We start from the raw sequence: 54936 nt of genomic DNA on the forward strand, positions 1-54936 counted from the left end.
GTCGAAGGCCGGCACCTCGTCCGGCCCCGAGAAATCTGGCGAACTGCTGCACGCCCAGCAATGTGGGGGTGAAGCGAGAATTGTCGCGGCTGCTCAAGGAATTTTGATCGAAGCTGGATGATTTCGCGAAGGTGGCCGCCACATGCTCCGGGCGATGGTGTCAGCAATCACGGCAGTACCTCACCACCCGCTCGATGTCCGACCTGCCGAAAATCCCGAGGTCCCGCAAGGTCCGGTCATCGAACTCCATCAACGCAGCGACGGCCTTCCTGATCTCACGTTCCCGACGCCAGTGCGCAGGCAGGTCCATCAGAGTCCCGAGGGTCGCGCCGAGCGATCCCAGCCGATTCCAGCTCCGCTCCAGTCGCGCATCGCGTGGCTCGGCGCGATCGAGCCTGACGATATTCCCATTGTTGTCATTCCCATTGTTGTCGGCTCCATCGTTGCCGCTCTTCTCCGCGGGCTCGCGACCCGCCGAGGGCGACCGGCAATCTCTCGTGGCCTCCAGCATCGCCTGAACCGGCGCGGCTGCAGTCGGATGCAAGGCCGCCCCGTAAAGGGCAAAGCCTTCCATCAAGGAGGCGAAGACCGCCCACCAGAATGTGGTGACGGGCTGATCCTGCCCGGCAGGCGGTACGTCCGGCGGCGAAGCGATGTCCGGCGCGCGATGCCTCGCGGCAACCGCACCGAGACGGACCATGCCGCGACCGTCGGATCGTGCGACCCAGTTCGCCCTGTCGAGTTCCATGTGACCCGGCAAGGCAACGCGGCTCACACTGTGAGAATACTTCTCCATCGTAAATCTCCCACACGCTGTTGATGGGAGGCAATCTGACGGCCCGCTGTTACGCCAAGGTCACCGCCATCGGCAAATTGGCTACAATTGCAATCCGCCAATTGCTTCTAGAACGGATCGACCGGCACCGCGAAGACATAGCCGACGCCGCGCTCGGTCTGAATGACGCGCGGCGCGCTCGGATCGGTCTCCAGCTTGCGCCGCAGCCGCAGCACCTGGACGTCGATGCTGCGATCGAAAATATCCTCATGGATGCGGGTCGCCTGCAGCAGATGCTCGCGGGTCAGGGGACGCTGCGGCGCCTCGAGAAAGGCCAGCAGCAGCGCATATTCTCCCTTGCTCAACGGCACCGGCGCTTCGTCGGGATCGGTCAGCTTTCGGCTGCGGCGTTCGAGCTTCCAGCCACTGAAGCGATAGCCCCCGCGCTCGGGATCGCGGGCGCGCGCGGCCCGTCCCATCTCCTGCCGCCGCAACACCGCGCGGACGCGCGCCAGCAGCTCCCTCAGGGAGAACGGCTTGATGATGTAGTCGTCGGCGCCGAGCTCGAGCCCGACGATGCGATCGATCTCGTCGGGACGATGGCCCGTGGTGATGATGACCGGCACGTCGGAATGCGACCGGATTTCCCTCAACAGGTCCAGACCGTCATCCTGACCAAGCCGAAGGTCGAGGATGATCAGGCTCGGCTGGCTGCCATCGAGATAGTGGTTCAATTCCGATCTGTTGGAGGCCGCCCTCGTCGGGATATTGTGCTCCTCGAGATATTTGATCACCATTTGCCTTAACGTCGGATCGTCATCGACGACGACGATGTGGCCAATATCTGCAAGCATTCCATACTCTCAAAATTCGCCGTCCGCCGAGTGAGCTGTACCTAAGAATTGCGAACGTCAACGTCCGGCTGTGGTGAAATGATATTGATGTCGTCCGAATTGGAATCGCTCAAAATAGAACGGGATATCCGAGGCCATCGGCACACACTGAGTCTATCTATGGTGCCGTGATGACGTCGCAACAGGGTAATTCTGCGGCTAATTCCGCCGGATGTCGCATACGTGAATAATTGTGATCCCAACGCTTACTACTTTGGGGCGATAGGAAGCCTGCGGCCTGCGCTGTCGTTCAGCGACTGCGATGTGCTGCGCAGGCTGTTGCCCGCCCCCGCAGGGCGCGATCGTTTGCGGGCTTCACGGAATCATCAGGAGCCCGGCAGAGCCAACAGGTACTGGTAGATCGCGGCGAGATCGTCGTCATCCATCCGCCCGATCGGCCGCCACGGCATCTGCTCGCCGAGCCGATGCCCGTTCGGATCAACGCCTGTGCGCATGGTGTCGACGAATTGCGCAAGGCTCCAGTTCTTGACGATACCGAGGTCCGGTCCGAGCGGCGGCAATTGTCCCGGCACGCCGCCGCCGAGATCCCTGCCGTGGCATTCGCGGCAATCCTGATAGGACAGCAGGTACTTGCCATAGAGCGCCGTCGGCGCCTTCGGCGGCGCGGTGATCACGCCGGTGAAGACGGGCTTCGCATCCGGCAACAGTCCGGCGCCCAGCATCACGATGCCCAGCAGGCTGAAGCGATCCGGCGGATCCGGGGTCTGCGTACCGCTCGCGGGCAGGCTGCGGATGTAGGCGATCACCGCCTTGGTGTCGTCGTCACTGAGCCGGCCGGCATTGGTGAAGGACATGATCGCCAGCCAGCGCCCCCTCGCGTCGATCCCATTGCGAATGGCACGAAAGATCTCGGCATCGGACCAATTCTTCAAGACGCCGGCGGGCGTGAGATTGGCCGGCACGAACGAGCCGATGGGAATCGGGAGATCCTTGGCCACGTCGCCGCCGCCGGTCAGCGTCCCGGTCTGCGAGTGACATGCGGCGCAAAAGCCGTCGGCCACGGCCATGCCTCGGGCAATCTGGTCCGGTGTCGCCTCGATCTTCACATCCGGGACCGGCGCAGAACGGGCGTGTTGCCGGACGATACCGACCGCGGTCAAAGCGGCAACGCCGAACACTGAGATGGCCAGCATGGCCGTCAGCACCATGCCGCTCCACTTCGCCAGAGCAGATTTCGTCCGGGAGGCGCGAACGCCCAGCCAGGCCAGAAACGCGATGAACGCAACCATCGCAATCAGGGCGACAATATTTGTCCATGCCAGTCCTCAATGAATTGGGCGCGACCGATGCCGCGCGACATCCGGATCGTCAAAAATGAATTTCGGCCGACGCCAACGCGCCAATATCTGCGAAGGTGTGCCATGCGGAGGTCTGCCGGATTAACAGCGCGGTGTTTCCGTGCCGTTTCATCGCCCGCCGCTCGCGTTACAATTGTAATCCCGTGCGAGTTATCGGCTTCCGGCGCGATGTCACCGGTTTTTGCACCGGCCTTTTTGCCCGGCCTTGGCAGCGCCACGATGCGTTGCCGCCGTAACCATTTTCGCTGCCGCCGGAAGTCTTGGCGTAACGGCGATCGCTTCAATTGCCTCTCACTCGACCGACGCTCTGGGGCGACCGTGCATCGATCATCAAGAGGTCAACTCACATGAAGATTCTTATCGCTTCGACACCTGCGACGGGTCATCTCAATCCGATGCTGGCGATCACGCAAATCCTGCGTGGCGATGGTCACGAGATCGCTTTCCTGACGGGCACCGCCTTTCGTGCCCGCGTCGAAGCCAGCGGCGTGAAGTTCTTTCCCCTTCCCGAGGACGCGGACTTCGATCCGAACGACGTCTTCTCGCGATTCCCCGAACTCAAGACCATTCCGCCGGGACTGGAGTGGTTCCGTGTTGCTTGCGAGCGCATCTTCGTCGACGCCATTCCGGCTCAGCACCAGGGGCTGCTGCAAATCCTGCGGCAATTCCCCGCCGACATCATTGTCGCCGACGACATGCTGTTCGGTGTGCTGCCGATGCTGCTCGGACCGCGCTCGCAGCGGCCTCCCATCGCGCTCTGCGGGACCTCGTTTCTGCATTGGGCGCGCGAGGACGGCGGGCCCAATTTCCTCGGTCTGCCGCCGGCAAAGAGCGACGAGGAGCGCGATCGCTATGCGGCCATGGCGCGGGAATTTGATGCGGCAGTCGATCAGCCGGTGTCGATGCGCCTGAACCGGGCGTTGAAGTCTCTCGGGGTCGGGCCGATCGCGATGCCGCTGTTCCATTCCGTGGTCGCTCTCGGGGATGCCTATCTGCAATTGTCGGTGCCAAGCTTCGAATTTCCTCGCGAGATTCCGCCCTCAGTGCATTTCGTCGGCACTCCGCCGATCATCGCCAACCAGGTTCCGCCGCCGTCCTGGGCCGAAGAGCTCGACGGATCGCGCAAGATCGTTCTGGTGACGCAGGGAACGGTGGCCAATCACAATTTCAATCTGCTGGTTGCCCCGACGCTGGCGGCCCTCGCGGACGAGGAAGACATCCTGGTGATCGTGACGGCAGGCGGCCGCCCGATTGACGCCATCCCCGGCAAGATCCCGTCGAACGCGCGCATCGCCAGCTATCTGCCGTTCGAATGGCTGCTGCCGAACGTCGACGTGCTCGTCACCGATGGCGGCTATGGCAGCGTCAACCAGGCCATGAGCTTCGGCATCCCGCTAGTCACCGCGGGGCTGACCGAAGACAAGGCCGACGTCAACGCGCGGGTCGCATGGTCCGGGGTCGGCATCAACCTCGCGACCAACGAGCCGACACCGAAGGCATTGCGCGACGCGGTGCGGACGGTGCTCGATCAACCCCGCTTCCAGTCGCGTGCATCGCAGATCGCGGACGAATTCGCCGGGATCGACACGCGGGCCGAAGTCCTCCGGGTCATCGGCGGGCTCGTGGCCGACGAGAGCTCGCGCACCGGCGCGATGGTGGCAAGCCGGGGGCGGCGCGCCGAACGGCGCGCGTAATCGCCCGAACGCGGCGATGGAGGGCGGGCGACCGCACCTCCATCACCTCATGCACATCGAACAAGCCGGAACCGGATAACCGTCCATGCAAATCGACCCCGCATCCTTCGCCTTCACGTTGCTGCTCGGTTTTCTGGCGGCCGTGCCCTATTCCGGCATCGACATCAATCTGCCGGCGCTGGCAGCGACCGGCGCGACGCTCGACGCGAGCGCGTCGGATGTCGGGCTGACCATGAGCGCCTTCATGCTCAGCCTCGCCACCGCGCCGCTGATCTACGGACCAATCTCCGACCGCCTGGGCCGCAAGCCGATTCTGGCATTCGGCCTCGTACTGTTCGTCGCAGCAAGCCTTGCCTGCGCGAAAGCGTCCTCGCTGCCGGTTCTGTTGCTGGGCCGCTTCGTCCAGGGCATCGGCGCCGCCGCCACCGCAACGACCTTTGCCATCATTCGCGATCTCTTCGACGGCAACGCCGCGCGAGGCAAGATCGCCAACGTCATGGTCACGGTCAATGTCGCGACCGTGATCGCACCGACGGCCGGCGCCGCCCTGCTGGCGATCGCCGGCTGGCGATCGATCTATGCCGCCCAGGCGGGGATCGGTCTCATGCTGCTGGTCGTGGTGATGTTTCGCTTCGCGGAGACTGCGACGACCGACCGCGCCGGCCGCCTGGGGCTTTCTGCTGTCATCGACAGCTACCGCCAGGTGCTGACGCATCCGGTGTCGTTGCCTTTCATCCTGGTCGGCGCCGCGGGCGGCGCGACCGTGTTTGCCTACGTCACCGGCGCCTCGCTGTTCTTCGTCGGCGCCATCGGACTGCGCCCGGAGCAATATGGCCTGATCTTCAGCGCATGCTCGGGGGCCGTCATGGTCGGCGCCTTTCTCGACGGCCAGCTCGGCCGGCGCGGCGTAGAGTCCGCCCGCATGCTCGCAACCGGGCTGACGCTGTCGGCCGCCGCCAGCACCGCCCTGCTCGCGATGACGTTGGCCGGGTGGATGCCCACGTCACTCGTGGTTGCGCTGCTGATGGCGGTCGCACTCGGCTTCGGGTTCAGCGTGCCGAACGTGATGAGCGCGACGATGCAGCGTCTCCCGGAGATCGCGGGCGCCGTCAGCGCCGCCGCCGGAAGCATTCAGCTCACCGCCGGCGCAATATCGAGCGGGCTGGTCGCACTTCGCTTCGACGGACGGACCGCGTTGTCGATGACCGCGGTGATGGCGGCAACCTCGCTGCTCGCTCTGGTTCTCTATCTGCTGGTCGCGCGCCCCGCCGAACGTCGCCTTCCGTCGCAGACGATCGATCCCGGCGTGGCGGTCCGAAGCCCCACGAAGTCCTGAGTTCGCCGGATCCGGCTGGCAGCCCGGCGCATCCGTCGGGTTGCGACCTGACTAGGCCAGTGAGGGATCGAACCTCCGCATGGCGGAACCAAAACCTGTTTGATTGTTCGACGATTTCAATCCGCATTTGGAACAAGCGGCGTGGGGCGCCCCGCCCTTATTCTCGCCGCCATCATCCTTCAGGAACGCGCGCAGGGGGCGGGCTCCTCCAGGGGGCAGTTCCCAAAGGTTCTGCGTGATCATCCGACGTTTAGTGCAACACGAAGTGATTGCGTCCCGCCGTGCGCTCCTTGGCGGGCTTGCGTCCTCAGCCTGCGTTGTCGCGCTGGGCGGATGCGCCAGCCTGGGTGCTACCGGCGCACGCTACGACGCTTCATCGCTCTCGGTCGACCCTACGTTGCTCGTCGTAACCACGCGCAAGCCAGTGAACGGCGGCCGGTCGAAGCCGTGGTTCGGGCCGGAGCGGGCTTCTACGATGACCGTCGCACGAGCGAAGCTTGTGGCGCCTGGTGACAGCCGTTTTTCTCTGGCTGCAGCGGGACTTGACGATTGGCGTCTTGATGGGGTCGAGCCGGTATCGGGCGATGTCGGCAGTCTTGTCGCGCAGGCCGGCGGCGGACCAGACGTCCTGATCTACGTGCACGGCTTCAAGCAGACGTTCGAGACGGCGGCGCTCGATGCCGCGCATCTCTCCGATGGCATCAGGTTCCGCGGTCAGACGATGGTATTCTCCTGGCCCTCGAAGGCTGGACTGTTCGACTACGCCTATGACCGCGACAGCGCAATGTGGTCCCGCGATGGCTTCGAACGCGTGCTGCAATCTGTCGTGACGAGTTCAAGCGCCGGCCGCGTCCACATCGTCGCGCACAGCATGGGAACCATGTTGACGCTCGAAAGCCTGCGCCAGCTCTATGCGCGATCCGGTGACGCCGTTGCGGGCAAGATCGGGGCCGTGGTGTTCGCTGCGCCGGACATCGACATGGACGTGTTCTCGTCGTCGATCAACCGCATCGGTCCGCTTTCGCGCAAGATCACCGTCATCGCCGCAACGAACGACCGCGCGCTGGCGTTGTCGGGGCAAATCGCCGGTGGGATGACACGGGTCGGCGCTGCCGAGAAGACCGCCATCGAAGGGCTCGGGGTGCGCGTGGTCGATGCGTCCGAGGCAGGCTGGGGCGTTATCAACCACGACCTGTTCCTGTCGAATGCGGAGGTGCGCCAGGTGATCCGCCGCTCGATTGATACCGTGGCCGCGTGAACCCGGCGTCGCGGAAACGATATCGCTGATAGAGAGGTATCTTGGGGCTAGCTCTGACATCCCGTTGACAGGTTCAATGCCTTGAACAGGCCATCGAAGACACCTGACCGGCAGGGCTTGACCTCCGCGACTGGCTTGGCGCGCCTGGCATTCGCAAATGCCTTGGACGTTTCCTGCACGGGCCGAGGTCTGGGCAGCATGACCGCGAATTTTCTCCCGCTTGCGGTGCGCTGGTGTGGCGCGATGATCTTCAAAGGCTCTGGCGCAACATTCGCCGTTTGATCCGGCGGAGGCATCGGTTCGCTCAGGGAGACCGGCTGCGGAGGCGCTTCAAGTTGCATGTGCATGTGCGGGGTCCCGAGCCGGTCTGCCGTCGTCAGCGTATCGGCTGAGACGCGTAACCCGACGGTCGCCTGAACAGACGGCGCGTTCACGGGCTTGGTCATGCGCGGCGCCGTCTCAAGCTCCATCACCGCGAGTGTACTGAAGCCAGCGAGGATGAGAGCCGCCTTCATCTGATTTCACGCTTCCCGAACGAGACGCCTCGTTCAAAGCCTGCCGAAAATAAGCTCCCGAAAATCGGAGACCAATTGCAGACATCCAATAAGGCGGCTTGGCGGCAGAACTAAACCAGCCGGCGCGGCGACCGGACAAGATCAGAGACAGGGTTAACACGGGTCATGCGAACCGGCCCTTATGCGGAGTGCTCGCTGTCGCCTGACGACCGGCACCTGAGGCCCCCCCTCAAGCGCGCAATGTGCTAGTCTGAGCCGGCACTCAGCCCGGACGGTGCACCGTGACCGATGGTCGTCACCCGGCATGGACCGAGGAAAGCCGCTTTCGCGGTGCGCTCGACGATGTGATGATCATCCCACTTGTTGTTGTCGCGCTCGTCACGAACAAGATCCTGCGTTTCGTTCTTGCGATCTTGATGCGGATGCTCGACTACGCCTTCCCCTTTGCAATGCAGATTGTCTGGCTGCCGCTCTTCGCGGCCAGACTTGTCGGCGATGTCATCGTGACTGTCATCGATGGCGCGGTGCGCTTCCTTCCCCTGTCCGCGGCGAAGCGTCGACAGTGGGGTAGATCGATTCGCCGAAACTGGTTGTGGTTCCGGCGGAAGATCAGCTATCGGGCGTTCGAACACGCTGTGCATGATGCCTTTGAAGGCGGCATGGCATGGGTGTTCAGAACATGCCGGCATCTCACGCCGAACGCCGCATTGCTCGTGATCCTGTGCGCGGTCCTTTGGCTGCCGATCTCTTTCGGTGCGGCAACGGCGATGCACGCGGTATTGTTTGCCAAGGTCACATCCTGGCCAGCCTGGATGCAACTCCTGCATCCGCTCGCAACGGTCATCGCGAAGAGCAAGCTTCTGGTGCTACCGGTCTATCCGGCAGCCTGGCCGCAGGCCAGAAAGCATCCACTCGTTCAGCTCGTCTTCAAGGGCTACGACGTCATCAAGCGCGTGCATGTGATCAGAAAGGTCGGCCTTCGCTATCGGCAGGCAGAGATCGCCGGGACCGCGGCGGTTGAGAGACTCGAGCGCATCGCCGGCCTCACATCGGCGGTGCGATGGTTGCGCGAGGCGCATGTCGCAGAGCATTTGGGCGTCGAGAAGCCCACTCAGGAATTGCGTTCGTTCTTCGCGCGATGGTCCATCAAGTTCTCGGCCGAATATTACGAAGCGAAGGAACGGCAAGCCTCAGCGGTCCCATCATCAGACAGCAGCAAGCCGCGACCGCCGAGTTGATCGTCAATCGCCAACGACCTCACCGTGCCGCCGTCGCTGCCTGATCTCTCTTCGACAGGCAGCGGACTGCGCCATTTCCAAATGAAGCAAGGAATCGGCCATCCCTTCCCTTGTCTCCGTTCGGCCATGAGCGGGTTGACCTAGAAATCCATACCGCCCATGCCACCGCCACCCGCAGCCGCGCCGCCGCCGGCGTTCCTCTTCGGCACCTCGGCCACCATGGCTTCGGTGGTGATCAGGAGAGCCGCGACCGAGGCCGCGTTCTGGATCGCCACGCGAACCACCTTGGTCGGGTCGATGATGCCTTTGGCGACCAAGTTGCCGTACTCACCCGTCTGTGAGTCGAAGCCGTAGGCGTACTGTTCCTTTTCCAGGATCTTGCCGACGATCACCGAGCCGTCTTCACCGGCGTTGATCGCGATCTGGCGAGCCGGCGCGGACAGCGCCTTGCGCACAATCTCGACGCCGGTCTTCTGGTCGTCGTTCTTGGTGCGCAGCCCCTTGAGATGCTCGGAGGCACGGAGCAGGGCGACGCCGCCGCCCGGGACGATGCCTTCCTCGACCGCCGCGCGGGTCGCATGCATCGCGTCATCAACGCGATCCTTGCGCTCCTTCACCTCGACCTCGGTCGCGCCGCCGACGCGGATCACCGCGACGCCGCCTGCGAGCTTGGCGAGACGCTCCTGGAGCTTCTCACGGTCGTAGTCCGAGGTGGTCTCCTCGATCTGCGCCTTGATCTGGGCCACGCGCGCCTCGATGTCGGCCTTCTTGCCGGCGCCGTTGACGATCGTTGTGTTCTCCTTGTCGATCATCACCTTCTTGGCGCGACCGAGCATGTTGAGCGTGACGTTCTCGAGCTTGATGCCGAGATCTTCCGAGATCGCCTGGCCGCCGGCCAGGATCGCGATGTCCTGCAGCATGGCCTTGCGGCGATCGCCGAAGCCCGGAGCCTTGACGGCCGCGACCTTCAGGCCACCGCGCAGACGGTTGACGACGAGGGTGGCGAGCGCCTCGCCTTCCACGTCTTCGGCGATGATAACGAGCGGCTTGCCGCTCTGTACGACTGCTTCCAGGAGCGGTAGCAGTTCGTTCAGGCTGGAGAGCTTTTTCTCGTAGATCAGGATATAGGCGTCGTCCATTTCAACGCGCATCTTGTCGGCGTTGGTGACGAAGTAGGGCGAGATGTAGCCGCGGTCGAACTGCATGCCTTCGACGACTTCGAGCTCGGTCTCGAGCGATTTGGCTTCTTCAACCGTAATGACGCCCTCGTTGCCGACCTTCTTCATGGCGTCGGAGAGGAACTTGCCAATCTCCGCATCGCCGTTAGCTGAGATGGTGCCGACCTGGGCGATCTCCTCGTTCGAGGTGACCTTCTTGGAGTTCTTGACGAGGTCGGCGACGACGGCGTCCACTGCCAAGTCGATGCCGCGCTTGAGGTCCATCGGGTTCATGCCGGCGGCAACCGCCTTGGCGCCTTCCTTCACGATCGCAGCCGCGAGCACGGTGGCGGTGGTGGTGCCATCGCCGGCCGCGTCCGCGGACTTCGAAGCGACTTCGCGCACCATCTGTGCGCCCATGTTCTCGAACTTCTCTTCGAGCTCGATCTCCTTGGCGACGGTGACGCCATCCTTGGTGATGCGGGGAGCGCCGAACGACTTGTCGAGGACGACGTTGCGGCCCTTCGGACCGAGCGTCACCTTTACCGCGTTGTTGAGAATTTCGACGCCGCGCAACATGCGGTCGCGGGCATCGACGCCGAATTTGACTTCTTTGGCTGACATGGCGATCTCCGTTTTCAACTGGTCAAATCCCAAAGGCCGCGCAACTGGCGAGCTCTTGAGGGATGAGATTTGAATTGCGGGCCTCATCCTTCGAGAACCCGGCTACGCCGAATCCTCAGGGTAAGGAAAACCGGCTGGCGCTTACGCGGCCTTCTTCTTGGTGGCCGGCAGATCCGTGAGGACGCCCATGATGTCGCTTTCCTTCATGATCAGCAGGTCGACGCCGTCGATCTTGACTTCAGTGCCGGACCACTTGCCGAACAGCACGCGGTCGCCGACCTTCAGGTCGATCGGGATCAGCTTGCCGGCTTCGTCGCGGCCACCGGGGCCGACGGCGATGACTTCGCCCTGGGAGGGCTTCTCCTTGGCGGTGTCCGGAATGATGATGCCACCGGCTGTCTTGTCTTCGGCCTCTATGCGCTTGACCACGACGCGGTCATGGAGCGGACGGAATTTCATGCGATCCTCCCTGGCTTTTGTAATTATTCTGGATAGGCAGTCGTAATGCACTACGTGCCGTAACCGGAGTCTTCCGCGCCCATTAAGACGAGAGTCTTCGTCTCAAAAATTGGCGGCGACCAGATCGTAAGACCCCCTGCTGCCGCGGACGTACACCCTGGCAGCGGCGGCACATATCACATCACGATTGGAATCGAATGCGTTCAGGAAACCGGATTCATTATTTGGTTGAGCGTCCGGTTGAAGTCGCCTCAGCGCGTCTTCCTCTATGAAGAACGATGCCTCTAACGCGCTATCGTATCCCCAAAAACGCACGGCGTGCCGCGTTCGGTCATATGAACGACTATAATTTGGAAACTCGATCATGGTTGGGTCCGATCAAGTTCGCACAACGGGAACAGATGCTGAAAGCGACCCGGCTCCGCTAAACCGTAAATGGCTACTCTGGAATCGGATTACAACTGCCCACGAAAATTAAGTGACGACCAGCCTCGTGATCTTCTTCGGGCTGTTGATCGTCGCTGCAATAAACTTTCAGTGGTAGTCCTCTCGGCTCACCGCGCTATCGGCTCAAGCCAACAGCTAGTTGGCTCCGCTGAAATGACTCACTCGCTCAGCGCGGCGGCAGTTGATGCGATCCCTTCACAAGGTACGACAGTCACTCGTACTGCGCTCAGTCCTACAAATGGTCAGCTTGTCTTCAGCGACCTGCGCGATCGTTGTGCGAAATTCGCGAACACCGTCCGGGTAACTGATCTCGAGTTTCTGGAAGATGTTCTGAGTGAATGGTGGCGAACAAAAACAGCAACGTCTCCAGCGGACAGCGCCATCCGCTCTCCAAATGGGGCAACGATGACGTCGATTTGATAAGCAATATCAATTGGCTGGGGCGGGAGGGATCGAACCTCCGAATGGCGGAATCAAAATCCGCTGCCTTACCGCTTGGCTACGCCCCAACAGGCGACCAGGGAACGGGCGGAAGAACCGGCTACCGCAGATTCCCGCTGGTCGCAGCCGGTCTATAGGGAGCGGCGCGGCATTTCAACCGCCTGGAGGGGCAAAATACCTGAGGTCCAGGACCGGGGCCGGCGCTGGCCGTGCCACCCTTTATTATTATAGGCCCGGCGGCGGCGCCGTTCCGGGCCGGCGCAGTCCCGGCGTTCGGGCAGTTGAGACCTCCCCCGTTTCATGGGAATACGGCGCCAATACCTGTCCACGGGAGTGAGCCATGACCTACCGCGCGCCGATCTCAGACATGCTGCTGTCGCTCAACCATGGCGCCGGCCTGAAGGCTGCCGTGGAGGCCGGCCATTACGGCGATTTCGACGGCGACATCGTGAGCGCCGTGCTGGAGGAAGCCGGCAAGTTCGCAACCGACGTGCTGGCGCCGCTCAACCGTGTCGGCGACGAGCACGGCATCAAGCTCAGCGATGGCAAGGTCACGACTGCGCCGGGCTGGCCGGACGCCTACAAGCGCTGGACCGAGGGCGGCTGGAACGCGGTCTCCGGCCCCGAGGATTTCGGCGGCCAGGGCCTGCCGATCGCGATCAACGCCGCCTGCACCGAGATCTGGAGCGCCTCCAACGTCGCCTTCGGCCTCTGCCCGCTGCTCACGGCGTCAGCAATGGAGGCGCTGGATGCGCATGGCAGCGACGAGCTGAAAAAGATCTATCTGGAAAAGCTCGTCTCCGGCGAATGGACCGGCACGATGCAGCTCACCGAGCCGCAGGCCGGCTCCGACGTCGGCGCACTGCGCACCCGCGCCGAGAAGCAGGCCGACGGCACCTATCGCATCAAGGGGACGAAGATCTTCATCACCTATGGCGAGCACGACATGACCGACAACATCGTGCATTTCGTGCTGGCGCGCCTGCCCGATGCGCCCGCCGGCACCAAGGGGATCTCGCTGTTCCTCGTGCCGAAGTTCATGGTCAATGCAGACGGCTCGCTCGGCGCACGCAATGACATCTATGCGTCAGGCGTCGAGCACAAGCTCGGCATGCATGCTTCCCCCACCTGTACCATGACCATGGGCGATCATGGCGGCGCGATCGGCTTCCTCGTCGGCGAAGAGAACCAGGGCATGCGCTGCATGTTCACGATGATGAACCAGGCCCGCCTCGGCGTCGGGCTGGAGGGCGTCGGCGTCGCCGATCGCGCTTACCAGCAAGCGCTGGCCTATGCGCAGGAGCGCAAGCAGGGCCGTGCCATCGGCAAGACGGGTGACGGTTCGGACGCGATCTTCGTGCATCCCGACGTCAAGCGCATGCTGATGCGGATGCGGGCGCAGACCGCGGCCGCACGCACCATCTGCTATGCGACCGCGGTCGCGATCGACGTCTCCACGCGCGCCAGGGATCCGAAGGTCCGAGCGGACGCCGCCGCGCGCGCGGCGCTGCTGACGCCGATGGCCAAGGGCTATTCCACCGATATCGGCAACGAGGTCGCCTATCTCGGCGTGCAGGTGCACGGCGGCATGGGCTTCATTGAGGAGACCGGCGCCGCGCAGCACTACCGCGATGCGCGCATCACCGCGATCTACGAGGGCACCAACGGCATCCAGGCGATCGATCTCGTCACCCGCAAGCTCGCGGCCAATGGCGGCGCTGCGGTGTGGGCGCTGCTCGACGAGCTCTCGGCCACCGTGAAGCAGGTCGAAGCCTCCAACGATCCCGCTTTCGGCACCACAGGTATCAAGCTGCGCGAAGCGCTGGAGGCGCTGACGCGCACCAGCAAGTGGCTGCTTGAACGCGTAGCATCTGCGCCGAACGAGGCGCTCGCCGGCGCGACGCCGTATCTGCAGCAGTTCGGCTCGACGCTCGGCGGTTGCATGCTGGCCTCCGAGGCGCTCGCCGCCAAGTCCGACGGCAACACCGACGCCGCGCGCTACGTCTCGCTCGCGCGCTTCTTCGCCGAGAACATCACGGTGCAGGCCGGCGCGCTGGAGCGCACGGTGACGGAGAGCGCGGAGTCGGTCGCGGCGGCGGATGCGGTGTTGCTGGGGTAAGGGTGGCTACGAAGCTGCGAGCTTCGCCCTTCTCCCCGGCCGCCACAGCACGATTCCCGCCGCCACGAGATCCAGCATCACACATATCGCAAACGCGATCGTGTAGTTGCCGGTGAAACTCCGCACGAGGCCGATGATGCCGGGGCCAAAGGCGCTGACGACGCCGCTGATCGACGTGCCCAATCCCATTGCGGCGGCAAAGGCGGCAGCACCGATCTCGCGCTGGATGATCAAGGGCGGGAACGTGATCATGTTGCCGATCGAGAAGCCGTAGACGGCGCAGCAGACGAGCAGCACGGTCGGGTTCGTGCTTTGGAGAAGCACGAACAGCGCCGCCGCCTGGCTCGTCATCGACGCCGCGCAGGCGAGCCGCGGATCGAGCCGGTCGACGAACAGGCCGAGCGACAGGCGGCCGACCACCGCCATCGCCGCCATGATGGTGACCGCAAGGCCTGCGGCATAACGCCCGATCAGCGGCTCGAGGAACGTCACCTGGTGGATGATGAATCCCATCTGCGCCAGCAGCGCGATCGCGATCGGCAGCACCATGGTCCAGAACGCCGCGTTGGCGAGCAGCGTCTTGCGGGAATGGGCCGGTGCGGCCATGCCAGCGGACGAACGGCCGCCCGATGCCGGCGACATCTGGGTCGGCCAGCCGATGAAGATGACGACCACCGGCAGCACCAGCACCACCATCGCCATCGTGGCGGCAAGCATGGCGGACTGGAAGCCGATGCTGCCGGTCAGCGACAGCAGCAGCGGAACGAGGACGATGCCGCCGCAGGTCGCGCCGTTGAAGGCGAGGCTGAGCGCGAGCCCGCGCCGCCGCTCGAACCAGGCGTTCAGCACGGTGGCGATCACCACGGTGCCCATGCCGGTCCAGCCGACCGACATCAGCGCATAGGCGAGATAAAGCTGCCAGGTCGTCTGCATCAGCGCCAGCAGCACGGTCGACGCGCCGAGCGCCGACAGGCCGCTCAGGATCAGCGCGCGCAGCCCGATGCGGGCGAGCAGATCGTCGGTGAAGATGACGAGCACGGAGGTGAGGAGAAACGAGAAGGTGCTCGCCGCGGAGACCAGCGTGCCCGGCCAGCCATGGGCGCGCTGGAGCTCGGCGAGATAGACGCCCTGGCCATAGAGGCCGAAGCCGAACATGAAGAAGGCCATCAGGAAACAGGCCAGCACGACGCGCCAGCCGCGATAACGCAGCGAGGATTCGTCAACGCCCGTTGCGGCAATCATCAAACGAACAATCGGCCAAAGGAACCGGCATTGGGCAATCGTGCCCTACAACCCCCGGTTTTTCAAATGAAACATTGTAGCCATTTGTTGCAATGCGCAACTGCATGTGCGAAGCAATACAACCGGCATGATCCGGTGCGGTGCGGTTCCCGATCAGGAAAACGACAGCGCGCCATGTGGCGGACTCACGGGGACGTTCTCGAAAAGGTCGAGCGGGCGGATTGGCACGCCTGCAAGATGATGTAGGCTGAGGCTTGCGAGACTCGCCAAGGCAAGCGTCGCGGCGACCGCAGGGGGCTCTCATGCCGAATGGCAATATCGTCGTCACCGAAGAGCGCGGAACGCGCGTCATCACCCTGCGCCGCCCGAGCAAGAAGAACGCGATCACGCAGGACATGTATCGCGAGATGAGCCGCGCGATCGACACCGCGCAGAACAATCCCGACATCCGCTGCATGATCATCACCGGCGGCTCCGGCGTGTTCACCGCCGGCGACGACATCGACGACTTCTTGCAGGCCGAACCGAATTCCGAGACGCTGTCGGACGGCGCAAAATTTCTCTATTCGCTCGCCCTCAACGTCAAGCCGATCATCGCAGCCGTCGACGGCGCCTCGATCGGCATGGGCACCGTGATGCTGTTTCATTGCGACTATGTGCTCGCCTCGAACGCCGCGACCTTCTCCGCGCCCTATATCCATCTCGGGCTCGTCCCGGTCGGCGCGGCCAGCCTCCTGATGCCGAACACGATGGGCTACCAGCGCGCCTTCGCGATGCTGGTGATGGGGCGAACTTTCACCGCCGCGGAGGCGCACGCGGCAGGCTTCGTCAACACCGTGGTCTCGCCGGGACATACCGAGGTCGAGGCGCGCAAGGTGGCGCGCGATATCTGCCGGCTGCCGGCCGAGGCGGTCGCGGCCTCGCGCAAGCTGCTGCGCGCCGCGCCCGAGGAGCTCACCCGCCGCATCGACCAGGAGGCCCATCTGTTCGGCGAGCGGTTGAAGTCGGACGAGGCGATTGCCGCGTTCAAGGCGTTTGCAAACCGGAAGAAGAGGTAGGGCGCCCTCTTCCCCTAGTGCGAGACGGGTGACGGGTCTGTCTCAACGAGTCCGGCACCGTAGGGTGGGCAAAGGCGCACTTGCGCCGTGCCCACCATCAATCCACAACCGCAACAGAAGCGGTGGGCACGCTTCGCTTTGCCCACCCTACGACACTCCCGCAAGGGGAGAAGGAAGAAAGCTTCGTGAAATCTTCGCGCGGAACGACTAATCTTGTTCCATGCAATACCGATCCATCCTTGCCTCGCTCGCGCTGGCTCTCGCCACCCTCCCCGCCTCGGCCCAGACCGCCGCGCCGGTCGAACTGCGCATTCTCGCGATCAACGATTTCCACGGCAATCTGCGTCCGCCGCCGGGCGGCATCCGGATCGGGGATCCCGAGGACAAGAGCAAGAAGGTGACGGTCGCGGCCGGCGGCGCGGAGTATATGGCGACGCTGGTCAAGCAGCTGCGCGAGGGACACACAAACACGATCTTCGTCGCCGCCGGCGACCTGATCGGCGCGAGCCCGTTCCTGTCGGCAATGTTTCACGACGAGCCCTCGGTCGAGTCGCTTTCGATGATGGGACTTGCAATCACCTCGGTCGGCAATCACGAGTTCGACGAGGGCAAGACCGAGCTCTTGCGGATGCAGAACGGCGGCTGTCATCCGGTCGACGGCTGCCAGGGGCCGCATCCCTTCACGGGCGCCAAATTCCATTATCTCGCGGCCTCCACCGTGGAGACCGCAACCGGCAAGAGCGTGCTGCCTCCGTACGAGATCCGCGAGTTCGAGGGCATCCCCGTCGCCTTCATCGGACTGACCTTGAAGGAGACCGCGGGCATCGTCTCGCCCTCAGGCATTGCCGGGCTCGAATTCCGCGACGAGGCCGAGACGGTGAACGCGCTGGTGCCGAAGCTGAAGGCGCGCGGCGTCGAGGCGATCGTGGTGCTGATCCACCAGGGCGGGGAGCCCTCAGGCGACTACAATGAATGCCCTGCCATTACGGGGCCGATCGTCGACATCGTCAAGAAATTCGATCGCGCCGTCGACGTCGTCGTCAGCGGCCACACCCACCGCGCCTATGTCTGCGACATCGACGGGCGGCTCGTCACCAGCGGCGACAAATACGGCACGCTGGTCACCGCGATCGACCTCAAGCTCGATCCTGCAACCCGCGACATCGTCAGCGCCAAAGCCGAGAACGTCATCGTCGCCAATGCCTCGCTGGCGAAGGATCCCGAACAGACCGCGTTGATCGAAGCCTATGACAAGCTGTCGGCACCGATTGCGAATCGCCCGGCCGGATCGGTGACGCAGACGCTGTCGCGCGTGCCGAACGAGGCCGGCGAGAGCGCGCTCGGCGACGTCATCGCGGACGCGCAGCTCGCCGCGACGAAGGACGCCAAGGATGGCAGCGCTGTCATCGCGCTCACCAATCCCGGCGGCATCCGCACCGACATTGTTCCGAAGGAGAACGGCGCGGTGTCGTTCGGCGAACTGTTCGCGAGCCAGCCGTTCCGCAATCGCCTCGTTACGATGACGCTCACGGGCAGCCAGCTCAAGGACATGCTGGAGCAGCAATGGCTCGATCCGAAGCGCCCGCGGATTCTCCAGGTCTCGAACGGGTTCAGCTACACCTGGGATGCGACGAAACCGTTCGGCGAGCGAATCAGCCTTGAGAAGATGACGTTCAACGGCAAGCCGATCGAGCCTGGAAGCGGCTACCGCATCACCGTCAACGATTACCTCGCCGTCGGCGGCGACGGTTTTACGGCCGCCAAACAAGGCACAGCGCAGCAGTATGGCGGCTACGACGCGGACGCGCTGTTCGCCTTCTTCAGGGCACACGGACCGATCGGTCCGCTGCCGCCCACCCGCATCCTGCGCGTGAATTGATCCGGATCAAACGGACTTGTCCGGAACCACCCTTTGCCATCCCCGCCCAAGCGCTTAGATTGCGTTTTGCATTTGCGTTTTGGCTCGGGATGCGCCAAGCGACGTCAAGAGCCCGTTCCCTGTGAGGCCGACCTGATGAGCACGCTTCTCCTCTCCCACAAGGCCTGCCTCGACCACGTCACGCCGCCGGGACACCCTGAAAGGCCCGACCGCCTGCGGGCGGTGGAAGAAGCGCTGTCGCAGGAGCGCTTCCAGTTCCTGGCGCGCGACCTGGCACCGGAAGGCGATCTCGATCTCGTGACGCTGTGCCACAACGAGCATTACGTCACCGAGCTGCGCCACATCGCGCCGACCAGCGGTCAGGTCTATATCGACGGCGACACCTCGATGTCACCAGGCACGTGGGAAGCGGTGATGCGCGGCGTCGGCGGCGCGGTGGCTGCGACCGAAGCGGTGATGAATCGCGAGCATCGCAACGCCTTCGTCGCGGTGCGCCCGCCCGGACATCACGCCGAGATCGGCAAGCCGATGGGCTTCTGCTTCTTCGACAATGCCGCGATCGCCGCGCGTCATGCGCAGCGTAAATACGGCATCCAGCGCGCCGCCATCGTCGATTTCGACGTGCATCACGGCAACGGCACGCAGGACATCTTCTGGTCCGATCAGACCGTGATGTACTGCTCGACGCATCAGATGCCACTGTTTCCGGGCACCGGCGCGAAGGGCGAGCGCGGCGACCACGACACCATCGTCAATGCGCCGCTCGCTTCCGAAGACGGCGGACCCGAATTCCGCGCCGCGTTCGAGCATCTGATCCTGCCGCGGCTCGAAAAATTCAGCCCCGAGCTTCTCGTCATCTCCGCGGGCTTCGATGCGCATTACCGCGATCCGCTGGCCTCGCTGAATTTGCGCGCGGAGGACTACACCTGGGTCACGCGCAAGCTGATGGACCTTGCCGACAAGTCCGCAGGGGGCCGCATTGTTTCGGTGCTCGAGGGCGGCTATGACCTGCAAGGATTGAAAGAATCTGTTACGGCGCATGTCGGCGCCCTGATGGGCGCTTGACGCACCCGCCACATTACGCCCGCAAAACTGCGCTTTTTCTCACGTGAAGCGGGCAATCGGAAACGGATATGGCCGAAAATACCCAAGTCGACGTCTCCAGGCTCACCTTCGAGCGCGCCATCGAGGAGCTCGAAACCATCGTGAAGCGGCTCGAGGACGGCAAGGTGCCGCTCGAGGAATCCGTGACGATCTACGAGCGCGGCGAGGCGCTGAAGCGCCGCTGTGAGGAATTGCTGCGCCAAGCCGAGGCACGCGTCGACAAGATCACCACCGATGCCAGCGGCCAGGCCACCGGCACCGCACCGCTCGACGTGCAGTAAGGTCCCCGTTTCAAGCCGCCCGCCTCAAGCATCGGCCATCTGCAGTTTTTCATGATCGCACGCCGCTGTTTGGGCTTACAGCCCTCGGCGGCCAGGCACTGACATCGAAGAGTTCCCCCGGCCAGGGCCTCTCGGGCTCGCGAATCTGGCCAAAACGGCCTTCCTCTCGCCCAAAATGCAGGCGAGGAACCGGGCAAGACTGGAACCCATCCGCCGGCGCCAGGATTAACCAAGCTGGCCCGCGGGTTGCAGGTGCATACCCCTAAACGACCCTGCGGGTTGGCTTTGGCCCAAGCTTTGGTGTAAAGCTGCGCGGAGTGTGGCTTTTTGCAAGCCTTGCGTGGGCACAAATTACCGACGACAAGCGCTTCAAACTGCTAATGAAATTGGCTGGGACGGACGAAGCCGATCTAAGTGACAGGGATCACAGGGACTGAACCGGAGCTCACCTAAGCTTGAAGACGGGGCCCTGCCCCATGCAGGTGGCTCCGACGGTTTAAGGACTCGCGCTGCGCCGATATTGTGCAAACCCATCGCGCACCGGAACGATCTTCCGGCGCTGACAAATTGGAAATCGCCGTGAACGCATACAGTAAAACGCCGCTTCTCGACACCATCCATACGCCGGATGACCTGCGCAAGCTCAAGATCGAGCAGGTTCGCCAGGTCGCCGACGAGCTGCGGCAAGAGACCATCGATGCCGTCTCGGTGACCGGCGGTCACTTCGGCGCCGGCCTCGGCGTGGTCGAGCTCACCACCGCGATCCATTATGTCTTCGACACGCCGCGCGACCGGCTGATCTGGGACGTCGGCCATCAGGCCTATCCGCACAAGATCCTCACCGGCCGGCGCGACCGCATCCGCACGCTGCGCACCGGCGGCGGCCTGTCCGGCTTCACCAAGCGCAGCGAGAGCGATTACGATCCGTTCGGCGCGGCGCATTCCTCGACCTCGATTTCCGCCGGCCTCGGCATGGCGGTCGCGCGCGACCTTTCCGGCGGCAAGAACAACGTTATCGCCGTCATCGGTGACGGCGCGATGTCAGCCGGCATGGCCTATGAAGCCATGAACAACGCCGGCGCCATGAACTCGCGCCTGATCGTGATCCTCAACGACAACGACATGTCGATCGCGCCGCCGGTCGGCGCCATGAGCGCCTATCTGTCGCGCCTCTACTCCGGCAAGACCTATCGCACGCTGCGCGATGCGGCCAAGCAGATCAACAAGCGCCTGCCCAAGATCATCGCCAACCGCGCCAACCGCGTCGAGGAATATTCGCGCGGCTTCATGATGGACGGCGGCACGCTGTTCGAGGAGCTCGGCTTCTATTACGTCGGCCCGATCGATGGTCATAACCTCGACCATCTGCTGCCCGTGCTGAAGAACGTGCGCGACATGGAGACCGGCCCGATCCTGGTCCACGTCGTGACGCAGAAGGGCAAGGGCTACGGCCCGGCGGAAGCGTCCGCCGACAAGTACCACGCGGTCGTCAAGTTCGACGTCGCGACCGGCACCCAGGCCAAGGCCAAGCCGAATGCGCCGGCCTACCAGAACGTGTTCGGCCAGAGCCTCGTCAAGGAAGCGCAGAAGGACGACAAGATCGTCGCCATCACCGCGGCGATGCCGTCCGGCACCGGCGTCGACATCTTCAACAAGGCCTTCCCGGACCGCACCTTCGACGTCGGCATCGCCGAGCAGCACGCGGTGACGTTCGCCGCCGGTCTTGCGAGCGAGGGCTACAAGCCGTTCTGCGCGATCTACTCGACCTTCCTGCAGCGCGGCTACGACCAGATCGTGCATGACGTCGCGATCCAGAACCTGCCCGTCCGCTTCGCCATCGACCGCGCCGGCCTCGTCGGCGCCGACGGCGCGACGCATGCCGGCTCGTTCGACAACGCCTATCTCGGCTGCCTGCCGAACATGGTGGTCATGGCGGCGGCCGACGAAGCCGAGCTCGTGCACATGGTGGCGACCCAGGTCGCGATCGACGATCGTCCGAGCTCGCTGCGCTATCCGCGCGGCGAAGGCCGCGGCATCGAGATGCCCGAAGTCGGCGTTCCGCTCGAGGTCGGCAAGGGCCGCATGATTCGCCAGGGCAGCAAGATCGCCTTGCTCTCCTTCGGTACGCGCCTCGCCGAATGCGAGAAGGCGGCCGACGAGCTCGCCGCCCACGGCCTCTCCACCTCGATCGCCGATGCGCGCTTCATGAAGCCGCTCGACACCGAGCTGGTTCTCAAGCTCGCCCGCGACCACGAGATCCTGATCACGATCGAGGAAGGCTCGGTCGGCGGCTTCGGCTCGCATGTAGCGCAGTACCTGACCGATCAGGGCGCGCTCGACGGCGGCATGGTCAAGTTCCGCTCGATGGTGCTGCCCGACGTGTTCCAGGACCACGACACGCCGGCCGCGATGTACGGCCGTGCCGGTCTCGACGCCAAGGGCATCGTCGCCAAGGTGTTCGAGGCGCTGGGCAAGGACGTCAAGACCGAGACGGTCAAGCTCGCCTGACGGCGAGCTTGACCGTCGCGAACCAGCGCGACCTTCATGAAAATCTATCTGGCAGGGCCCGACGTGTTCCTGCCGGATGCGGTTGAGATCGGCCGGCAAAAGGCCGTGATCTGCGCTGCGCATGGGCTCACCGGCCTCTATCCCCTCGACAACGCCATCGATCTCACCTCGCCCGACGCCTCGCGGCAGATCTTTTGTGGCAACGAGGCGATGATGGACGAAGCCGATGCCATCATCGCCAACCTCACCCCGTTCCGCGGTGCCGGCGCCGACCCCGGCACCGTCTACGAGCTCGGCTACATGGCCGGCCGCCGCAAGTTTTGCCTGGCCTATTCCAACGACGGCGCCGTCTATGCCGACCGCGTCGGCCGCTTCATGGACGTGACCTCCGAGGACGGACGGCTGGTCGATGCACAGGGGCTGACGGTCGAGGATTTTGGCCTCGTCGACAACCTCATGATGATCCATGCGCTGGAGCTGCACGGCTGCCCGCTGGTGACGCCGGCGCAGATGCCGATCGACGTCTGGCACGATCTGGCCGCGTTCGAGGCTTGCGTCCGGATCGCGGCCGCGCGATTGATCGCACCATAGACGTTTCAGTCGCCTCCGGAGATCCGATGTCCCCTGCCCGCAAGCGTGCGGATGTTCTGCTGGTCGAGCGCGGCTTGTTCGAGAGCCGGGCGCGGGCGCGCGCGGCGATCGAGGCCGGGCTCGTCACCGCCGACGACAAGCAGGTCGCGAAACCCTCGGAGACGATCGCTGAGGACGCAGTGATTCAGGCCGAGCCTGCGCATCCCTATGTCTCGCGCGGCGGCGTCAAGCTGGCCGGCGCGCTGGAGCGCTACCCCATCGAGATCGAGGACCATGTCTGCCTCGATGTCGGCGCCTCCACCGGCGGTTTCACCGAGGTGCTGCTGGCGAACGGCGCCAGCCTGGTGTTCGCCATCGATGTCGGCACCAGCCAGCTGCATCCTTCGCTGCGCGACCATCCCAAGATCGTGTCGATGGAGGAGACCGACATCCGCAGCTACGACGGCAAACGGCTGCCGGCGCGGCCCGACGTCGTCGTCATCGATGTCAGCTTCATCTCGCTCAAGACGGTGCTGCCCGTGGCGCTGTCACTGGCAGCAGCGCCGATGAGCCTGCTGGCGCTGATCAAGCCGCAGTTCGAGGCTGACAGGAAGCACAACAAGAAGGGCATCATCCGCGACGCCGCCGTGCATCGGGAGATCTGCGACGACATCGCGGCGTTCGCCGCTTCGCTCGACTGCACCGACATCGAGGTGTTCCCCTCCCCGATCACGGGCGGTGACGGCAATATCGAATTCTTCCTGGGCGCGCGCCGTGGTTGAGCGCGTGAGGATCGATCACGTCGGCCATCGCGGCGACGGCGTCTCGCTCGCTGCGGGCGATGCCGTCTATGTGCCCTACACGCTTGGCGGCGAGACCGTCGAGGTCGACCACGTCGCCGGCAACCATCCCGACCGCCGCAAGCTGCTCGCAGTCGATGTCGCCAGCCCCGATCGCATTGAGCCGTTCTGTCCGCATTTCGGCATCTGCGGCGGCTGCGCCATCCAGCACTGGGCGGCTGAGCCCTATCACGCGTGGAAGCGCGGCATCGTGGTCGAGACGCTGGCGCAGGCCGGGATCGATTGCGAGGTGGCGCCACTGGTCGATGCCCATGGGGTTGGCCGTCGGCGCGTCACGCTGCACGGCCGGTTCGGCACGCATGACGTCCTCAAGGTCGGCTTCTCGGCGGCGAGCTCGCACGACGTCATCCCGATCCACCGCTGCCCGATCCTCGATCCCGGGCTCGAGGGTGCGCTCGACGCCGCCTGGGCGCTTGCCGAACCGCTGACGTCCAAAATGGCGGTGACGAAGCCGCTGGACATCCAGGTCACCGCGACCGCCAACGGCCTCGATGTCGACGTGCGCGGCTCCGGCCCGCTGCCGACGGCGCTGGTCACGGCGCTCTCGCGCGTCGCCGAGCAGCATCGGCTGGCGCGGCTGACGCGGCATGGCGAGCTGGTGCTGCAACGCCTGCCGCCGACGGTGCGGATGGGCCGCGCCGAGGTGACGCTGCCGCCGGGCTCGTTCCTGCAGGCAACGGTCGCGGGTGAGGAGACGCTGGCGTCGCTCGTCGCCGAGCGTGTCGGCAAGGCCAAGGAGGTTCTCGACCTCTTCTGCGGCGTCGGGCCGTTCGCTCTCCGGCTCGCGGAAAAGGCGCGCGTCGCCGCCTATGACAACGACGCCGGCGCCGTCGCCGCACTCGTGAAGGCTGCACGCACACCCGGGCTGAAGCCGATCAAGGCCGAACCGCGCGACCTGTTCCGTCGCCCGCTGGTGCCGCCGGAGCTGCGCGACTTCGACGCCGTGGTGTTCGACCCGCCGCGCCAGGGCGCGCAGGCGCAGGCGCTGAAACTCGCTGCAAGCAAGGTACCCGTCGTGATCGCGGTGTCCTGCAACGCCGCAACCTTCGCCCGCGACGCCCGGCTCCTGATCGACGGCGGCTACAGGATCGAGACCGTGGTCCCGGTCGACCAGTTCCGCCACACGCCGCATGTGGAATTGGTGGCGCGGTTCACGCGCTGAGGCAGCGCCTGCCGCTCACCGTCCGATTGCTACCAGACTGCTATGCCGACGGCTCGAATTGCGGCTGCCATCGCAGCAGGTAGGACTGCAGCGAGCGTACCGCGATCGCCAACAGGATTCCGACGAACATCATGACGAAGATGGCGACCATCATCTCGCTGGCATTGGCGCGCGCCTCGGCTTCGATGATGAGCTTGCCGAGCCCGCGCTCGGCGCCGATGAACTCGCCGACGATGACGCCGATCAGCGCGAAAGACACCGCCGGCAACAGCGACGCGAACACCCAGGCCAGCGCGGAGGGGATCACCACCGTGCGCAGCACGGTGAGTTCGCTTGCACCGAGCAGACGGGCAGCGGCGATCTGATCGCGGTCGACCGCACGCGTTCCCTCGAAGGTGTTGAAGAACACCACGAAGAACACGACGAGCCAGGCAGTGGCGATCTTGGAGAGATCGCCGAGGCCGAAGATCAGGATGACGAGCGGCACCAGCGCGATGCGCGGTATCGAGTTGAGCGCCACGACATAGGGCCCGAACACGCGGGCAAGGAAGTCCGAACGGCCGAGGACCAGGCCAGCCGCTACTCCGCTCGCGGACCCGAAAAGAAACCCCCACCAGGTGTTCTTCAGCGTGGCGAGCCACAAATTGTTGTCGTTGCCATTGATGCAGGCGGCGAACCCGGCGGGATCGGCAAAGCAGCCAAGCCGCAGGAAGCTCTGCCAGATCAACGACGGCTTGGCGACGAAATACGGATCGAGGATTTTCGGCACATAGGCCTTCGGCAACAGCGCCTTGCTCCATTCGAAGCCCCACTGCCAGACGACGAGAACCACCACGAGAATGGCCACTTGCCAGAACAGGATGGCGCTACGGCTCTTGGACATGATCATTCGGCCCTGGTGCGGCGGAATTCTTCGCCGAGGGAATGCCAGATGTGCGAGTAGAGGCGGCCGAATTCGGCGGTCTCGCGCACGTCCACGGGATCGCGCGGCCGCGGGATGGCGACGTCGAAATCTTCCTTGAGCCTCCCGGGCCGCGCCGAGAGCAGGATGATGCGGCTCGCCAAGGTCAAGGCCTCGCCGAGATCGTGGGTCACGAACAGCACGGTCTGCCGCTCGCGTTCCCATATCTCCAGCAGCGTCTTGTGCATCTCGAGCTTGGTGTGGGTGTCGAGCGCGCCGAACGGCTCGTCCATCAGCAGGATCTCGGGCTCCATGATCAGCGTGCGCATCAAGGCGACGCGCTGGCGCATGCCGCCGGACAGCATGCTGGGGAAGCTCTGTGCAAAGCCGGAGAGCCCGGCCTTCTCGACGGCCGAAGCGACGCGCCCGGCGCGCTCGGCCTTTCGCAGCCCCGCGATCTCCAGCCCATAGCCGATGTTCTGCTCCACGGTTCGCCAGGGAAACAGCGTGTCGCGCTGGAAGACATAGCCGACCCTGCGGTTGACCTTGCCGGTCTCAACCGTGTCCTCATCGATCAGGATGCGTCCGCCCGAGCGCGGCAATAGCCCCGCGACCATGTTGAGGATGGTGCTCTTGCCGCAGCCGGACGGACCGAGCAGCGCGACGAACTCGCCCTGCTTGACCTCGAAGGAAACGTCATCGACCGCCACGAACTCGCGGCCCGACGCGTTGAAGCGCTTGGCGAGACCTCGCACCGCGATGCGGGTTCGCGCCTCCGCTCTCTCAACCTCGTCTCGCGCGAGCGCGAATCCCGGGCCTGGCGCAGCGATCATTTGTATTTCGCCCTGGCCGCCTGGAGGAAGCTGATGTCGACGACATCCTCGTATTTCGTCTCGGGAATATCCGTTCCCTTGCGGTACCAAGGCTTGGCGCCGCGTTCGAACGAGGACTTGTCGATGACGCCGTCATAGGCCCAGGTCGATTTGTCGAAGCCGAGCTCGGCGCTGACCGCATCGGGGTCGATGCCCGAGAAATATTTCGGCGTGACCAGTGCCTGCACGTCCGCGAGTGGCGTCGCCTTCACGAAAGCCATCGCGCGGTGGATCGCGCTCACGTAGGCCTGCACCATGGCCCTGTCCTGCTCGATCGTGTCCTGGAGCGTGTAGATCACCAGCACGGGCAGCGTGCCGCCGAAATCCTTCTCGAATACGCCGGGCTTGGAGGTGTCGTAGATCGTCCTGCCAAAGCCCTTCTTCTCGACCTCGACGATCCAGCTTGGCGGCGCCATGATGGCGTCGAACTGCTTGGTCTGCAGCGACGGGAACATCGTGTTGGGTCCGCCGCCGGCGACCCAGTTCACCCTGTCGCCGAGCCCGCGCGTTTCGAACACATAGGTGCCGAACACCCAGGTGCCCGACCCGATCGCGGTGGCCGCGACGATCGGCTTGGCGCCGTCAGGCCGTTTATGCTCGGCGAGCTTCTCGACTGAATTGATACCGCCGTCGTAAAGGTCCTGCCGGACCACGATGTTGGCGTAGGAGCACACCATCTCCGTCGCGAGCAGGATCTTGCAGGGCTTGCCGCGCGCACTGAGCTGGAGCGGATGGCTGGCATCGCCATGCGCGAACACGGCTTGTCCCGCCGCCAGCGTCTGACGGCCGAACGTGCCGGCGTTACCGGTGACGAGCTTGGAGTCGAGACCTTCGTCCCTGAAGTAACCCTTCAACTCGGCAATCATGCCGATGGCGTAGACCGGCGACACCGGCCCGAAAGCGAGCGATACCTGCTTGGCCTCGGCGCGGAGCTGCCCGGGCAGCATCGATGCGCCGGCCAATGTGGAGCCCGCGATCAGCGCCTGGCGCCTGGTGATGTTCAAGTGCTCCTCCCTTGATTCTTGTTTGATCGATCCGTTCGTCAGGACGGCCCAGGCGCAATCCGGATGGTTCCTGCCTTTTGCAGCGTCTCGATTTCACTCGACGAAATGCCGATCTCGCCCAGGATCTCGCGCGTCTGCTCGCCGATCTGCGGCGGATCGTAGCGGTTGGGCAGGCGTCGGCCATCCATGGAGATCGGCAACAGCGGCGTTTTCGCCTCGCCGCCGTCAGGCAGGTGAATGTTGGTCAGCCCGCCCGACTGGTTCAGATGCGGGTCGTCGAAGAGATCGCCGGGCTTGTTCACCGGCGCGTAGGGCAGATCGAGCTGCTCGAGGCGTGCCGCGAGATCGGCCTTGTCCCATTGCTTGAAGATCTTCGCGATCTCCGGGATCAGCCAGCCGCGATGGTCGACGCGGTCGTTGCTCGTCGCGAAGCGCGGATCGGCAAGCCAGGATTCGCGATCGAAGGCGCGGCAGAACGCCTCCCACTGCTCTTCACCGACAATGGTGACGAACAGTTTCGAGCCATCCCTGGTGTCGAAGAGATCGTAGACCGGCCAGGGGCTGTCCTTGATCGAATAGGGGATCGAGGGCTGGCCGCTGACCACCTCGCACATCATGGCCTGCGCCATCAGGAACACGTTGTTCTCGTAGAGCGCGCTCTGGATGTAGCGACCGCGGCCGGTGCGCTGCCGCTCGGCCAGCGCAGCCTGAATCGCGATCACGCCGAACATGCCGCCCATGATGTCGTTGACCGAGGCGCCGGCGCGCATCGGCCGGTCCGGCAGGCCGGTCATGTAGGCAAGGCCGCCCATCATCTGCACGACCTCGTCGAGCGCGAGGCGGTTCTCGTACGGGCCGGGCAAATAGCCCTTGAGCGAGCAGTAGACCAGGCGTGGCGCAAAAGCGGCAACCGACTCGTAGTCGAGACCGATCCGCTTCAGCAGGCCGGGGCGGAAATTCTCGATCAGGACGTCGCTGCTCTCGATCAGCCGCCGCGCGATGGTCTGGCCTTCCGCGGTCGACGTGTCCAGCGCGATGCTGCGCTTGTTGCGGCTGTAGGTGGCGAAGAAGCCGGCAGCCGGTCCCTTGAAATAGCGGGTGCGGTCGCCCTTCGGCGGCTCGACCTTGATCACGTCGGCGCCGAGATCGGCGAGGATCAAGCCGCAGCTCGGCCCCATCACCATCTGGCTGAACTCGATGACCCGAAGGCCGGCCAGCGGACGCGGCTCCGTTGCCGCCTCGGGCGCCGGCGCAGTCATGCCGCCCTCCGCAGCACCTTGGGAATTCCGGCCTCGTGCAGGTGCCCGGTCAGATGTTTTGCCGGGATATGGCGGGCCAGAATCTCGCGCGTCTGCATCAGACGATCGAGGTCGATGCCGGTGGAGAGTCCCATGCGTTCCAGCATGAACACGAGATCCTCGGTGACGATGTTGCCGCGGGCACCAGGCGCGAACGGACAGCCGCCAAGTCCTGATACCGCGGCGTCGAAACGCCGGATCCCGGCTTCGAGGCCGGCGACGGCATTGGCGAGGCCAGCACCGAGCGTGTCGTGCAGATGCAGCCGCAGCGTCATCTGCAATCCGACTTCACGCCTGACGGCTTCGACGATCTGCCTGACCAGTTTCGGGGTGGCGTAGCCGACGGTGTCGGCGAGCCCGATCTCGTCGGCACCGGCCTCGGCAAAGGCGCGCGCGACCCGGCACACCGCCGCTTCGCTCACCTCGCCTTCCAGCGAGCAGCCGAAGGAGGTGGCGATCGCGCCCATCAGGTGCGGCCGCCGGCCCGCCGGACAGGCGTCGATCGCGGCGCGGACCGCGCGAAACCCGTCGAGCTGCTCTTCGATCGAGCGCCGCACATTGGCGCGGTTGTGCGTCTCGCTGGCGGAGATGACGAAGTAGACGGCGTCGACACCGGCGGCGATGGCGCGCTCGGCGCCCTTCACGTTCGGCACAAGTGCACCGATGGTCGCGGTCCTGTGCGCGAGCGCGTGCGCCATCACCGCATCGACATCGGCGAATTGCGGTACGACCTTCGGCGGCACGAAGGATCCCGCGTCGATCTCGCGCACGCCGGCGGCGGCGATCGTATCAATCAGCGCGCATTTGGCTTCGGTGGGAACGAACACGTCCAGGTTTTGCAGCCCATCGCGGGGGCCGACCTCGCAAATCAGGACATCCGGCGCATGCGCCATCAGGCTCTCCCTGGTTCGATTGTATATTATTGCGTAAAAGAACAATCCGTGGGATAGTCTGTCAAGCTCAAAATCCGCGTGCACTGCAATGACCGCCTCCGACAATTCCCGACCGCCCGCTTCAAGCAAAGGCGGTTCCGAGCGCGCTGAGCACCTCGCCGGGCTGATCATGGCGCTCGCCCGACGCGAAGGCATGAAGGCTGGCGATCGCTTGATCGAACAAAGGCTTGCCGATGCGCTCGATCTTTCACGCGCGCCGATCCGGCTCGGCCTCAAGGCTCTGGAAGCGGCAGGGCTCGCGCGCGGCGAGCCGCATCGCGGGTTCGTGCTGGCCAAGCATCCGACCAGCGGCGCAGCCCAGCCGGCCCTCGCGGCAGTCAGGCGCAGCGAGCAGGTTTATACGTCCATCGCAGGCGACGTGCTCGCAAGCCGGCTGCCGGCTGACGTCACCGAGGCGGAGCTGATGCGCCGCTATGGCCTCAGCCGGGCCGAGCTGCAGCGGCTGCTTGACCGGATCGCTGCCGAGGGCTGGATTGCGCGCCTGCCGGGTTATGGCTGGCGCTTCGCGGAGACTGTCTCGAACCCCGAAGCTCACGCCAAGGCCATGGCGTTTCGCGCGGTGATCGAACCTGCGGCAATCGCGCAGCCCGGCTTTGCGCTGCCGCAGGAGGTGATTGCACGCCTACGCGAGCGCCAGCTGCGCGTATTCGAGGGCGAGCTCGAGAAGATGACGATCGGCGAGGTCTTTCTTTCCGGTTGCGAATTCCATGAGGAGATCATTCGCGGCGCCGGCAATCCCTTCTTTCTTGAATCGCTCCGGCGCGTGAATTCGATCAGACGCCTGTTCGCCTATCGCAGCTTCGCCGACCGCGACGGCATGCGGCGGCACGTGCGCGAGCATTTGCGCCTGCTCGAGGTTCTGGAAACGCGGCGTTACGCCGAAGCGGCAGAGCTGATGGCGAAGCACCTGCAACGCCCGCTGGTGGCGGGCTTATCGTAGGCCGACGCGGCTGCCGTCAAATGGGCGGCGAACGCGTGACCGCTCAACGACGTAAGCCACCCAACGCCGGCGACTCGCCGGGCAGCATTGACGAATTGATGTCGCTGTCCATGCGTCCCGATTGTTGCTGGGTGAAACCGGCGCCGAACGACAGGCTGAGGTTGGAGGTCGGCTTGAACTCGACACCCGCGAAAGCGCCGTAGCCGGGTGAGGCGCTGGAGGTGAGCGGGGCGAGCGAGCTGCCGATGCCGCCATTGTATTTCAGCGTGTCGAACCCGGCAAAGAACGTGACGGGCATGCCGCCCGCGGTCTTGTAGTTGTAACCGAACTGCGTGCCATCGTAGGAGAGCGCGTTGAAATTGCCGGCCGGCGCAGGCTGGCTGAGGCCGCCCAGGCCTAGATTGCCGCGTTCGCTTCCGACGAAGAAACCGGGACGAAAATCATAGCCCGCGTTGGCATCGCCACCCTTGAAGCTCGGAAAATTGCCGTAGCCATCGGAGCCCTGGCCGGCGCTGCCGCCAAAGCCAAAAGGCCCGCCCGGGATCCAATATTGCAGGGGCGCGACTTGCGCGCGAGCCGGCGTTCCGCCGAAGCAGAGCACAGCGAAGAGAGTTGCGAGACCGCAGGAACGTGCAAGGCTGGACATTCAGGTAACCGTCAAAAGGTGCGGAAATTATAAGCCGGGGATCACGCGAATACCAGTGACGCGATGCCGGTGGTCGCGCCATCGAGTTCCAAAATTACGTTATCCTGACGTGTTGAACCTCCTGCGCGACGGATTGACCCACATAGAGGACGCGCGAACGCGAGCCGTCGCTTCGATCCTGATCGGCCGGAGCAGTCCGGCAAGACGCAATTGCGCAGACCTTTGAAAATGCCAGACACAACATGGAGGCTGTCATGGAGGTCGATTCCGGCAGGTTGAATGCCTTTATGGGCAAGATGATCACCGAGGTCGGTGCCGCGATGAACGCATCGCTGGTCCTGCTGGGCGACAAGCTCGGCCTCTACCGCGCCCTCGCCGCCAAGGGACCCATGAACTCTGCCGAACTCGCAAGCGCCACCGGAACGAACGAACGCTACGTCCGCGAGTGGCTGGCGAGCCAGGCGGCTTCTGGTTACGTCGAATACGACTCCACTTCCGGCAAGTTCTCGATGCTGCCGGAGCAGGCGTTGGCGCTCGCCGATGAGGACAGCCCGGTCTTCCTCGGCGCGGTCGGCAATGTCATTGCCGCGGCGTTCCTCGACGAGCCGAAAATTACGGACGCATTCAAGTCCGGCAAGGGCGTCGGCTGGAATCGTCGCAGCGAGTGCCTGTTCTGCGGCACCGCCCGGTTCTTCCGCACCGGCTACATGCATCATCTGGTGCAGGAGTGGCTGCCCGCGCTCGAAGGCGTCGTCGACAAGCTGAAGCGCGGCGCCAAGGTCGCCGATGTCGGCTGCGGGCACGGCGTCTCGACCCGGCTGATGGCGGAGGCCTTCCCGAACTCCCGCTTCTACGGCTTCGACTATCACGAGGGCTCGATCGCGGCCGCACGAAAGGCGGCCACTGAGGCGAAGCTGGGCGATCGTGTCAGCTTCGCGGTTCACTCGGCGAAGACCTATCCGGCCGAGGGCTACGATCTCGTCTGCTTCTTCGATTGCCTGCACGACATGGGCGATCCCGTCGGCGCCATCAACCACGTGCGCGAGACCATGGCCAAGGACGGCACCTGCATGCTGGTCGAGCCGTTCGCAGGCGACCGCCTCGAAGACAATCTCAACCCGGTCGGGCGGGTCTACTATGCGGCGTCGACCATGATCTGCACGCCGGCCTCGCTCGATCAGGAGGTGGGCCTCGCGCTGGGCGCCCAAGCCGGCGAGGCAAGGCTGCGCAAGGTCGCCAGCGAAGGCGGCCTGTCGCGCTTCCGCCGCGCCGCCGAAACACCCTTCAACCTGATCCTGGAGGCCAGGATCTGATGCAATGGCGGACGCGCGGCCGGCGATGTCAGGCCGCGTCGTCCGTTCCCATACCGAACGTGAGCTGATTGCCGTCGGCATCGACGACGTCGAAATCTCGCATGCGATAGTCACGGTCCTCCGGCCGGTTCAGCAGCCTGGCGCCGCGTCGCGATAGTTCGGCATAGATCTGATCGACGTCCCTGACGAAGATGCAGATGCCGCCGTGCCCGGGCAACCGCTTCGTTACCCCCGCCGCAAGCAGATGCAGGCCGACCTCGTCACGGCACAGGCAGGCGTAGGACGGAGGCTGACCGTATTCGAAGGTGACCTCGAAGCCGAGCACATCGCGGTAATAGGCGAGGCTGGCTGTGATGTCGGACACGACGAAGACGGTGGCGGAGCCGGCCATCATCGGGTGTTCGTCGGTCATTGGTCCCTCCATCCGGCAAGCAATCTCCGGCGCGCAGGCTAGCATGCGCGGTGGAGGTCTTGCACGGCCCAAGCCGCACCGTAAGCTGTCGCCCGGACAAGGCGGCGCAAGTCCGCCGGAACGGGAGCCATGCCGCACGATCCCCTGCTCACGCACCTGACATCCGCCTTTGCCAAGGTGCCGGGCATCGCTGCCATCGTGCTCGGCGGCTCGCGCGCGCGGGGCAGCGCGCATCCTTCCTCCGACTACGACATCGGACTGTACTTCTCGGCGGCGAGCCCGCTCGATACGGATCGGCTACTGGCCGCCGCGAAGGAGATCGCCGACGATCCTGCCGCCACAGCCGTGACCCCCGTCGGCGAATGGGGCCCGTGGATCGTCGGTGGCGCCTGGCTTTCAGTGGAAGGCCGCAAGGTCGATCTGCTCTATCGGAGCGCCGACGCAGTCGAAGCTGTGATGGAGTCTTGCCGCGCCGGCGTCGTCACCATGGATTACCAGCCCGGCCATCCGCACGGCTTCTGCTCGGCGATCTGGATGGGCGAGATTGCCTATTGCCAGCCACTGCACGATCCGCCGGCCCTGATTGACCGGCTGAAATCGATCGCTCTGCCCTATCCGCGCCCGCTGCGTACGGCGCTGATCCGGCGCTTCCAGTGGGAGATCCTGTTCGGTATCGAGAATGCGGAGCTTGCGGCAGCGCGCGGCGAACAGACTCATGTCGCGGGGTGCCTCTACAGATCGCTCGCCTGCGTCGCGCAAGTTCTGTTCGCACTGAACGAATGCTATCTCATCAACGAAAAGGGCGCACTACAGGAATCAAGCCGCCTGCCGCTGACGATCCCGCATCTGGCGGAGCAAACCAATGAGGTCTGGCGGCTGGTCGGCGCCGGCGCTCCGGCCCACGCCTGCGAAATCCTACGCAAGATCGACCGGCAGTTGAAGGTGCTGACGTCTTGAAAGCATGGAGAACCCGGTGACATCTGACAATCCCGTCGCTTACGAACGCGTCGACGACGTCGCCCGCATCACTCTGCGCCGGCCGCCCGTCAATGCACTGAGCCTCGAGGTCATCCGTGCGGTGGTCGCGGCCCTGCGTCGCGCGGCGAACGATCCGGAAGCGCGCGTTGTCGTGCTGGCGAGCGCGATCGCCAAGCGCTTTTCGGCTGGCCTCGACCTCGACATCCTGCTTGGCAAATCCGGCGCCGAGATCCGCGAATTCCTCCAGTCGCTCTATATCGACCTTTACGACGCCCAGTACGGGCTCGGAAAACCGTCGATCGCCGCGGTCGGTGGTGCGGCGCGCGGCGGCGGCATGACCATGGCGGTGTCCTGCGACGTGGTGCTGGCGGCCGAGAGCGCGACGTTCGGCTATCCCGAGATCGACGTCGGCGTCATTCCCGCGATCCACTACGCGCATCTGCCGCGCATCGTCGGACGTCATCGCGCTTTCGAGCTGCTGTTCACCGGCCGCGTCTTCACCGCCGCGGAGGCGCGGGAACTCGGCGTGGTGAACCGCGTCGTTGCCGATGCCGAGCTCGACGCCGAGGTGATCAAGCTCGCGGCGCAATTCGCCGGCAAGTCGGCCGCCGTGCTGCGGATGGGCCGCGCCGCCTTCATGCGCCAGATCGATCTCGATTACCGGCGCAGCATCGCAAGTGCAGTGGACGATTTCTGCAATGTCGCGACGTCGGACGAAGCGCAGGAGGGATTGAGGGCCTTCGTGGAGAAGCGGGCGCCGAAATGGTGAGGGGGCCGCCGCCCGCCCAGGGAGGCTAACGTTCAGGCCGTCCTGTCCACTGAGGACGACGAATCCGCAGGCGGATATTTCGTCACCGGCACAGTGAAGGATTTGGAGCCGACCTGGTAGATGATCTTGCCGTTTTGTCCGTTGTCGGTCGATATCTGCGACTGCCCGAACATGATGACGTTCCTGTAGACGTAGCCGGTGCCCTGGCGAGTGATACCGTCGGTGGTGACGCTGACCGTCGCCTCTTTGCCGTTGATGGCCAGCACACGAAAGCTCGCGCTCTTGCCGATGTCGGCAGAATAGCCGCCCCAGCTTCCCATGAGGATGCTGTCGGAACCTGCCGGCGCCTGTTTCTGCAAAGTCGCGCTCTGCTTGCCAACGCCCGAGGAGAACAGGAGCACCAGGTTCTTGCCGTCCTTGGTGCCGACCGTGACGTTGCCGTAGCTTATCGTTGCACCATTGACCTCGCCGATACCGCGCTCGGTGTGCCCGTTATGGGTGTACTCGATCTGGGCCCTGGCCCCGCGGATGTTCACGACCTTGAAGCCGACGGCCTGGTTGTTGCCTGCCCAATTGCCCTTCCAGTCACCCACCAGACTGCTCTGGTGATACACCCGCTCGTTGGCGGGCGAAATCTGGCTGGTGCTCGATGTGACGATGGCCATTGGATTGCTCGGCGGATTTGTCTGACAGACCCGCTTCTGTTCGCGCGCCGGACGGCGAAGTCAGAACTTTATCCGGAAACAACGGGAAGCAGGCCGATTAGGGCCACGCAGCAGTTAACGCGTGGTTAAATTCGACCGCGGGCGGGACAGGGCAAAAGGTCTCATTCGGGGTGGTGCGGATCAGCGCCCCCAGCGGTCCGACCAGATCTTCTCGCCGATCAAGCAGCTGACCCGCGGCTCCTTGTCGGCAACGCGCCTCACGGGGCGCTCCGGCATGCGGCCGGCGACCTCCATCAGGAGCTTGGTGCGGATCGCTTCCTTGAACTTATCGCGATCCTTGATCGTGATGACGAAGGAGCCGGGACCGCCGATGACGCAGTCCTCGTAGTAGTAGTCGAGATTATCGATATCCATGGTCGAATAGGACGGCTCCTTGACCATGATCGGCAGGCCGTTGATGACGATGCCCTTCTCGAGCGCGGCGTCGCGCGCCGCCGTCACCGGGCCGCCATTGTTGTTGGGGCCGTCACCGGAAATGTCGATCACGCGGCGCAAGCCGCGATAGGGATCCTCGTCGAACAACGGCATCGCGAACGTGATCGCCCCGGAGATCGAGGTGCGCGAGGCGCGCCGGATCGGCGTCTTCAAGATCTCGGCGGCGACCGCGTCCGCCGTCTCCGGTCCGTCGACCAGCCGCCACGGGATGATGATCTTCTGATCGCTGGAAGCGGCCCATTCGAAGTAAGTCACCGCGATCCGGCCATTCGGCCCGAGCTTCAGCGCCTGGAGGAATTCCTTCGACTGGATCGCCTGCGCATAGCCTTCGCGCTGGATTGCGAGTTCGTCCATGTCCATGGAGTAGGACACGTCGACCGCGAGGACCAGCTCGACATCGACTGTCTGCGCGTCCCGGTCGGCCGCCAGCCGTTGTGGCGGACTCTTGCTCGGTTCAAATTTGGGCCCTGGTGCCGCGATGCCCGCGACGTCCCCTCCGGCGAGCACGCCGGCCACCAGCACAGCCCCGATCGAGAACAGCATGCGCATCGCAGTCTCCCGTCGTATGACGCGATGGTGACATGCAATCGCCTTGCCGCAAAGTCCGAAGATCGCTTGCGCTTCACATTCCGGTTAGGAATTCGCGAGTTGGGAATGCGCACGTCACGCAAAGCTGCCGCCGTGTTGCCGCGCTTGCGCCACGGAGACGCGCGCGATCGCTCACACCATCATTCCGGGACGTCCCGCAGCATCGAGCCGAGGACAGACCTTCCCCGCCCACTTGTCCGGTGCGATTTCCATGCTAGGCTGACCATACAGATGGGGATGGAGTCCCCCGACAACCGCCCGTCGGCCTGTGACCGTAGTGGGCTGATGACTCCTGCTCGAGGAGGGGCAATCTCAAAGCCTCGGCCTTTGGCGGGAGCATGGACAAACCCGCCGCTGGCGGGTTTTTTGTTGCCTGAAGGCGAAGGTCAGGGCGTGACGACGACGACACCGAATGCTGCGCGTGCGGGGCTGCCCAGGGGAATCTGGGTGCTCGGCTTCGTCTCGATGCTGATGGACGTCTCCTCCGAGATGATCCACGCGCTGCTGCCGGTCTATCTCGTCACCGTGCTCGGGGCCTCCACGCTGACGGTCGGCTTCATCGAGGGCATTGCGGAGGCGACCGCCTCGATCACGAAGATCTTCTCCGGCGCATTGTCCGACTGGCTCGGCCGGCGCAAGCTCCTCGCGGCGCTCGGCTACGGCCTAGCCGCGCTGACAAAACCGCTGTTCCCGCTTGCCCCCAGCGTCGGTTGGCTGATTGCCGCGCGCTTCATCGACCGCGTCGGCAAGGGTATTCGCGGCGCACCGCGCGATGCGCTGATCGCCGATATCGCACCTGCGGGTCTGCGCGGCGCGAGCTTCGGCCTGCGGCAGTCGCTCGACACCATCGGCGCATTCGTCGGACCGCTCGTGGCGATCGGCCTGATGTGGTGGACGGCAGATAATTTTGCCCTTGTCTTCTGGGTGGCGGTGCTGCCGGCCTTCCTGTCTTTCGGCCTGATCGCATTCGCGGTGAGCGAGCCGGAGCCGGACCCAAGCCGGGAGACTACGAAGAATCCGCTGAACACCTCCGCCATGCGGCAGCTCGGATCCGTGTACTGGCGCGTCGTCGCGGTCGGCGTGGTGTTCACGCTCGCGCGCTTCAGCGAGGCCTTTTTGATCCTGCGCGCGCAGAACATCGGTCTCTCGGCGATGTGGGTGCCGGCGGTGCTGGTGCTGATGAACGTGGTCTATGCGCTGTCGGCCTATCCGGCCGGCGTGCTGTCTGACCGGATCAACCGGACCGGCCTGCTCGCGCTCGGCCTCGTCTTCCTCGCGGCCGCCGACCTCGCGCTCGCGCTGCTGCCGAGCCTCGCGGGCCTCGCGCTCGGCGTCGTGCTGTGGGGGCTGCACATGGGATTGACCCAAGGCCTGCTGTCGGCCCTCGTCGCCGACGCCGCGCCGCCGAACCTGCGCGGCACCGCATTCGGCTATTTCAACCTGTTCACCGGACTGGCCTTGCTGGCCGCAAGCGTGATCGCCGGCGCGCTGTGGGATGCCTACGGTCCGGCGGGCACGTTTTTGGCCGGGCTCGGCTTCGCGCTGGTCGCGCTCGCAGGGCTGCTCGCCGTCGGCAATGGCCTGGCAACGGAGGACAAATGATGATGGAGGGGCGTTCGTCGTGTTGAGCGGAGTGATCGCAATCGTGGTCGGCAGCGTTCTCGGCGGCTGTGCGCGCTATTTCGTCTCGGGCGCGATCGCACGGCGGATGGGCGAGACCTTTCCCTGGGGCACCATGACCATCAACATCACCGGCGCCTTTCTGATCGGCATTTTCGGCGCGCTGGCAACCCATCCCGGCTCGATCTTCGCCGCGCCCAATCCATGGCTGTTCGCGGTGACCGGGTTCCTCGGCTGCTACACCACGGTGTCCTCGTTCAGCCTGCAGACGCTGACGCTCGCCCGCAACGGCGAGCCGATGCACGCGCTCGGCAATGTCGTGTTCTCGGTCGGGCTGTGCCTTGCCGCCGTCAGTTTCGGCTTTGTCCTGGCTGACGGTCTTGGAGGCTAGAAGCGGATGGCCGTTCCCTCCTCCACCGACCGCTGGCGCAGCGCGATGCTCTATGCCTGGGTTTCCTTCGGCAGCGTCCTTGGCGGCCTCGCGCGCTATTTCGTCTCCCTCGTGCTCGACACCGGCTCGGGCTTCCCCGTCGCGACGCTGTTCATCAATGCCACGGGATCGCTGATCATCGGCTTCTACGCAACGCTGACCGGCCCCGACGGCCGCATGCTGGCGCGGCCCGAGCACCGGCAATTCGTCATGACCGGGTTTTGCGGCGGCTACACCACCTTCTCGGCCTTCAGCCTGGAGACCTTCCGCCTGTTCCACGGCGGCATGAAATACACGGCGCTCGCCTATGTCGCGGCATCCGTCATCTGCTGGCTGGTGTCTGTGTGGCTCGGCCATATGATGGCAAGCCGCTACAACCGCTTGACGAGGAGCTGACCATGCAAATCCCCAATCAGGCTGTTTCGCTCCGGATCTTCATCGGCGAGAGCGACCATTTTGGCGGCAAGCCGCTTTACGAAGCGATCGTGATGACGGCGCGCGAGCGGCATCTCGCGGGCGCCACCGTGCTGCGCGGCCCGATGGGGTTCGGCAAGTCGAGCCGGCTACACACCTCGAAGATCCTGCGGCTGTCGGAAGACCTGCCGCTGCTGATCGAGATCGTCGACAGCGAGGACAGCATCAACGCATTCCTGCCCATCCTGGATAGCATGATGTCGAGCGGCCTGATCACCTTGGAGAAGGTGCAGGTCCTGCAATATGGTGAGAGGACCGCACACTGAGCACCGCGGCTGAACCGAGCCCGCCGTTTCCGGGAGGCGGAATGAACGACACCGTTACCAAGCCTAAAACCAGGACGAAGACCAAGGTCGAGCGGCCCAAGCTGCACAAGGTCATCCTGATCAACGACGACTTCACGCCACGCGAATTCGTCACGATGATCCTCAAGGCCGAGTTCCGCATGACCGAGGATCAGGCCTACAAGGTCATGATCACCGCGCACAAGCTGGGCGCCTGCGTGGTCGCCGTGTTCACCAGGGACGTCGCCGAAACCAAGGCCACCCGCGCCACCGACGCCGGCCGCGCCAAGGGCTATCCACTGCTGTTCACGACGGAGCCCGAGGAATAGGGCTTCATCTTGCGACGATGAATGATCTTGATCTCATCGCGCATCAGGCCATCACCACCGGCGTCTCTTCGGCGAGCCCGTACACGCGTTGCGCCTTCGAAAACCCTGCGATCGGAAATTCGCCGAGCTCGCGCCAGTCATGGCGGCAGGCGTTCGCGAAGACTTCCGAGACCACGACGGTCCGCCCCAGCCGGCCCGTGATCTTCTCCAGTCGCGCCGCGAGATTGACGGCGGGGCCGATGCAGGTGAAGTCGAGCCGGTTGCCGCCGCCGATATTGCCGTAGAGGATGTTGCCGACGTGCAGCGCGACGCCGAAGCGGAAGCGCTCGACGACGTCGCCGACCGGAAAGGCGAGTGCCTCGACGCTGGCGCGGGATTCGCGCGCGGCCTCCAGCACGCGCGCGCAGACATGCGCGGCATCGCCGATATATTCGTCGATCGGGAACACCGCGAGCAGGCCGTCGCCCATGAATTTCAGGACCTCGCCGCCATGGCCCCGGATCGCGGTGACCTGGCAGTCGAAATAGTGGTTGAGGATCTCGACCACGGTCTCGGCCGGCAGCCGGTCCGAAAGTGCGGTGAAGCCGCGCAGATCCGAGAGCCAGATCGCGGCCTGCATGGTGTCGTTGTGGCCGCGGCGGATCTGGCCGCCGAGGATGCGCGCGCCGGCACGGTTGCCGACATAGGTGTCGAGCAGCATCTCGGCGGTGCGGCGCAGACTGATGATCTCGGCGACGCGCGCGAGCGGTGTCACGATGGAGCGGATTGCCGCGATGTCGTCGTCGCTGAAGCCGCCGGGATGCCGCGTGACCCAGCTCGTCGCGTGGATCGAGCCGTCGAGATAGTGCATCGGCATCGCGAGGTAGTCGGTCACGCCTTCGGCGCGCATGTCGTCGAGGAACGGAAACCGCTTGCTGTCCGGATCGTCCATCCGTCCCCGCACCTCGAGCCCCTCCTCGAACACGATCCGGAGCGGGCTTCGGGCGAATTCGGGCGTGTCCAGGATCTCGAAATCGACGGTGCCGATCTCGACCTTCTGGCCCTGCCGCCAGATGAAGTTGCGGCCGAAGATTTCCGGATGCAGCGTGCGAATGAAGATGCCGAACCGCGACAGCGGCAGGCCGGCCGCGACCAGATGCTCGCAGACCTCGGCGATCATCTCGGAAGGGGTCCCGGACGACCTCGCACCGTCGATCAGCCAGTTGGTGATGCGCTGGATCTCGGAGTTTTGCATGTCCGCATTTGCGGACGAAGTCTTGGGGACGTCAAGCTGCGCGGTGGGTCAGTACCGCGACACGAACGCCCTGCTCGGAGCTAGCGGCCGACCTGCCCGCGATCCCGAATGAAGTGATCGGCGAGCACGCAGGCCATCATCGCCTCGCCGACGGGCACGGCGCGGATGCCGACGCAGGGGTCGTGGCGGCCCTTGGTGAAGATCTCGGTGTCGGCGCCCTTGCGATCGACAGTGAGGCGCGGCTGGAGGATCGACGAGGTCGGCTTCACCGCGAAGCGCACCACCACCGGCTGTCCGGTGGAGATGCCGCCCAGAACGCCGCCGGCATGGTTGGAGAGGAAGCGCGTGCCATCATTGCCTGTGCGCATCTCGTCGGCGTTCTCTTCGCCGGTGAGCTCCGCCGCGCCAAAGCCGGCGCCGATCTCGACGCCCTTCACGGCGTTGATGGTCATCATCGCACCCGCGAGATCGGAATCGAGTTTTGCGTAGATCGGGGCACCAAGGCCGGCCGGCACGCCTTCGGCGACGACCTCGATCACCGCGCCGATCGACGAGCCGCTCTTGCGGATGCCGTCGAGATAGGTCTCGAAGAAGGCGGCCTTGTCCTTGTCGGGACAGAAGAACGGATTTTTTGCAATCTCGTCCCAGTCCCATTTGTTGCGGTCGATCTTGTGCGGGCCGATTTGCACCAGCGCGCCGCGGACCTTGACGTCGGGCAGCACTTTTCGCGCGATCGCACCAGCGGCGACGCGCATCGCGGTCTCGCGCGCCGAAGAGCGGCCGCCGCCACGATAGTCGCGCAGGCCGTATTTGGCCTCATAGGTGAAGTCGGCGTGGCCGGGCCGAAACTTGTCCTTGATCTCGGAATAGTCCTTCGAGCGCTGGTCTGTGTTCTCGATCAGCAGCCCGATCGGGGTGCCCGTCGTCACCTGCACGCCGGTCTCCGGATGCGCCATCACGCCGGACAGGATTTTCACCTGGTCCGGCTCCTGGCGCTGGGTGGTGAAGCGCGATTGGCCGGGCCGGCGGCGGTCGAGATCCTGCTGGATATCGGCCTCGGTGAGCGGGATCATGGGCGGACAGCCGTCGACCACGCAGCCGATCGCCACCCCATGGCTCTCGCCGAAGGTGGTGACGCGGAACATGTGGCCGAAGGTGTTGAAGGACATCGCTAGCCTGTAAGTCAGTTCTGACTTGTGTCGTAACGCGCCCTGAAATTGGGGTCAAATACGCGCCACAGTCGTCATGGCCGGGCTTGTCCCGGCCATCCACGTTCTTGACCCCCCGAAGCAAAAAGTCCGTGGATGCCCGGGACAAGCCCGGGCATGACGGCGGAGAACGGGGCGGCGCCCGCCCTTAACTATACTTCTCAAGCCGCCCGTCCCGAAACACGTAGACCGCGCCCTGCTCGATGTAGAGCTCGGCGGCGCTGGCCGGCGTCTCAAGGCCGAGCGAAACCATCAGGGCCCGGCAAGTCCCGCCGTGGGCGACGGCGACGGTGTCGGTCCGGAGCTCGTTGTACCAGGCCCGCACGCGGACCTGCACATCGGCGTAGGTCTCCCCGTCCGCGGGGCCGACCGTCCATTTGTCGGCGAGGCGCCTGGCATAGACGTCCGGATCGGCCGCCTCGCTCTCGGCCAGTGTCAGCCCTTCCCAGCTGCCGTAGCCGATCTCGCGCAGGCGATCGTCGAGCGCGTAGTCCGCCGGCGGCAGTTCGAGCTTGCCGCGCGCGAGTTCCATGGTCTGGCGTGCACGCCCGAGCGGGCTCGACACGTAGGGTAACGCCGCCTTGTCCTTGCCGTCGCGCTTGAAGAGATCCGCCAGCACGCCGCCGGCCTGCACGGCCTGACCGCGTCCGCGCGCGTTCAGCGGAACGTCCTTGGTGCCCTGAAGCCTCCCGAGCGCATTCCACTCGGTCTCACCGTGGCGAAGATAATAGATCGTGGGCACCGGCATTCCAGATTTATAAGCTAGTCCTTGCCGCCGAACGAGATGTCCGGCGCGTCCGGGCGCTTCATGCCGAGCACGTGATAGCCGGAATCGACGTGATGCACCTCGCCGGTGACGCCGCGCGCGAGGTCGGAGAGGAAGTACAGCGCGCTGCCGCCGACGTCTTCGATCGAGACGTTGCGCCGCATCGGCGCGTTGTTCTCGTTCCACTTCAGGATATAGCGGAAGTCGCCGATGCCGGACGCCGCGAGCGTCTTGATCGGCCCGGCCGAGATTGCGTTGACGCGGATGTTCTTCTCGCCGAGATCGGCCGCGAGATAGCGCACGCTGGCCTCCAGCGCGGCCTTCGCCACGCCCATCACATTGTAGTGCGGCATCCACTTCTCGGCGCCGTAATAGCTGAGCGTGATGAGCGAGCCGCCATCGGTCATCAGCTTCTCGGCGCGCTGCGCCACGGCCGTGAACGAGTAGCAGGAGATCAGCATCGACTTGGAGAAATTCTCCGGCGTGGTGTCGACGTAGCGGCCGTCGAGCTGCTCACCGTAGGCGATCGCATGCACCAGGAAGTCGATCTTGCCCCACTTCTCCTTCAGCACTGCGAAGGCGGCGTCGATGGTCGCGGCATCGGTGACGTCGCAATGGCCGAGCACGAGGCCGCCGATCTCGGCAGCGAGCGGCTCGACGCGCTTCTTGAGCGCATCGCCCTGATAGGTGAAGGCGAGCTCGGCGCCGGCTGCGTGGCATGCCTTGGCGATGCCCCAGGCGATCGAGCGGTTGTTGGCAAGGCCGAGGATCACCCCGCGCTTGCCCTGCATCAGACCTGAATTCTGCGCCATTTGCTAACGTCCCGTCGAGCTCACGTTGAGGTCTGGAGGTACACCAGCCCTCCTTCGCGGTACAGTCCTAATACGCGGCGTTAACGCTGTTTCAAGCGCCGGAATAGCCGTTCCGTTCGGGTGTTATGATGATTGAGGCGCTCGCGCCGAACACCAGGACGTCAAGACGGCATGAGTGCGTTTCGCCAGAGTGTGGAAGCCATGATCCCGGCGTTGCGCCGCTACGCCCGCGCGCTCACGCGCGACGCGGATGCGGCCGACGATCTGGTGCAGGATACGCTGGTGCGGGCGCTGCGTTCGGAGCGCCTGTTCCTCGGAGGCGATGTCAGGAGCTGGCTCTATACGATCTTGACCAATCTCAACAAGAACCGGCGGCGCTCGCTGGCAAGACGCCCGCAATTCACGCAGCTGACGGAGAACAATCCGGATGCCAGCGGGACCGAGGCCGAAGGGCGCGACATCGAGAAGGCGCTGGCGACGCTGGTCGAGGAGCAGCGCTCGGTGCTTCTGCTGGTGATGCTGGAGGGCATGAGCTACCGCGAGGTCGCCGACATCCAGGGCGTGCCGATCGGCACCGTGATGTCGCGCCTGGCGCGCGCGAGAGCCCACGTTAAAGCCTCGCTGGAAGGTGAGCGCCCGGCGCTCAAGCGGGTGAAGTGATGGCAGTGTTGATGCATCGCGCGGGTCGCTTCGCCTGCATGGAGCGGGAAGCAGCGCAGTTGAACCGCGAAAAACATTTTGGGCCGCAGAGCCAGAGACGATCGATATGAACGACCATAATATTCCCATTACCGAAGACGAGCTGCACGCCTATGTCGACGGCGAGCTGCCGGCCGAGCGCCGCGCCGACGTCGAGGCCTGGCTTGCCGCACACCCTGACGATGCCGGGCGCGTGCAGTCCTGGCGCGCCATGGCCGAGATGTTGCACGCGCGTTACGACTCTGTCGTCCAGGAGCCGGTGCCGGCCCGGCTGGAGCTCGAGCGGCTGGAGCGTCGTCCCCGGCAATGGTTCTATGCCGCCGCGGCGGCTGTGCTGGTCGCCTTCGTGGCCGGCGGCACCGCCGGTTGGGTGGCGCATGGCGCGGCCAACGCCCCCTCGACCTTCCAGAGCTTTACAGCGGACGCGCTCGACGCCCACCGCCTCTATGTCGTCGAGGTTCGCCACCCGGTCGAGGTCGGCGGCAACGAGCGCGATCATCTCCAGGCCTGGCTGACCAGGCGCTGCGGCTGGACCGTGTTCGCGCCGAACCTGGAGGCGAGCGGGCTGAAGCTCGTCGGCGGCCGGCTCTTGCCGGGGCCGAACGGTCCGGCGTCGTTCCTGATGTATGAGGGCGCCTCGGGCGAGCGATACACGATCTACACCGCCAAGACCGAGACCGGCGCGACTCAGATGCGCTACGCCAAGGCCGACAAGGACGGAGCGCTGTTCTGGGCCGAGCGCGGCGTCGGCTACGTCGTCAGCGGCGGCAGCGATCGCGATCGCCTGACCAAGGTCGCGCAGGCGGTCTACGACCAAGCCGAGAAAAACGGTACCTGAGCAACCGCTTGAAGGCGGTGCCTCGATTCCGACATTGAAAATTTGGAATCAAGACATGGGTGCGTCTCATTATCGCACCGGATGCTCACGAGAAAATGAGTAGCGTTCGATCCGCCGATCGACGCGGGCGGCCTCGATTGGGGTTTTTGGTACCGCGCTGGTCCCCCTCTCGAGGCCGCACCTATTATCGACTGCCCCGCCGGACAGCCGACACGTCGAACCACATGGGCCGAGAGGCGCTCTCACGCCTCAGGCATATGACGAGCATCATCTGTCGAGAGATGCTCTGGACCTCTGGGAGAACCCCCTTCAGTTGCGACTTCGCCCTAAAGCGCGATGGCTCACGCTTCAGCAGTTTTCTCTGCGCATGATCTTTTCGGAAAGCCGCTGAACGCCAAATGAACGCCTCGCGCTCACGCGGCCCCCCGGGTCCGGATCATGCCTTAGCCAAGCCCGCTACGTGGATTGTAGGGGTGTTGGTCCCGCCACTTCTCCATCAATGCCTCAAGATCGGCGTCGTTCCCGTCCGGTAGCATAATCCTGATGGTAACGAAGAGATCCCCGGTTCCGCCGGCTTTTGGCAATCCCTTGCCCTTGAGGCGGAAGGTCCGGCCGCTGGAGGTGTTTTTCGGGACCGACAGTTCCACGGCATTGCCGAGGGTCGGCACGCGGACCTTGCCGCCGAGCACCGCCTCGTAGAGCGTGACCGGCAGGTCGATCCTGAGGTCGGCACCCTCGATCTTGAAGAACGGGTGCGGCGCGATGCTGATCGTGATCAGGAGATCGCCCGGCGGATGGCCCTGGGCGCTCTCGCCCTGCCCCCGCAACCGGATCTGCTGGCCCTCGGTGACGCCGGCCGGAATCTTGACGTTGAGCTCCTTGCCCGTCGGCAACCGGACGCGCTTCTCGCCACCCTTGACCGATTCTTCCAGCGAGACGGACATCGCGACGTTGACGTCCAGATCGAGGCCGATCCCGCCGGTGTCGAATTCGAACTGCCCGGCGCCGCCGGCCCCCGACCGCGCACCTCTCGTCCCGCCGAACATGCTGTTGAGGATGTCCTCGAACGCGCCGCCGCCCTGGCCAGGGCCCGCGCCGCCACTGCGGAACGTATAGCTTTCGAACCCGCCGGGACCCGCACGGCCGCGCGGCCCGCCGCCGCCCGGAAAACCCTGGAAGCGCGGCTTGCCGTCGGCGTCGATCTCGCCGCGGTCGAACTGCTTGCGCTTGTCCTCGTCGCCGATGATCTCGTTCGCCGAATTGATCTCGGAGAAGCGCTCGGCCGCCTTGGGGTCATCCTTGTTGCTGTCGGGATGGTGCTTCTTGGCAAGCTTGCGATAGGCGCTCTTGATCGCGGCAGCGTTGGCGCTCCGCGGCACCCCCAAGACCTCATAGGGGTCGCGCATCCGTCACGTCTCCTTCAAGAAATCGAATTGTTCAAAGGGCTCCCCGCCCCGTCTGCTGGTCATGTGGGAGGCGAGTGGCATTTTTGCAACTAGCCGCGGAGCCGATTCCTAGCTCCGCCACGGCTTTAGCGTATGAATCTCCCAACGGCCACGGCTGCTTTGGCAGCCGGCGCCCTGGAGCCAGCTTTCGGTGCTGCCATTGACGTAGCTCGCCAGGAAGTCCCGGCACTTGCGGCCGTCCTCGGCAGCGTAGGACTGCGCGATCGGCGTCACCGAGCCACGCGCACCGGTTTCCGGATTCTCCCAGTGCTGGCTGGAATCCTTGTCGCCCTTGCTCAGCACGTCGGAGGCGGCGTTACGGGCGAAGGCAAGATCGGTGTCGGTCGGCGGGGCGTCCTTTGCCGCCCGCGCGATCGAGCCGGTCAGGTCGCTGTCGTCGGCCTTGGCGTAGGCGCTGGTGTCGTTGCGGGAAAAGCTGCAGCCGCCAGAGCCGAGCCCGATCAGAATCATTGTCATGACAAAGCCGGACGGCCGGATCGCCGATAGGCCAACGCGTCCCCATGCCCTATATAGGGCGGTAGCGGACAACAACGCGTTTTGGGCCGCGGGACGCAATTCGGACTCCGGACATGACCGACACGACCTCGATGAAACACCAGACACCCTTAACATCCGGTGATTTCACCGCAGCCGACGAGCCATTTGCGCTGTTCGAGGCTTGGCTGAACGAGGCGATCAAGAGCGAGCCGAACGATCCGAACGCCATGGCGCTCGCAACCGTCGACCCCGACGGGCTGCCAGACGTGCGCATGGTGCTGATGAAGGGCTTCGATGCCGACGGTTTCGTCTTCTACAGCCACATCGCGAGCCAGAAAGGCCGCGAACTCGCCGCAAATCCTAAGGCGGCGTTACTTTTTCACTGGAAGTCGCTGCGCCGTCAGGTCCGCATCCGCGGCAACGTGACGCCGGTGACCGACGCCGAGGCCGACGCTTACTTCGCCACCCGTCCCAAGCAGGCGCAGATCGGCGCCTGGGCGAGCAAGCAGTCCGAGGCGCTGGAAAGCCGCTTCGCCTTCGAACAAGCCATCGCCAAAGTCGCGGCCAAGCACATCATCGGCGAGGTGCCGCGGCCGCCGGGCTGGAGCGGCTGGCGCATCACGCCCTCGCGTATCGAGTTCTGGCACGACCGCCCGTTCCGCCTGCACGACCGTATCGAATTTCGCCGTGACGCGGCCGGCCAGCCATGGTCCAAGACGCGGATGTATCCCTGAGCTTAGGCCGACCTGAAAGATGTCCATGCCGCATTCGTCCAATGCGCCGCGCCGCACGCTGCTCCTGACCGGAGCGAGCCGCGGCATCGGCCACGCCACCGTGATCCGCTTCTCGTCGGCGGGCTGGCGCGTCATCACCTGCTCGCGGCATCCCTTCCCCGAGGACTGTCCGTGGGACGCCGGCCCCGAGGATCACATCCAGGTCGACCTCGGCAACCCCCTGGACACCGCGCGCGCGATCACCGACATCCGCAACCGGCTCGAAGGCGGCATGCTGCATGCGCTCGTCAACAACGCCGCGATCTCGCCGAAGGGTCCGGGCGGCTCGCGGCTTGGCTCGGTCGACACCGACCTCGACACCTGGACGCACGTCTTCCACGTCAATTTCTTCGCACCGATCATGATCGCGCGGGGATTGATCGAGGAGTTGAAGGCGGCCAGGGGCTCGGTCGTGAACGTCACCTCGATCGCGGGCTCGCGCGTGCATCCCTTTGCGGGCGCCGCCTATGCCACATCGAAAGCCGCGCTTGCATCCCTGACGCGCGAAATGGCCTCCGATTTCGGCCGCGTCGGCGTCCGCGTCAACGCGATCGCGCCGGGCGAGATCGACACCTCGATCCTGTCGCCGGGCACCGAGAAGATCGTCGACCAGCAGATCCCGATGCACCGGCTCGGCACGCCGGACGAGGTCGCCAAGATCATTTACGTGCTGTGCACGGACACCAGTTCCTACGTCAACGGCGCCGAGATCCACATCAACGGCGGCCAGCACGTGTAAGGCCAGGCAGGCGAAGCATGGGCCGGTTCGCGAGCACTGCGTCACTCTACGAGCATTTGCGGCCGCCCTACCCGAGCGAATTCTTTCGCAGCGTCGCGCACAAGCTTGGTCTCACCAAACAGGGCAGCCTGATAGACCTCGGCACCGGACCCGGACTCCTGGCGCTCGGCTTCGGCCCCTATGTCGGCCGCATCGTCGGCGTCGACCCTGAACCTGCCATGCTCGATGCGGCGCGACGCGCGGCTGCGAGCGCAGGCCACGCACTCACGCTGATCGAAGGCAAGGTCGAGACGCTTAGCCCCGACATCGGCACATTCGACGTCGTGACCATCGGCCGCGCGCTGCATTGGATGGATCGTGAGCCGACGCTTGTGCGGCTCGATCGACTGGTCGCGCGCGATGGCGCAATTCTGATCTGCGCCTCGTTCTCGGCCACCGACGGCAGCAACCCGTGGCTCGATGGCTACAACGACGTCCGCCGCCGCTGGTCACCGGCCAAGCTCTGGGAGGAGGCAGGCATGGGCACGCGCACCCATCGCGACTTGCCGGCGTTCTTTCGCGGCAGCGCCTTTCAGCCCACCGAGCTCGTCACGGTTGAGACCAGCCACACAATCAGTGTGCAGGACCTGACACGCCGCACCCTCACCTACTCGTCGTCATCGCCGGAAGCGCTTGGCGAAAATGCCGATGCGATGCTGCGCGATGTCGGGCAGCATCTCGCTCCCTTCAGTCGCCACGGTGCCATCGCCGAGACCGTCGTCTCGACGGCCCAGATCGTGAAGCGCTAGATGATTTTCCCGCTCGAAGGGCGGGAAGCAAGGCGATCCAGACAAAGCCGCCGCAGGACCTGGATCGCCTTTACCCTTCCGTTCCTCAATCGACTCGAATCCGACGCGACCGATCGCGCAGCCGCGGAGCGGCCGTGCTGAACGCAGTCGAGCAGTCGTCGTCGTTCTCACCGTCGAGCAGCGGAGCACCACAGTGCCGGCACATGCGCGCCGACATCGACGACGCCTTGCCGCTCGCCAGGACCTGACGGTAATTCGCCAGATCGATGACGTTGCGGGGCGACGTTATGTGTTTTTCAACCATGGCTGTTCCTCGCGGCTAACATGCTGCTTATCGCAGACAAGTTTCGCGCAAACGTTCAGCCCACTGCTCAAATTTTACCGGAGGAATTGGGGCGGCGGGCACACATCACGGCGCGGCCTCAATCCCGCTCTATTCTGCGACACCAACCACCGTGTCTCGTTGAACGGCGTAAGGTCTCGGTAGGTATCAAAGCCACTTCTTCCACTTGAAGAGCCAGTACGGGACGATCGCGGCGGCGAGCATCATCACCAGCGCCATCGGATAGCCGTGGACCCATTCGAGTTCCGGCATCGCCTTGAAATTCATGCCGTAGATCGAGGCGATCAGCGTCGGCGGCATCAGGACAACGGCCATGACCGAAAACAGCTTGATGATGTTGTTCTGCTCGAGATTGACGACGCCGAGCATGGCGTCGAGCACGAACGTGATCTTGCTGGAGAGATAGGAGGCGTGGTCGGTCAGCGAGGCGACGTCGCGCTGCATGGTCTTGAGCTGCTCGCGCATGTCCTTCGACCATTTCACGCCCTCCACCACCGCGGAGAGGAAGGTGACGACGCGGCCGATCGACACCAGGCTTTCGCGAACCTTCGAGGTCAGATCGCCCTTGCGCCCGATCGAGATCAGGATCTGGGAATATTGCTTGGCGTGGCCGTGGCGTTCGCTCTCGGGCTCGAAGATGTCGTGCGAGACCTGGTCGATCTCGGCGCCGCAGCGCTCCAGGATGTCGGCGCAGCGGTCGATCACGGCGTCCAGCAGTTCCATCAGGACCATCTCGCCGGTGATCGCGGGCGCGCAGGACCGGGCCAGCTTGGCCTCGACCAGCGCAAACGGCTTGGGCTGGTCGTAGCGCACCGTCACCAGGCGGTGGTCGCCGAGAATGAAGGTCACGGCCGTGGTCCGGGGCATGTCGGTGTCGGACTGGCACATCAGCGTTGCCGTCATGTAGCGGGCGCTGTTCTCGATATAGAGGCGGCTGGAGATCTCGATCTCCTGCATGTCCTCCCGGGTCGGGATCGCAATACCGGAGAGCCGCTCCACCGCCTTGTCCTCAGCCGCGGTCGGGTTGACTAGGTCGATCCACACCGCATGCTCTGGAACCGCCGCGAGGTCTTCGACAACCGCTTTCTTGAGGGAGGAGTCGGAGGGAACGAACACAGAAAACATGCACAACTCCAGCAGGGGCCTGCGACAGACTGACAGCCCTTAGCGCGATTCTGACAAGTTCATGATGACAAGCACATTAACGGGGCGTTTGCATTTGTGGCGGCGCCGTGGCCCAACCGTGGCACGGAATCGACAGTCGGGCGTGCTTTGCCTAAAAACCAGCACAGGAGCGCAAAACTTGCGGCAAAAAAGCCACAGCTCGGCTCTTGCAGCGCGGGAAAAGGTCCGAAACGCTGGAATTGTGGCAGATTTCAACGATAATAGGGCCCAACGGAGTCGTGGTTTGGGCGCGTCTCAAGCCCCGCGAAAGCTAGTTGTTGTCGATTGGAATCAAATCATGTCGTCGCTGAAAGTTATGCTGGGTATTTTGGCCGCTGGCCTGATGCTGTCGGGCTGCATGCAGGCCACACATTTTGAAGCGACCGACACCAAGGCCTTCAAGCCGAAGGACAAGGAACTCCTCGCCAAGGTCCGGTACGAGAACACCCCCGTCGCCGAGCCGTTCCGCCGCGCCATCGTCGATTACCACCGCAAGGAATCGCCGGGCTCGATCGTGGTCGATTCCGACAACCATTACCTCTACTGGGTGATGGATGGCGGCAAGGCGATCCGCTACGGCATCACTGTCGGCGAAGAAGCCATGGCCTGGTCGGGCATTGCCAAGGTTGGCAGCATGACCGAGTGGCCGGCCTGGCATCCGACCCCGGGCGAGATTTCGCGACTGGGCGTGCCGACCTACGTTGCACCGGGTCCGGACAATCCGATGGGCTCCCGCGCGATGTATCTCTACTCCGGCGGCAAGGACACGCTGTTCCGCATTCACGGCACCAACCAGCCGGAATATATCGGCGCCTCGATCTCGTCGGGCTGCATCCGCCTAACCAACGAGGACGCGATCGACCTCTATGGCCGCGTCAAGGTCGGCACCATTGTCGTGGTGCTCGAGCCGAAGCATGGCGACTCGCCCTACAATTCGCGCCTCGCGCTCGGCGGCAGCCAGACGGGCCAGGCGGGCAGCTACTGATCGCTTCCTGCTCTCGGACATTCAAAAGCGCCGGTTTTACCGGCGCTTTTTTGTTGCCGGCTTGTGCGGCTCGGCTTTGGTGCCATCGGCGGCCGACTTGTCCGCCGGCGCAGGGGATTTCTGCGCCGGCTCGTCATCAGCTCCGTCCTTGGCTCCATCCTTGGCCTCAGGCCTGGCCGCGACCTCGCGCGGCGGCGCCTCCTCGGGCCGTCCCGCCGGCAGCAACGGGGCGACCTGCGGCAGGGGATCCCAGACGTTCCACTGACAAATCCGGTAGTCGTTGCGCCGCTGCGCCAGGTCGAGATGGATGTGGTCCTCGTGATACCAGTCCGAGCCCGGACCGAGCACGGTGGAAAAGCGCGCGCAGACTGAATGCAGCACGCGCTCGCGCACATCGCGCGGCATGCCGCGGTCGGTCAGGCCGATCGACCGCCCGTTGGCGAGCTTGATGGCGCGAACGTCGAGCGCGTTGGCCTTGCCGTGCTCGGACAGCATCGCGCCGGCGATGCGGTTACGGCCTCGGCATTCGAAACTGTCGAAATTGTCGAGATCGCTGATGGTCGAGCCGAGGCTCGCCGCCAGCGGCACCATGTCCTTGCGCACCCAATCGGCGATCGCGGAGGCCATGGTGCAGCGGAGGATCGCCGCCGGCTTGACCGCCACCTTGCGCTTGTCCGGCAGCACGATCGCCTCCAGCCGCACCAGATCCTCGCCGCCGCAGGCGCCGGGGCCGCGAATATCGGGAATGGACGGCGCGACGGCGATCTCCTCGGTCAAGGCGAGCCGGCAGACCGAGAGCTGCTTCTCGGGCGGCGGCGCGGCCTCGACGGGCTTGGTCGCGCTCGGCTTGTCTGCGGAAGGCTTCCCCTCTGCCTCCGGCGCGGCCTCGTCCGTTGCTTGGGGGGCCTCCTCCGGGCGGGGCTTTGGTAGCGGTATCCTGGCGGAGTGCACCTTCGCGCGCGGCCGTGGTGTACCAAGACCGAAGATATCCAGCGGCGTAGCATATTTTCGCGCTTCTGCCCGCTCCGCCAGCACAAGCGACAGCCCGAGCGCAGCGGTAACCATTGCCGCGCCTGCGGACATATAGCCGCGACAAGACCATTTGCGGCGAAAGTCCGGCAGGCTAAAACTCATGACAATTCTTTGGCCCAGCGCTGAGAGCTATAAAAAGTCCAGCCCACCTCGGAGGAATGTCTGAATGCTTGGTTTGATGCAAGATTGGCCCCTGCTCTGCCACCGGATCATCGAACACGCCGCCAAGATTCATGGCAAGCAGGAGGTCGTTACGCGATCGGTCGAGGGACCGATCCATCGCACCACCTACGGCGAAATCCACAAGCGGGCGCTCAAGGTCTCGCAGGTGCTGGAGCGAGACGGCATCAAGCTCGGCGACCGTGTCGCAACGATCGCCTGGAACACCTGGCGCCATCTCGAGGTCTGGTACGGCATCATGGGGATCGGCGCCATCTGCCATACCGTCAATCCCCGCCTTTTCCCCGAGCAGATCGCCTGGATCATCAACCATGCGCAGGACCGCATCGTGATGACCGACCTCACCTTCGTTCCGGTCCTGGAGAAGATCGCCGACAAGCTGCCAAGCGTGGAACGCTACGTCGTGCTCACCGACAAGGCGCACATGCCGCAGACGACGCTGAAGAACGTGGTCGCCTACGAGGATTGGATCGCGGAGGCCGACGGCAAATTCGAATGGAAGGACTTTGACGAGAACACGGCCGCCGCGATGTGCTACACTTCCGGCACCACGGGCGATCCGAAGGGGGTTCTGTATTCGCATCGCTCCAACGTGCTGCACGCGCTGATGGCGAACAATGTCGATGCGCTCGGCACCAGCGCGTCCGAGACAATGCTGCCGGTGGTGCCGCTGTTCCATGCCAATAGCTGGGGCATCGCCTTCTCGGCCCCCTCGCAAGGCACCAAGCTGGTCATGCCCGGCGCCAAGCTCGACGGCGCCTCCGTCTACGAGCTGCTCTCGACGGAGAAGGTGACACACACGGCGGGCGTGCCCACGGTGTGGCTGATGCTGCTGCAGCACATGGCGGCCAACAATCTGAAACTGCCGGCTCTGAAGATGGTGATCTGCGGCGGCTCGGCGATGCCGCGCTCGATGATCAAGGCCTTCCTCGACATGGGCTCGAACGTGCGCCACGCCTGGGGCATGACCGAGATGAGCCCGATCGGCAGCGTCGCGGCACTGAAGCCGCCGTTCCAGAATGCGACCGGTGAGGCGCGGCTCGACGTGCTGCAGATGCAGGGCTATGCGCCCTTTGCGGTGGAGATGAAGATCACCGACGATGCCGGCAAGGAGCTGCCCTGGGACGGCAAGACCTTCGGCCGTCTCAAGGTCTCCGGCCCCGCCGTCGCCAAGGCCTATTACCGCGTCGACAGCAACATCCTCGACGAGGAGGGCTTCTTCGACACCGGTGACGTCGCGACCATCGACGAGGCCGGCTACATGCGGATCACCGACCGCTCCAAGGACGTGATCAAGTCCGGCGGCGAGTGGATCTCCTCGATCGACCTCGAAAACCTCGCGGTCGGCCATCCCGCCGTGGCGGAGGCCGCCGTGATCGGCATCTATCATCCCAAATGGGACGAGCGGCCGCTGCTGATCGTGCAGCTCAAGCAGGGCCAGCAGGCCAGCCGCGAGGACATCCTGAAGTTCATGGACGGCAAGATCGCCAAATGGTGGATGCCTGACGACGTCGCCTTCGTC

General features: G+C 64.6%; 56 protein-coding genes, 1 tRNA gene and 1 riboswitch (1 of these 58 only partly in view). Of the genes, 30 read left to right on the top strand and 27 right to left on the bottom strand.

The window, feature by feature from the left end; all coding sequences use genetic code 11:
- Positions 1-160: 160 nt before the first annotated feature.
- The 3 genes from HAP41_RS34740 to HAP41_RS34750 form a co-directional block, all read right to left on the bottom strand.
- Positions 161-796, bottom strand: a complete 636-nt coding sequence (locus HAP41_RS34740) for a DUF1127 domain-containing protein (RefSeq protein WP_166088362.1) — start codon at positions 794-796, stop codon at positions 161-163.
- Between the two features lie 107 nt (positions 797-903).
- A complete protein-coding gene (locus HAP41_RS34745) occupies positions 904-1629 on the bottom strand; it encodes a response regulator (protein ID WP_014497160.1) in 726 nt (241 codons plus the stop codon).
- Between the two features lie 365 nt (positions 1630-1994).
- The gene (locus HAP41_RS34750; RefSeq protein ID WP_166088348.1) at positions 1995-2918 is read right to left on the bottom strand and encodes a c-type cytochrome; all 924 of its coding nucleotides are present in this window, start codon (positions 2916-2918) and stop codon (positions 1995-1997) included.
- 416 nt (positions 2919-3334) lie between these two features.
- On the opposite strand from HAP41_RS34750, the gene HAP41_RS34755 reads away from it, so the two are divergent.
- The 3 genes from HAP41_RS34755 to HAP41_RS34765 all read left to right on the top strand — a co-directional run bounded on the left by HAP41_RS34755 (position 3335) and on the right by HAP41_RS34765 (position 7275).
- Entirely contained in the window at positions 3335-4681 is a 1347-nt protein-coding gene (locus tag HAP41_RS34755; protein WP_166088328.1) for a glycosyltransferase, read from the top strand.
- A gap of 85 nt (positions 4682-4766) precedes the next feature.
- A complete protein-coding gene (locus tag HAP41_RS34760; RefSeq protein WP_166088320.1) occupies positions 4767-6017 on the top strand; it encodes a multidrug effflux MFS transporter in 1251 nt (416 codons plus the stop codon).
- A 235-nt stretch (positions 6018-6252) separates the two neighbouring features.
- The gene (locus HAP41_RS34765; RefSeq protein ID WP_166105597.1) at positions 6253-7275 is read left to right on the top strand and encodes an alpha/beta hydrolase; all 1023 of its coding nucleotides are present in this window, start codon (positions 6253-6255) and stop codon (positions 7273-7275) included.
- Between the two features lie 47 nt (positions 7276-7322).
- On the opposite strand, the gene HAP41_RS34770 is transcribed toward HAP41_RS34765, so the two are convergent.
- Positions 7323-7790: a hypothetical protein gene (locus tag HAP41_RS34770; protein ID WP_166088317.1), complete on the bottom strand. Its 468-nt coding sequence runs from the start codon at positions 7788-7790 to the stop codon at positions 7323-7325.
- A gap of 281 nt (positions 7791-8071) precedes the next feature.
- Between HAP41_RS34770 and HAP41_RS34775 the strand changes: the two genes are divergently transcribed.
- Positions 8072-9028: a hypothetical protein gene (locus HAP41_RS34775; protein ID WP_166088310.1), complete on the top strand. Its 957-nt coding sequence runs from the start codon at positions 8072-8074 to the stop codon at positions 9026-9028.
- 140 nt (positions 9029-9168) lie between these two features.
- On the opposite strand, the gene groL is transcribed toward HAP41_RS34775, so the two are convergent.
- From groL to HAP41_RS34790, 3 genes are all read right to left on the bottom strand, one after another.
- Positions 9169-10809, bottom strand: a complete 1641-nt coding sequence (gene groL / locus HAP41_RS34780; protein ID WP_166088295.1) for a chaperonin GroEL — start codon at positions 10807-10809, stop codon at positions 9169-9171.
- Positions 10810-10950: 141 nt separating this feature from the next.
- Positions 10951-11268 (bottom strand): co-chaperone GroES, encoded by a 318-nt coding sequence (locus tag HAP41_RS34785; RefSeq protein WP_166088289.1) that lies wholly within the window; start codon positions 11266-11268, stop codon positions 10951-10953.
- Between the two features lie 102 nt (positions 11269-11370).
- A complete protein-coding gene (locus HAP41_RS34790; protein ID WP_166088265.1) occupies positions 11371-11634 on the bottom strand; it encodes a DUF1488 family protein in 264 nt (87 codons plus the stop codon).
- Positions 11635-11703: 69 nt separating this feature from the next.
- On the opposite strand from HAP41_RS34790, the gene HAP41_RS34795 reads away from it, so the two are divergent.
- Positions 11704-12135 (top strand): hypothetical protein, encoded by a 432-nt coding sequence (locus HAP41_RS34795; RefSeq protein ID WP_166088257.1) that lies wholly within the window; start codon positions 11704-11706, stop codon positions 12133-12135.
- A gap of 14 nt (positions 12136-12149) precedes the next feature.
- Here HAP41_RS34795 and HAP41_RS34800 read toward each other — a convergent pair.
- Positions 12150-12224: transfer RNA gene (locus tag HAP41_RS34800), tRNA-Gln, on the bottom strand.
- A gap of 272 nt (positions 12225-12496) precedes the next feature.
- On the opposite strand from HAP41_RS34800, the gene HAP41_RS34805 reads away from it, so the two are divergent.
- On the top strand, positions 12497-14275 hold the full coding sequence (locus HAP41_RS34805; RefSeq protein WP_166088246.1) for an acyl-CoA dehydrogenase family protein: 1779 nt from the start codon (positions 12497-12499) through the stop codon (positions 14273-14275).
- Between the two features lie 6 nt (positions 14276-14281).
- Here HAP41_RS34805 and HAP41_RS34810 read toward each other — a convergent pair whose 3' ends face one another.
- A complete protein-coding gene (locus HAP41_RS34810) occupies positions 14282-15517 on the bottom strand; it encodes an MFS transporter (RefSeq protein ID WP_166088239.1) in 1236 nt (411 codons plus the stop codon).
- 302 nt (positions 15518-15819) lie between these two features.
- On the opposite strand from HAP41_RS34810, the gene HAP41_RS34815 reads away from it, so the two are divergent.
- The 8 genes from HAP41_RS34815 to HAP41_RS34850 all read left to right on the top strand — a co-directional run bounded on the left by HAP41_RS34815 (position 15820) and on the right by HAP41_RS34850 (position 24939).
- A complete protein-coding gene (locus HAP41_RS34815; protein WP_166088224.1) occupies positions 15820-16575 on the top strand; it encodes an enoyl-CoA hydratase-related protein in 756 nt (251 codons plus the stop codon).
- Between the two features lie 220 nt (positions 16576-16795).
- Complete coding sequence (locus HAP41_RS34820; RefSeq protein ID WP_166088200.1) at positions 16796-18454, top strand: bifunctional metallophosphatase/5'-nucleotidase; 1659 nt, start codon at positions 16796-16798, stop codon at positions 18452-18454.
- A gap of 135 nt (positions 18455-18589) precedes the next feature.
- Positions 18590-19519: a histone deacetylase family protein gene (locus HAP41_RS34825; RefSeq protein ID WP_166088184.1), complete on the top strand. Its 930-nt coding sequence runs from the start codon at positions 18590-18592 to the stop codon at positions 19517-19519.
- Between the two features lie 68 nt (positions 19520-19587).
- The gene (locus HAP41_RS34830) at positions 19588-19839 is read left to right on the top strand and encodes an exodeoxyribonuclease VII small subunit (RefSeq protein ID WP_008132970.1); all 252 of its coding nucleotides are present in this window, start codon (positions 19588-19590) and stop codon (positions 19837-19839) included.
- Positions 19840-20418: 579 nt separating this feature from the next.
- Positions 20419-22347: a 1-deoxy-D-xylulose-5-phosphate synthase gene (gene dxs / locus HAP41_RS34835; RefSeq protein ID WP_166088177.1), complete on the top strand. Its 1929-nt coding sequence runs from the start codon at positions 20419-20421 to the stop codon at positions 22345-22347.
- 36 nt (positions 22348-22383) lie between these two features.
- The gene (locus tag HAP41_RS34840; protein WP_071916050.1) at positions 22384-22938 is read left to right on the top strand and encodes a nucleoside 2-deoxyribosyltransferase; all 555 of its coding nucleotides are present in this window, start codon (positions 22384-22386) and stop codon (positions 22936-22938) included.
- A 26-nt stretch (positions 22939-22964) separates the two neighbouring features.
- A complete protein-coding gene (locus HAP41_RS34845; protein ID WP_166088157.1) occupies positions 22965-23699 on the top strand; it encodes a TlyA family RNA methyltransferase in 735 nt (244 codons plus the stop codon).
- Positions 23692-24939 carry a class I SAM-dependent RNA methyltransferase gene (locus tag HAP41_RS34850; RefSeq protein ID WP_166088147.1) on the top strand — a complete coding sequence of 416 codons (1248 nt, stop codon included), beginning with the start codon at positions 23692-23694 and terminating at the stop codon, positions 24937-24939. Before HAP41_RS34845 ends, HAP41_RS34850 begins: the two co-directional genes overlap by 8 nt.
- Before the next feature lie 40 nt (positions 24940-24979).
- Here HAP41_RS34850 and HAP41_RS34855 read toward each other — a convergent pair whose 3' ends face one another.
- The 5 genes from HAP41_RS34855 to HAP41_RS34875 are packed head-to-tail and all read right to left on the bottom strand — an operon-like array spanning position 24980 to position 29907.
- The gene (locus HAP41_RS34855) at positions 24980-25822 is read right to left on the bottom strand and encodes an ABC transporter permease (protein WP_166088106.1); all 843 of its coding nucleotides are present in this window, start codon (positions 25820-25822) and stop codon (positions 24980-24982) included.
- A gap of 2 nt (positions 25823-25824) precedes the next feature.
- Positions 25825-26673, bottom strand: a complete 849-nt coding sequence (locus HAP41_RS34860) for an ABC transporter ATP-binding protein (RefSeq protein WP_175618032.1) — start codon at positions 26671-26673, stop codon at positions 25825-25827.
- Positions 26670-27716 (bottom strand): ABC transporter substrate-binding protein, encoded by a 1047-nt coding sequence (locus HAP41_RS34865; protein WP_166088101.1) that lies wholly within the window; start codon positions 27714-27716, stop codon positions 26670-26672. The genes HAP41_RS34860 and HAP41_RS34865 overlap by 4 nt, the downstream gene beginning before the upstream one ends.
- Before the next feature lie 38 nt (positions 27717-27754).
- The gene (locus HAP41_RS34870; RefSeq protein WP_166088096.1) at positions 27755-28975 is read right to left on the bottom strand and encodes a CaiB/BaiF CoA transferase family protein; all 1221 of its coding nucleotides are present in this window, start codon (positions 28973-28975) and stop codon (positions 27755-27757) included.
- Entirely contained in the window at positions 28972-29907 is a 936-nt protein-coding gene (locus HAP41_RS34875; protein WP_224580659.1) for a hydroxymethylglutaryl-CoA lyase, read from the bottom strand. Before HAP41_RS34875 ends, HAP41_RS34870 begins: the two co-directional genes overlap by 4 nt.
- A gap of 88 nt (positions 29908-29995) precedes the next feature.
- Here HAP41_RS34875 and HAP41_RS34880 point away from each other — a divergent pair, with 88 nt between their 5' ends.
- Positions 29996-30907 carry a GntR family transcriptional regulator gene (locus tag HAP41_RS34880; RefSeq protein WP_081369470.1) on the top strand — a complete coding sequence of 304 codons (912 nt, stop codon included), beginning with the start codon at positions 29996-29998 and terminating at the stop codon, positions 30905-30907.
- A 43-nt stretch (positions 30908-30950) separates the two neighbouring features.
- On the opposite strand, the gene HAP41_RS34885 is transcribed toward HAP41_RS34880, so the two are convergent.
- Positions 30951-31553 (bottom strand): hypothetical protein, encoded by a 603-nt coding sequence (locus HAP41_RS34885; protein WP_166088033.1) that lies wholly within the window; start codon positions 31551-31553, stop codon positions 30951-30953.
- 254 nt (positions 31554-31807) lie between these two features.
- On the opposite strand from HAP41_RS34885, the gene HAP41_RS34890 reads away from it, so the two are divergent.
- Entirely contained in the window at positions 31808-32866 is a 1059-nt protein-coding gene (locus HAP41_RS34890) for a class I SAM-dependent methyltransferase (RefSeq protein WP_166088025.1), read from the top strand.
- Between the two features lie 28 nt (positions 32867-32894).
- Here HAP41_RS34890 and HAP41_RS34895 read toward each other — a convergent pair whose 3' ends face one another.
- On the bottom strand, positions 32895-33278 hold the full coding sequence (locus tag HAP41_RS34895; protein WP_166088004.1) for a bleomycin resistance protein: 384 nt from the start codon (positions 33276-33278) through the stop codon (positions 32895-32897).
- 129 nt (positions 33279-33407) lie between these two features.
- Here HAP41_RS34895 and HAP41_RS34900 point away from each other — a divergent pair, with 129 nt between their 5' ends.
- Both HAP41_RS34900 and HAP41_RS34905 read left to right on the top strand, forming a co-directional pair.
- On the top strand, positions 33408-34235 hold the full coding sequence (locus tag HAP41_RS34900; RefSeq protein ID WP_166087965.1) for a nucleotidyltransferase domain-containing protein: 828 nt from the start codon (positions 33408-33410) through the stop codon (positions 34233-34235).
- A 16-nt stretch (positions 34236-34251) separates the two neighbouring features.
- Positions 34252-35025: an enoyl-CoA hydratase/isomerase family protein gene (locus HAP41_RS34905; RefSeq protein ID WP_166087927.1), complete on the top strand. Its 774-nt coding sequence runs from the start codon at positions 34252-34254 to the stop codon at positions 35023-35025.
- A gap of 32 nt (positions 35026-35057) precedes the next feature.
- Here HAP41_RS34905 and HAP41_RS34910 read toward each other — a convergent pair whose 3' ends face one another.
- Together HAP41_RS34910 and HAP41_RS34915 are read right to left on the bottom strand one after the other, a co-directional pair.
- Positions 35058-35690 carry a hypothetical protein gene (locus HAP41_RS34910; protein WP_071916058.1) on the bottom strand — a complete coding sequence of 211 codons (633 nt, stop codon included), beginning with the start codon at positions 35688-35690 and terminating at the stop codon, positions 35058-35060.
- 180 nt (positions 35691-35870) lie between these two features.
- The gene (locus HAP41_RS34915) at positions 35871-36734 is read right to left on the bottom strand and encodes a DUF1194 domain-containing protein (protein ID WP_166087893.1); all 864 of its coding nucleotides are present in this window, start codon (positions 36732-36734) and stop codon (positions 35871-35873) included.
- Between the two features lie 263 nt (positions 36735-36997).
- Positions 36998-37075, top strand: a riboswitch (Fluoride riboswitch).
- 91 nt (positions 37076-37166) lie between these two features.
- Here HAP41_RS34915 and HAP41_RS34920 point away from each other — a divergent pair.
- Genes HAP41_RS34920 through clpS form a run of 5 tightly spaced genes read left to right on the top strand, consistent with a single transcriptional unit; the run spans position 37167 to position 39910 of the window.
- Positions 37167-38375, top strand: a complete 1209-nt coding sequence (locus HAP41_RS34920) for an MFS transporter (protein WP_166087890.1) — start codon at positions 37167-37169, stop codon at positions 38373-38375.
- A complete protein-coding gene (gene crcB / locus HAP41_RS34925; protein WP_166087886.1) occupies positions 38350-38784 on the top strand; it encodes a fluoride efflux transporter CrcB in 435 nt (144 codons plus the stop codon). Before HAP41_RS34920 ends, crcB (HAP41_RS34925) begins: the two co-directional genes overlap by 26 nt.
- A 6-nt stretch (positions 38785-38790) precedes the next feature.
- Positions 38791-39219, top strand: a complete 429-nt coding sequence (gene crcB / locus HAP41_RS34930) for a fluoride efflux transporter CrcB (protein ID WP_166087846.1) — start codon at positions 38791-38793, stop codon at positions 39217-39219.
- A 2-nt stretch (positions 39220-39221) separates the two neighbouring features.
- A complete protein-coding gene (locus tag HAP41_RS34935; RefSeq protein ID WP_166087825.1) occupies positions 39222-39563 on the top strand; it encodes a DUF190 domain-containing protein in 342 nt (113 codons plus the stop codon).
- A 41-nt stretch (positions 39564-39604) separates the two neighbouring features.
- The gene (clpS, locus tag HAP41_RS34940; RefSeq protein WP_014497217.1) at positions 39605-39910 is read left to right on the top strand and encodes an ATP-dependent Clp protease adapter ClpS; all 306 of its coding nucleotides are present in this window, start codon (positions 39605-39607) and stop codon (positions 39908-39910) included.
- 43 nt (positions 39911-39953) lie between these two features.
- Here clpS and HAP41_RS34945 read toward each other — a convergent pair whose 3' ends face one another.
- From HAP41_RS34945 to fabI, 4 genes are all read right to left on the bottom strand, one after another.
- Positions 39954-41144, bottom strand: coding sequence for an adenylate/guanylate cyclase domain-containing protein (locus HAP41_RS34945; RefSeq protein ID WP_166087806.1), 1191 nt, complete (start codon positions 41142-41144; stop codon positions 39954-39956).
- An 80-nt stretch (positions 41145-41224) separates the two neighbouring features.
- A complete protein-coding gene (gene aroC / locus HAP41_RS34950) occupies positions 41225-42313 on the bottom strand; it encodes a chorismate synthase (protein WP_028148203.1) in 1089 nt (362 codons plus the stop codon).
- 187 nt (positions 42314-42500) lie between these two features.
- On the bottom strand, positions 42501-43100 hold the full coding sequence (locus tag HAP41_RS34955; RefSeq protein WP_166087786.1) for a histidine phosphatase family protein: 600 nt from the start codon (positions 43098-43100) through the stop codon (positions 42501-42503).
- Between the two features lie 14 nt (positions 43101-43114).
- Positions 43115-43930, bottom strand: a complete 816-nt coding sequence (gene fabI / locus HAP41_RS34960) for an enoyl-ACP reductase FabI (protein WP_166087769.1) — start codon at positions 43928-43930, stop codon at positions 43115-43117.
- Positions 43931-44101: 171 nt separating this feature from the next.
- On the opposite strand from fabI, the gene HAP41_RS34965 reads away from it, so the two are divergent.
- Positions 44102-44590, top strand: coding sequence for a sigma-70 family RNA polymerase sigma factor (locus HAP41_RS34965; protein WP_014497222.1), 489 nt, complete (start codon positions 44102-44104; stop codon positions 44588-44590).
- Positions 44591-44696: 106 nt separating this feature from the next.
- The gene (locus tag HAP41_RS34970) at positions 44697-45467 is read left to right on the top strand and encodes an anti-sigma factor family protein (RefSeq protein ID WP_028148206.1); all 771 of its coding nucleotides are present in this window, start codon (positions 44697-44699) and stop codon (positions 45465-45467) included.
- 443 nt (positions 45468-45910) lie between these two features.
- On the opposite strand, the gene HAP41_RS34975 is transcribed toward HAP41_RS34970, so the two are convergent.
- Together HAP41_RS34975 and HAP41_RS34980 are read right to left on the bottom strand one after the other, a co-directional pair.
- Positions 45911-46873 carry a DnaJ C-terminal domain-containing protein gene (locus tag HAP41_RS34975; protein WP_166087760.1) on the bottom strand — a complete coding sequence of 321 codons (963 nt, stop codon included), beginning with the start codon at positions 46871-46873 and terminating at the stop codon, positions 45911-45913.
- 108 nt (positions 46874-46981) lie between these two features.
- Complete coding sequence (locus HAP41_RS34980) at positions 46982-47389, bottom strand: RT0821/Lpp0805 family surface protein (RefSeq protein ID WP_063984928.1); 408 nt, start codon at positions 47387-47389, stop codon at positions 46982-46984.
- Between the two features lie 113 nt (positions 47390-47502).
- Between HAP41_RS34980 and pdxH the strand changes: the two genes are divergently transcribed.
- Genes pdxH through HAP41_RS34995 form a run of 3 tightly spaced genes read left to right on the top strand, consistent with a single transcriptional unit; the run spans position 47503 to position 49710 of the window.
- On the top strand, positions 47503-48144 hold the full coding sequence (pdxH, locus tag HAP41_RS34985) for a pyridoxamine 5'-phosphate oxidase (RefSeq protein WP_085401293.1): 642 nt from the start codon (positions 47503-47505) through the stop codon (positions 48142-48144).
- Positions 48145-48169: 25 nt separating this feature from the next.
- The gene (locus HAP41_RS34990; RefSeq protein ID WP_063984930.1) at positions 48170-48922 is read left to right on the top strand and encodes an SDR family NAD(P)-dependent oxidoreductase; all 753 of its coding nucleotides are present in this window, start codon (positions 48170-48172) and stop codon (positions 48920-48922) included.
- A 17-nt stretch (positions 48923-48939) separates the two neighbouring features.
- Positions 48940-49710 (top strand): class I SAM-dependent methyltransferase, encoded by a 771-nt coding sequence (locus HAP41_RS34995; RefSeq protein WP_166087697.1) that lies wholly within the window; start codon positions 48940-48942, stop codon positions 49708-49710.
- Positions 49711-49795: 85 nt separating this feature from the next.
- On the opposite strand, the gene HAP41_RS35000 is transcribed toward HAP41_RS34995, so the two are convergent.
- Positions 49796-50014 (bottom strand): hypothetical protein, encoded by a 219-nt coding sequence (locus tag HAP41_RS35000; RefSeq protein WP_028148212.1) that lies wholly within the window; start codon positions 50012-50014, stop codon positions 49796-49798.
- A gap of 186 nt (positions 50015-50200) precedes the next feature.
- Complete coding sequence (locus HAP41_RS35005; RefSeq protein WP_166087661.1) at positions 50201-51178, bottom strand: magnesium transporter CorA family protein; 978 nt, start codon at positions 51176-51178, stop codon at positions 50201-50203.
- Between the two features lie 337 nt (positions 51179-51515).
- Here HAP41_RS35005 and HAP41_RS35010 point away from each other — a divergent pair, with 337 nt between their 5' ends.
- Positions 51516-52202, top strand: coding sequence for a L,D-transpeptidase (locus HAP41_RS35010; RefSeq protein WP_063984933.1), 687 nt, complete (start codon positions 51516-51518; stop codon positions 52200-52202).
- 36 nt (positions 52203-52238) lie between these two features.
- On the opposite strand, the gene HAP41_RS35015 is transcribed toward HAP41_RS35010, so the two are convergent.
- The gene (locus HAP41_RS35015; protein ID WP_085401297.1) at positions 52239-53336 is read right to left on the bottom strand and encodes an extensin family protein; all 1098 of its coding nucleotides are present in this window, start codon (positions 53334-53336) and stop codon (positions 52239-52241) included.
- Positions 53337-53400: 64 nt separating this feature from the next.
- On the opposite strand from HAP41_RS35015, the gene HAP41_RS35020 reads away from it, so the two are divergent.
- Positions 53401-54936, top strand: partial view of a fatty-acid--CoA ligase gene (locus tag HAP41_RS35020; protein WP_166087579.1) — the 5' portion only. 93 nt of this gene lie beyond the right edge of the window; 1536 of the gene's 1629 nt are visible here — the first part of the coding sequence; the start codon lies at positions 53401-53403; the stop codon falls past the right edge of the window.

It is taken from the genome of Bradyrhizobium barranii subsp. apii (assembly GCF_011516635.5).
Classification (GTDB): domain Bacteria; phylum Pseudomonadota; class Alphaproteobacteria; order Rhizobiales; family Xanthobacteraceae; genus Bradyrhizobium; species Bradyrhizobium barranii.

What these genes read in the sequence shown, in the direction of transcription:
- HAP41_RS34935 (WP_166087825.1), top strand. Translation starts at nt 39,222, where the DNA reads ATGCAAATCCCCAATCAGGCTGTTTCGCTCCGGATCTTCATCGGCGAG.
- HAP41_RS34965 (WP_014497222.1), top strand. Translation starts at nt 44,102, where the DNA reads ATGAGTGCGTTTCGCCAGAGTGTGGAAGCCATGATCCCGGCGTTGCGC.
- HAP41_RS34875 (WP_224580659.1), bottom strand. Translation starts at nt 29,907, where the DNA reads ATGGCGCATGCGCCGGATGTCCTGATTTGCGAGGTCGGCCCCCGCGAT.
- groL (WP_166088295.1), bottom strand. Translation starts at nt 10,809, where the DNA reads ATGTCAGCCAAAGAAGTCAAATTCGGCGTCGATGCCCGCGACCGCATG.
- clpS (WP_014497217.1), top strand. Translation starts at nt 39,605, where the DNA reads ATGAACGACACCGTTACCAAGCCTAAAACCAGGACGAAGACCAAGGTC.
- HAP41_RS34900 (WP_166087965.1), top strand. Translation starts at nt 33,408, where the DNA reads ATGCCGCACGATCCCCTGCTCACGCACCTGACATCCGCCTTTGCCAAG.
- HAP41_RS34915 (WP_166087893.1), bottom strand. Translation starts at nt 36,734, where the DNA reads ATGCGCATGCTGTTCTCGATCGGGGCTGTGCTGGTGGCCGGCGTGCTC.
- HAP41_RS34805 (WP_166088246.1), top strand. Translation starts at nt 12,497, where the DNA reads ATGACCTACCGCGCGCCGATCTCAGACATGCTGCTGTCGCTCAACCAT.
- HAP41_RS34795 (WP_166088257.1), top strand. Translation starts at nt 11,704, where the DNA reads ATGGCTACTCTGGAATCGGATTACAACTGCCCACGAAAATTAAGTGAC.
- HAP41_RS34910 (WP_071916058.1), bottom strand. Translation starts at nt 35,690, where the DNA reads ATGGCCATCGTCACATCGAGCACCAGCCAGATTTCGCCCGCCAACGAG.
- HAP41_RS35000 (WP_028148212.1), bottom strand. Translation starts at nt 50,014, where the DNA reads ATGGTTGAAAAACACATAACGTCGCCCCGCAACGTCATCGATCTGGCG.
- HAP41_RS34955 (WP_166087786.1), bottom strand. Translation starts at nt 43,100, where the DNA reads ATGCCGGTGCCCACGATCTATTATCTTCGCCACGGTGAGACCGAGTGG.
- HAP41_RS34755 (WP_166088328.1), top strand. Translation starts at nt 3,335, where the DNA reads ATGAAGATTCTTATCGCTTCGACACCTGCGACGGGTCATCTCAATCCG.
- HAP41_RS34970 (WP_028148206.1), top strand. Translation starts at nt 44,697, where the DNA reads ATGAACGACCATAATATTCCCATTACCGAAGACGAGCTGCACGCCTAT.
- HAP41_RS34790 (WP_166088265.1), bottom strand. Translation starts at nt 11,634, where the DNA reads ATGATCGAGTTTCCAAATTATAGTCGTTCATATGACCGAACGCGGCAC.
- HAP41_RS34760 (WP_166088320.1), top strand. Translation starts at nt 4,767, where the DNA reads ATGCAAATCGACCCCGCATCCTTCGCCTTCACGTTGCTGCTCGGTTTT.
- HAP41_RS34860 (WP_175618032.1), bottom strand. Translation starts at nt 26,673, where the DNA reads ATGATCGCTGCGCCAGGCCCGGGATTCGCGCTCGCGCGAGACGAGGTT.
- HAP41_RS34870 (WP_166088096.1), bottom strand. Translation starts at nt 28,975, where the DNA reads ATGACTGCGCCGGCGCCCGAGGCGGCAACGGAGCCGCGTCCGCTGGCC.
- fabI (WP_166087769.1), bottom strand. Translation starts at nt 43,930, where the DNA reads ATGGCGCAGAATTCAGGTCTGATGCAGGGCAAGCGCGGGGTGATCCTC.
- HAP41_RS34975 (WP_166087760.1), bottom strand. Translation starts at nt 46,873, where the DNA reads ATGCGCGACCCCTATGAGGTCTTGGGGGTGCCGCGGAGCGCCAACGCT.
- HAP41_RS35015 (WP_085401297.1), bottom strand. Translation starts at nt 53,336, where the DNA reads ATGAGTTTTAGCCTGCCGGACTTTCGCCGCAAATGGTCTTGTCGCGGC.
- HAP41_RS34980 (WP_063984928.1), bottom strand. Translation starts at nt 47,389, where the DNA reads ATGACAATGATTCTGATCGGGCTCGGCTCTGGCGGCTGCAGCTTTTCC.
- HAP41_RS34845 (WP_166088157.1), top strand. Translation starts at nt 22,965, where the DNA reads ATGTCCCCTGCCCGCAAGCGTGCGGATGTTCTGCTGGTCGAGCGCGGC.
- HAP41_RS34890 (WP_166088025.1), top strand. Translation starts at nt 31,808, where the DNA reads ATGGAGGTCGATTCCGGCAGGTTGAATGCCTTTATGGGCAAGATGATC.
- aroC (WP_028148203.1), bottom strand. Translation starts at nt 42,313, where the DNA reads ATGTCCTTCAACACCTTCGGCCACATGTTCCGCGTCACCACCTTCGGC.
- HAP41_RS34885 (WP_166088033.1), bottom strand. Translation starts at nt 31,553, where the DNA reads ATGTCCAGCCTTGCACGTTCCTGCGGTCTCGCAACTCTCTTCGCTGTG.
- HAP41_RS35010 (WP_063984933.1), top strand. Translation starts at nt 51,516, where the DNA reads ATGTCGTCGCTGAAAGTTATGCTGGGTATTTTGGCCGCTGGCCTGATG.
- HAP41_RS34990 (WP_063984930.1), top strand. Translation starts at nt 48,170, where the DNA reads ATGCCGCATTCGTCCAATGCGCCGCGCCGCACGCTGCTCCTGACCGGA.
- HAP41_RS34810 (WP_166088239.1), bottom strand. Translation starts at nt 15,517, where the DNA reads ATGATTGCCGCAACGGGCGTTGACGAATCCTCGCTGCGTTATCGCGGC.
- HAP41_RS34825 (WP_166088184.1), top strand. Translation starts at nt 18,590, where the DNA reads ATGAGCACGCTTCTCCTCTCCCACAAGGCCTGCCTCGACCACGTCACG.
- pdxH (WP_085401293.1), top strand. Translation starts at nt 47,503, where the DNA reads ATGACCGACACGACCTCGATGAAACACCAGACACCCTTAACATCCGGT.
- HAP41_RS34995 (WP_166087697.1), top strand. Translation starts at nt 48,940, where the DNA reads ATGGGCCGGTTCGCGAGCACTGCGTCACTCTACGAGCATTTGCGGCCG.
- HAP41_RS34895 (WP_166088004.1), bottom strand. Translation starts at nt 33,278, where the DNA reads ATGACCGACGAACACCCGATGATGGCCGGCTCCGCCACCGTCTTCGTC.
- HAP41_RS34815 (WP_166088224.1), top strand. Translation starts at nt 15,820, where the DNA reads ATGCCGAATGGCAATATCGTCGTCACCGAAGAGCGCGGAACGCGCGTC.
- HAP41_RS34770 (WP_166088317.1), bottom strand. Translation starts at nt 7,790, where the DNA reads ATGAAGGCGGCTCTCATCCTCGCTGGCTTCAGTACACTCGCGGTGATG.
- HAP41_RS34840 (WP_071916050.1), top strand. Translation starts at nt 22,384, where the DNA reads ATGAAAATCTATCTGGCAGGGCCCGACGTGTTCCTGCCGGATGCGGTT.
- HAP41_RS34745 (WP_014497160.1), bottom strand. Translation starts at nt 1,629, where the DNA reads ATGCTTGCAGATATTGGCCACATCGTCGTCGTCGATGACGATCCGACG.
- HAP41_RS34855 (WP_166088106.1), bottom strand. Translation starts at nt 25,822, where the DNA reads ATGTCCAAGAGCCGTAGCGCCATCCTGTTCTGGCAAGTGGCCATTCTC.
- HAP41_RS34880 (WP_081369470.1), top strand. Translation starts at nt 29,996, where the DNA reads ATGACCGCCTCCGACAATTCCCGACCGCCCGCTTCAAGCAAAGGCGGT.
- HAP41_RS34740 (WP_166088362.1), bottom strand. Translation starts at nt 796, where the DNA reads ATGGAGAAGTATTCTCACAGTGTGAGCCGCGTTGCCTTGCCGGGTCAC.
- HAP41_RS35005 (WP_166087661.1), bottom strand. Translation starts at nt 51,178, where the DNA reads ATGTTTTCTGTGTTCGTTCCCTCCGACTCCTCCCTCAAGAAAGCGGTT.
- HAP41_RS34830 (WP_008132970.1), top strand. Translation starts at nt 19,588, where the DNA reads ATGGCCGAAAATACCCAAGTCGACGTCTCCAGGCTCACCTTCGAGCGC.
- HAP41_RS34820 (WP_166088200.1), top strand. Translation starts at nt 16,796, where the DNA reads ATGCAATACCGATCCATCCTTGCCTCGCTCGCGCTGGCTCTCGCCACC.
- crcB (WP_166087886.1), top strand. Translation starts at nt 38,350, where the DNA reads ATGGCCTGGCAACGGAGGACAAATGATGATGGAGGGGCGTTCGTCGTG.
- HAP41_RS34750 (WP_166088348.1), bottom strand. Translation starts at nt 2,918, where the DNA reads ATGGTTGCGTTCATCGCGTTTCTGGCCTGGCTGGGCGTTCGCGCCTCC.
- HAP41_RS34785 (WP_166088289.1), bottom strand. Translation starts at nt 11,268, where the DNA reads ATGAAATTCCGTCCGCTCCATGACCGCGTCGTGGTCAAGCGCATAGAG.
- crcB (WP_166087846.1), top strand. Translation starts at nt 38,791, where the DNA reads ATGGCCGTTCCCTCCTCCACCGACCGCTGGCGCAGCGCGATGCTCTAT.
- HAP41_RS34945 (WP_166087806.1), bottom strand. Translation starts at nt 41,144, where the DNA reads ATGCAAAACTCCGAGATCCAGCGCATCACCAACTGGCTGATCGACGGT.